The organism is Pseudomonas sp. RtIB026, from assembly GCF_016861355.2.
Lineage (GTDB): Bacteria > Pseudomonadota > Gammaproteobacteria > Pseudomonadales > Pseudomonadaceae > Aquipseudomonas > Aquipseudomonas peradeniyensis.
In genome coordinates this window covers 3,901,049-3,957,202 of record NZ_AP023348.2, presented here as the reverse complement: position 1 = coordinate 3,957,202, position 56,154 = coordinate 3,901,049, and the positions used below count along the sequence as shown (strand labels likewise).

Below are 56,154 nucleotides of genomic sequence, written 5' to 3'. Positions count from 1 at the left end.
CAGGCGGGTCAGCAAGCCCTGGATCTCTTCCAGGGACGGTGCCGGCCCGGGTGGGCTGGAGGGCCATACAGGCAGGTCGTCGAAGAAGGCTTCGCGGTTTTCCTTGTTGCCAAGCTTGGCGACCAGGTAGCCCAGGCCGCATTTCTCCAGCTTTTCGTAGACGTTTGCCACGGCCGCATTGTTGTTGGACAGTACCGCCACCGTCTGCCCGCGCAACAGGATATTGGCGAGGATGTTGAGGATGGTCTGGGTCTTGCCGGTTCCCGGTGGGCCTTCGATCACGCTGATTTGCGCGCTGAATGCCCGCTCGACGGCCTGGTACTGGGTTTCGTTCAGCCCGAACGGATAAATGAGCCCCTGACCTGGGGCGAGCGTGCCGTTGCGTCCGGTGCAATAGGCTTGCAAGGCAGTGCTGGCGATAGCGGGCAGTTTTCCAAGCTGAGTCACGACGTTGCTGGCTATGTCACGATCAGCCTTCGACTGCGCTTGAGCGTGTCGGGCATTCGCAACCGTAGTGAAGTAATCGAAGACCGGCGTGTCCTTGATCGAGGTAGGGGCGGTGAAGACGATGCCGTCCATCTTGTGGACATAGGGCCTGGTGCCGCCCGGATAGTGCACCACGGCATATCGCTCGCCGTAGATCACTGCTTTGTCGATGGGTTTGACGATCGTGCTGCCAGGTTTGGTCAGCAGTACATTGCTCAACTCGCGGGAAGGTGACACGCGGCAGTTACTGAGCGGGCGGGTGTATTTTTTACTTGAGGGGAAATGACAGGTCAGTTCCAGTGCTTCGAACTTTTCGCTCCAGCGAATCGCCCAGTCGCTGATCTTTGCGGTCTTGTCCTCACCATCCACCTGAATCGAAGCCATATTCCCTTATTCCTGTACGCATGACATTCGGTTACGTCGTGTACCGGATGCTGCTTTCCCTAATTGGTGTCATAGTGCCATTATTGGGTGCAGGTTCGATAGCTGGTGTGTGCGTTTTCCTGCGGGCATTGAGGTCGATGACGCCTTGGGGATGGCGGAGCAGACTGAGATCTGAAGCGGTGCGGCGACGGTTGAAGCATGACCGTCGCTATCCAATCCATAGCGGTCCTTCAACATAAGTGCCTATCGGCCAGAAGCGCTCGGTTGTTTTCATAGATGCACGAGTCTATTACGGCGGTTCACCTCTGGCTGTTTGCTGCTCTCAGCGTAGGACCGCCATGGGTCGATAGCAGCCGTTCCCGGATGACCGCTTTCGACCCATAGCGGACATTCAGCGGAAATGGATTGGGTCTCCGCGCAATCCTGAAATAGGATGGGCCATCCCCATCCAACATTGCGCACTACAAGCTTATCCATGGAACGAAAAGCAAACCCGTCCTCCGCTGATTGGGTCATACGCAGCGCCACGCCTGGTAGCGTGGAGCGCATCGAGGCGTGGATTGGCGGCCATGGCTACGACCCCCATCGGCACGATACCTACTCGATAGGCCGTACCCTTGCCGGCGTACAGAGCTTTCACTACAAAGGGGCGCTGTGCCACGGCGTGCCGGGCAACACCCTGGTGCTGCACCCGGACGAACTCCATGACGGCATGGCCGGCACGGATATCGGCTTTCGCTACCGGATGGCCTACATCGATCCTTCGCTGATCCAGAACGTGCTCGGCGGCGAACCGTTGCCGTTCATTGCCGGCGGGCTGTCCAGCGACCCGCGCCTCTATCGCGCCAGCGAGGCCTTCGTGCAGGCACTGGAGCATCCGCTGGAAACACTGGAGGAGCAGGACGCCATCTATGACCTGGCCATGGCGCTGCGTGCAGTCGGCGGCAAGCCCCGCGGCCGCAAACGCCTGGACTACCGCTCGGCCGAGCGCGCCAGGGCGTTCATCATGGAGCACCTTAACCACGGCATCACACTGGAAATGCTCGAGCAGGCCAGCGGGCGTGAGCAATGGAGCTTGTCACGGGACTTCCGGGCCCTTTACGGCACCAGCCCATACCGTTTTGTCACGCTACGACGCCTGGACTGTTTTCGCAGGCTGATCCTGGAAGGCTTCACCCTGGTCGATGCCGCCCTCGCTGCAGGCTTTCACGACCAGAGCCACATGACCCGACATTTCACTCGCACCTACGGCGTGCCGCCCCTGCGCTGGTTGGAACGCTTGCGGCCTGCCCGCTGACTTGCAGGATCGTACAAGAGACGCCTGCTTTCTCTTCGGTAGCCTGGTCACTCTAACTACAGAGGATCTGTCATGACCGACTTACACCCTCAACGCGCATCGCAACCTGTGAACCTGGCTCAGAAGGCTGCACTGATCGAGCAGCAGTGGAGCCCAAGGGTGGTCGCGGAAATGAACGACTACCAATTCAAGGTCGTGCGCATCGAAGGGGAATTCATCTGGCACTCGCACCCGGAGACGGATGAAGCGTTCCTGGTGCTTGAAGGCACCTTGCGTATCGATCTGCCAGAGGGCAGCGTGTATGTGCAGCCGGGTGAGCTGTATGTCGTGCCGCGTGGTGTAGAGCACAGAACAGCGGCCCAGGCGGAAACGAAACTGATGATGATCGAGCCGCGAGGCGTTCTGAATACCGGTCATGAAGGAGGGGAGCGAACTGCGGTGAATGACGTCTGGATCTGAGTTGACGTTGCAGGCGATGAGGCCGGTATCGACTAAAGAGCCTTGAATCGATGTGCGCTTTGAGTCGGAAGCGGGAGCTCACGAGCGGCCGTTTTCGACCCAAAGCGGCCCCAGTGCCTTCCGTCATACTTGACTCTGTGTTCTAGCCTTTCGTGACGTCATAAGCGTTTGGCACATAGTCGCCACTTCTGGGATAGCCACAGCCAGCGTGGACAATACCTGATGCATTTCCTGGGCATCTGGAAATGGATATACATCCAGGCTCATGGCAATCGTAAGCTTGCGCGGATCTTGCTGTTCTCTGAGCCACGTCTCGACCTCACGCGTCATTGCCGCACCGTTATCGTTTGTTTGCCAAGCCAACAAATTGAAAAGTTCGGCCATCAGCTCTTCGGGCACTGTTCGGGGTATTTCTGCGAAGAGGCGATTGGCTAGGTCAAGCTCGCCAAATACGCTTACCACGTCATGCACCGCGTAAAACGCCTGGGTGTATTCAGCTACGTTGCGCTCGATATTAATGATGTCGAGCGCTTGTTTTAGCGATGGGTGCATCTAGTCATTCCATGGTGTTGCAGGAGTGTTTGACTATGCGGCCATGCAGACCCAAGGCATCGTCAGCGCGTTGAACCACGGTGTCGCAACGCCTCACACCTTAGAGGCAAGCGTTGAGGACGAAAAGAATTATCTTTTTACCTTTTTCAAGCGACCGCTTCTGGCCGGTTCCTGCCCTTGGTGAATGGCAGCTATGGGGCGAGAGCAGCCGGTCACCAGGGGCCGTCATCGACCCACAGCTGTCGTCGACAAGGCCATGGCGAGGGCGAAGCAAAAATGCTAATTTAGATTCATTCTCATTTATTGCCCGTTTTCATGGACAAACCGCGATCCACCTCATCCGACCCAATTGGCGAACTGTATGCAGGGCACCATCACTGGTTGGTGACGTGGCTGCGCCGTCGCCTGCAATGTCCTCACCAGGCCTCGGATTTTGCCCAGGACACCTTTTACCGTGTACTCACGGCCGGGCACTACGATCCGCCTCGTGAACCTCGAGCGTTCCTGGCCACCATCGCGCGTCGTATCCTGATCGACAACGGTCGCCGCTTGCGGCTGGAACAGGCCTACAGAGAGGAGCTCGAGCGCAGTATCGAGCACATGGATCAGGCGTTTTCTCCCGAACAGATCCTGCAGGCCATCGAGCTGCTCGAACGTATCGACCGGGCGTTGTCACGCATGAAGGCGAGGGTCCGGGAGACCTTCATCCTGCGTCACCTTGAAGGCTGGTCCCAGGATGACATTGCACGCCATCACGGCATCTCGGTGAGGACCGTGCAGGCCGACCTGGTCGAAGCCATGCTGGCGTGCGATGCCGCCATGGGGATGAGCTGATGGCAGAGACGACGGCCGATCCCGTCCTGCGCGCAGCGGCGCAATGGCTGGTGCTGCTCGACAACCAGGCCGATGAGCACTTGCAGGCAGCATTCCAGGCTTGGCTGGCCGAGTCGCCCGAGCATGGCGCGGCGGTCGCCCGCTTGCAGGGGTGTCTGGGTTCGCTGCAACAGCTTCCCCGCCACGCGGCCGTCACGGCCCTGCGCCACGCACCGCGCAAAGCCCTGAGCCACAAGGTTCAGGCACTGGCCTTGGCGATCGCCCTGGTGCCAATGGCGTGGGCTGCAACGACCTATTGGCAACAGGGCTACCTGCTGGCGGACCTGAGCACCTCGGCAGGGGATTGGCTCGATCACCGACTCGACGATGACAGCCAGATCCACCTGGACGCGGGCTCGGCAGTGGATGTGCACTTCGACGCTGGCGAACGCAGGATCGAACTGCTGCGCGGCGAAGTCCTGGTCGATGTCGCCAAGGATCCTCGCCCGTTCGTGGTGGTCACGGCGCATGGGCGTGTGCAGGCCCTTGGCACGCGTTTCACGGTGGAGCGACAGGACGACTCGACGCAGGTGGTCATGTTCGAGTCGACCACCGCCATCAGCAGTGCCGGGCAATCATTGCACCTGACCGCCAACCAACGCGTGCGCCTGAGCGCCGAAGGCCCTGGCAAGGTAGAGCAGGTGCAGGCAGAACCCCTTGAGCAGGCGTGGCGCAAGCACCAGCTGCTGGCAGACGACCAGCCGTTGAGCGATGTGCTCGCGCGTTTGTCGCGCCATTATCCCGGTGTGCTGTGGGCCGACCATGAAGCCCTCGCAGGCCTGCGGGTCACGGTCATGCTGCCGCTGGACGATCCACGCCAGGCGATGCGGCTGTTGCAACGCACCTTGCCGATCGAGGTCAGCCAGTACACCCCCTGGATAACCAGGGTGACCCTGAAACCCGATGTGGTGAGTAAATAATTTCAATAATCATTTCGTGTTTTCGATTTTCGCCCGTCCTCCCATGGCCAACACCATCAGGAGTATCGAAAACATGAACTCGCCGATTCGAGCGCTGCCGCGTTCCACCTCGCGCAGCCTCTGCCTGGCCGTGCGCCTGGCCCTTTGTGCGGCACCGCTGGTGCTGCCTGCCAGCGCCTTGGCCGAGCAGATCGTGCAGCGATATGACATCGCTGCCGGCCCATTGGGTGAAGTACTCAGTCGTTACGCCCAGGCCAGCGGCGCCCCCATCTCGTTCGAGTCCCGCCAGGTGCAAGGTTTGAGCAGCCCGGGCGTTCGAGGCAGCTTCACCATCGAAGGCGGTTTTGCCCAGGCGTTGCTGGGCTCGGGGCTGGTGGCGAGCCCAACCCAGGATGGTTATCAACTCCTGCAGGCATCGCCGGTTACAGATGCGCTGGAGCTCGGGGCGACCACCATTTCCGGCAAGGTGCTCGGCGCGACGACCGAGGGCAGCGGATCCTACACCACGGGGTCAACCAATACGGCGACCAGGCTCGCCCTGAGCCTGCGCGAAACACCGCAATCGGTGACGGTGATCACCCGCAAGAAGATGGACGACCAGAACATTCAGAACCTGGACGATGTCGCGCGCACGGCGACCGGCATCACCCTCACCAAGATCGGCACTGACCGCTCTACCTATTACTCGCGCGGCTTCGAGATCAGCGATCTGCAATACGACGGTATTCCGACCAATATCTCGGAAAACTACTCGATGGACGTCATGTCCACTTCGAACATGGCGATCTATGACCGCGTCGAAGTCGTACGCGGGGCCAATGGCTTGCTGCAGGGGACAGGTAATCCGTCGGCGGCAATCAACCTGGTGCGCAAGCGACCGACCCAGGACTTTCGCCTGGGCGCGGAGCTGGGCGCGGGCTCCTGGGACAATTATCGTAGCCAGGTGGATGTGTCCGGGCCATTGACCTCAACGGGCAATGTGCGCGGCCGTGCGGTGGCCTATTACAACAACGCCAACAGCTACAAGGACAGCTCCGGGCGCGACAACCAGTTGCTCTACCTGGTCGGGGAAGCGGATCTTGACGACGCCACCGTGCTGACGGTCGGCGCCACGATCCAGAAGGACAACCAGAACGGCTATGACTGGGGCGGCTTGAATACCCGCAGTAACGGCTCTTTCTATCCGCTTTCGCGTTCCACCAACCTCAACGGCAAGTGGGCCCATCTGGATCGCAACAACTACACGCTGTTCAGCGATGTCACGCACACCTTCGACAACGAGTGGAAGGTGACCCTGGCCATGAACGCGATCTGGTCGGACGCCGACTTTCTCTCCGCGTATCCGAACCGGGTATCGGGTGACAACTATCGGATGACCGTCTCCCAGGCCGACTACGAAGACACCCAGTTTGCGCTGGATCTCTACGCGACCGGCCCCTTCGAGCTGTTCGGGCGCAAACATCAGCTGATGCTTGGGGCCAACACGCGCCAGGACCAGTTCGACGCGGTGATCAAGAGTGCCACCAACAACCCGACGATCAACATCACCGACTTCGACTACAGTGCGCTGCCCAGCCCCATCCTCAATGCCATCGGCGCGGACTACAACTACACGCGCAAGGAGCGTGGCCTGTACGGCGCCTCGCGCTTCAGCCTCACTGATGACCTTAGTCTGATCCTCGGCACGCGGGTGAGTTGGTCGGACTACAAGGTGGGCAGCCCCTATACCAATGATCAATACCGCGAGAATGGCCGGCTGGTGCCCTACGCGGGGTTGGTACTGGACCTGGACAAACACCACACCTGGTATGCCAGCTACACCGAGATCTACAAGACACAGAGTTACTATGGTGTCGGCAATACCCTGCTTGATCCGATCGAAGGCGAGAACTACGAAACCGGTATCAAGGGTGAGTACTTCGACGGTCGCCTGAACACCTCCCTGGCGATTTTCCAGACCAACCTGGAAAACATGCCCGAGGCACTGTCGGTGTCGCCCACCTGCGGCGTGACCGGTACGAGCAAGTGCTATGAAGCCGGCGCAAAAGTGCGTAACCGCGGCTTCGAGCTGGAGATTTCAGGCGAGCCATTGGAGAACTGGAACGTCAGCGCGGGCTACACCTACAGTGATCCGGAGTATGTGGCCGGCGGTAGCAAAGGCTCGGATTACTATCGCAAGATCCCGCGGCGCCTGCTCAAGGTGTCGACAGACTACCGATTGCCCGGTGTCCTGGACCAATGGCGTGTGGGCGGTGATGTGTATGCCCAGAGCCGCACCGCCGCCGATGTGACCGGGTACACGATTGAACAGGGTGGCTACGCCTTGCTCAACCTGCATGCCCATTACCAGATCAACCAACAGTTCAGTGTGCAGTACAACCTCAACAACGTGCTGGACAAGACGTACTACCAGTCGTTGCCGACTTCGAACAACTTCGGTGGCCTGTACTACGGTGATCCTCGCAATTTTGCGGTTACCTTGCGCTACCAATATTGATCAAAGGCCTGGGGTGGCGCTTCACCCGTGTTGTACCGATGCCCTTGCAAGTACGCATGCAGTTGACCGCGTCGCTGATTGCCGTAGAATCGCGCGCCCAAAATTCAGCAGGCATGGTGAGAGGGAGCTTCAATGCAACGGGTGATGATCATTGGTCAGCCAGGGTCTGGGAAAAGTACCCTGGCGCGCAAGCTGGGCGAGCGCACAGGGCTGCCGGTCGTGCATATCGACACGATTCACTGGCAGCCTGGGTGGGTCGAACGCAGCCGTGACGAGAAGACGCGTCTTTGCCATGAGGTCGAGGCCCGTGAGTGCTGGATCTTCGAAGGCGGGCATTCGACCACATGGAAAAACCGGCTGGCCCGCGCTGACATGCTGATATGGATCGATCGTTCGGCGCCGCTTCGATTCTGGCGCGTGCTCCTCAGAACGGCGCTGAACCGCGGTCGCTCTCGACCCGACCTGCCGGACGACTGCCCGGAACTGCTGGCCAACCTGCCGGAGTTTTTCAGGTTCATGTGGCGGACGAAAACCTCGTCTCGAGAGGCGATCAAACGATTCGTGGCGACGGCGCCGTCGGAGTGTCGTGTGGTCTGCCTGCGGTCGAATCGGGATACCGAGGTTTTTCTCGCGACTCTGGGCGCGCAGTCTGATCAGGCTGTACAAGGCCACTAGAGACTCTATCTCGGTTGATCGGCGGCAGGCGTCTGCCTTGAAGGCGCATCAGAACGTTTTAACTTTCCCAAGGATGGCCCATGGCGCTGACCAGCAAGATCACGACCTACAACCCTGAATGGCCGCAGCGGTACGAGGCGGACAAAGTGCTGCTCGCTTCGGCATTCGGTGATGAACTTCTCGCCATCCACCATGTGGGCAGCACGGCTGTCCCGCAACTTGCAGCCAAGCCCGAGATCGATGTGCTGATCGAGGTTTCAGAGCATCGCAATGCAGCAGCCCGAGACCAGGTGTTGCTCAGCCTGGGGTATGTACGCGGCAGTGACCTGTCGCCAGGACACCATTTCTACCGTCGCAATGTTGGCGAGGTTCGCACCCACAAGATCCACATTTGTAGGTGTGGTCACGATTCAGTCATCCAGATGCTGACGTTCAGGGATCTGCTCAGGAACGACGCCTCTCTCCGGCAGCGATACCAAGACCTCAAGATCGAGCTGGAGGCTACCAACACCGGCGGTATGGCTGAGTACCTGGAGAAGAAGGGGCCGTTTATCATTGCGGCGTTGCTCGAGGTCGGTCTCAGGCGGTGGTGATGGTCAGCCATAACGCTGTTCGACCACTCGAAACCGGCTGCTTACGATGCTTTTTCAAACTGCGACCACAGGGGATCGCTCGCCATCAACGCAGTCACCCAGTCGGCGAACGCTCTTACTCTCGCCGACAAATGCCGCGTGTAGGGATAGACGATGGACAGGGGCATGCTCGCCATCTGCCAGTGCGGCAGGACCTCGACCAGGGCGCCACTTCTGAAGTGAGGCTCGGCCTCCGCCCTGGGCAGGAATGCGACGCCCAGGCCGGCGACCGTGGCGGCGGCCGTGGCGCTGCCGTTGTTGAAGTACATGCTTGGCGGATGATCCAGGGTGAAGTGCTCGGTTCCGCGGGTAAGGGTCGGGACGTATCGCCTGTCCGTGGCGGGAAACTTGAAGCCTAGGTGCTTGTGTCGTGGCAAGTCCACAGGCGTCTGGATCGGCTCTGCCGCCGCCAGGTAGGAGGGTGAGGCGCAAAAGCAGAAGCGCATCTGGCCTATCGGGCGGCAGACCAGGTCCTGGTCTGCGACCACGCCACCACGAATCGCGCAGTCGACGCCCTCCTGGACAAGGTCCACGACGCGCTCGCTGCAGCCGATGTCGAGATGAATCTCCGGGAACCTGGCGGTGAAATCGGGCAGCGCCGGCACGATGAACAATATCCCGACCGGTGACGGCATCTCGATGCGCACCCGGCCGCGCACGACGTTGCGGCTCTGGGATACCGAGGCCTCCAGTTCGTCTACGTCGTCGATGACCGCGCGCGCCCGGGCGTAGTACGCGGCGCCTTCTGTAGTCGGGGAGACCTTGCGGGTGGTGCGGTGCAGAAGCTTGATCCCCAGCAGCGCTTCCAGCGCCTGCAGCTGCCCTGAGATCGTTGTCTTGGCCAAGCCCAGCGACTCTGCTGCGCCGCTGAAACTGCCTACCTCGACGATACGGCAGAACGCGCGCATGGCCTCCAAACGGTCCAAAGCCATTGTCCGTATTTCCGTAAAAACAAAACGATTCAACCTAGTTTATCCGAGTATTTGCTTTTCCTACAGTACGCCCATGCCACGGCACGTCGTGGCCAAACTGTCGGAGAACACCCATGAGCAACAAACGCATCAACTACTACGAAGCGGCCCCTCAAGCGATGAAAGCCATGATGGGCCTGGAAAAGGCGGTCTCCCAATCGATCCTGCCCGCCGCGTTGCGTGAGCTGGTACGGATTCGCGCCTCGCAGATCAACGGCTGCGCCTACTGCATCGATATGCACGCCAGTGATGCTTTGAAAGCCGGAGAAACCCCACGGCGGTTGATGGCCATCAGTGTCTGGAAGGAAACGCCGTTCTTCGATGCGCGTGAGCGTGCGGCCCTGTTGTGGGCCGAGACACTGACCCTGGTGGCCGAGCGGCATGCCCCCGACGAGATCTACGAAACCGTGGCCACCCAGTTCAACCCGCAGGAACTGTCCGAGTTGACGTTCGTCATCGCGGCTATCAACGCCTGGAACCGTTTTGGCGTTGGTTTCGCCATGCAACCGCAGTAAGCCCACCCGTTGGAGCTCGGCATTTCACTTGCTCGCCGACTGAGTTCCACCCGGTATTTCCATAGATCCCGTTTGCAAACTGATGAAGTTCAGTTGGCGCCGTTCTGCGCGCGCCATTCGAGGAAACGACATGAACCCACTCATCAACTTCACGGCAATCGTTGCGCTGGCGTTGCCGTTGTTCGCCCATGCCGAAGATGGGGCGCAGGCCGCGAAGCGCTTTCACGATCACAACAAGGCGGTGTTTGCGCAACAGGCCAAGGATCGCGCCGCGCGTGAGCAACGTGAGCGTGAGGCCTTAGAACCGTCAATGGAAAGGGCGTCCGGTGATATCCCGGCGAGCCATGCAACGACTGCAGATTGACCTGCAAACGCCCTCGTCATTCACCGATTTAGAAAGGACAGCCCTGTGCGCGCCCCTTCCGTCAGCGTTACCGCAATCATCATCGCTGCCTTGCTTGCCAGCGGTTGCAGCAAAGAACCCGAGTCGATCGTCGCCAGCCCTGCCGCTGTCGATGTCGTGAACGCGAAGGTCAGAAGCGTCAGATATTGGGACAGCTTCAATGGTCGCGTGGCAGCCATGGAGTCGGTGGCGATCCTTCCCCGGGTGGGCGGATACATCACCAAGGTGGCCTATGGCGAAGGGCGCGAGGTCAGCAAGGGCGATCTGCTTTTCGTCATCGACCAGCGTCCCTACCGCGCCGCGTTGGACAGCGCGCGCGCCCAGCTGGAGCGGGCGCGTGTTTCGCTGGCGTTTGCCAGGCAGCAAGACCTGCGCGCGCAAAAGCTCATCAGCGCCAACGCCGTTTCGAAGGAACTCGCCGAGCAGCGGCGCACGGCCTACGAGCAGGGCGTTGCCGAGGTACACGCCGCCGAATCTGCAGTTGCCACCGCGGCATTGAACCTTGAGTTCACCGAGGTTCGATCGCCCATCGACGGCCGTACCAGCCGCGCTCGGCTGACCGTTGGCAACCTCGCGGTAGCGGATCAGTCCGTGCTGACCTCGGTCGTGTCGCAGGATCCGGTCCATGTCTACTTCGACCCCGATGAGCACAGTTACCTGAACTACCGCAAAACACTCACGACCTCGGCGAAGGCCGCGGTGCGTATTGGCCTGGCGACTGACGACGGCTTTGCGTACGAAGGTGAGCTGACGTTCGTGGACAACGAAGTGGACGCCGCGACCGGCACGATCCGCGCGCGCGCCACCGTGCGCAACCCGGACAGGCACTTGACCCCAGGCCTGTTCGCCAAGGTCCGGTTCTCGCCAGGCGAGGCGGTGCAAGTCGTCGTGGTACCTGATCGGGCCATCCTGACTGACCAGGACAAGCAGTATGTGTATGTGCTCAGCGGCGCGAAGACGGCCGAAAAGCGCTACGTCGAGACCGGCAGGCTGCTCGGCAAGCAACGCGTCATCACGGTGGGCCTGGCCTCGGACGAGCAGGTCATCGTTTCCGGGCTGCAGCAGATCTATGCCTCGGGAACCCCGGTCCTGCCCAATGTGCTCGCGCCTGAAAACGATGAGCTGAAAGTTTCCAGCACCCGTCATGACGGACGATGATCCGCAAAGGCTCCCACCATGGATTTCTCTAGATTCTTCATCGACAGGCCGATCTTCGCCATCGTCCTGTCGGTCGTTATTTTCGCTGCGGGCTTGATCGCCATGCCACTGTTGCCGGTCGGTGAGTACCCGCAAGTGGTGCCGCCCACCGTGGTAGTGAAAGCGACCTATCCTGGCGCCAACCCCAAGGAAATTGCCGAGTCGGTCGCCGTTACGCTGGAGGAGGCGATCACCGGGGTCGAGGACATGGTGTACATGAAGTCCGTGGCCAGCTCCGATGGCACCCTGCAGGTGGTCGTCACCTTCAATTCGAAGGTCGACCCCGACACCGCTGCCGTTCGCGTTCAGAACCGTGTCAGCCAGGCTCTGTCGCGTTTGCCGGAGTCGGTGCGCCAATATGGCATCACCACCCAAAAGCAGTCACCGACGCCGCTGATGTATGTGGACATGTATTCCGACAACGACCAGTTCGATGCGCTCTACCTGCGCAACTATCTGCGCTTGTACGTGAAGGATGAGCTGGCGCGCATCCAAGGCATCGGCGACGTCGTGCTCTACGGTTCGGGCGACTACGCCATGCGCATCTGGCTCGACCCGAACAAGTTGGCCGCCCGTGGCCTCACCGCTCAGGATGCGATCGGCGCGATCCGCCAGCAGAACGTGCAGGTTTCCGCGGGCCAGCTGGGGGCCGAGCCTGCTCCGCGGGATACGGAGTTCCTGGTCTCGATCAACGTCCAGGGCCGCCTGAAGACTGAACAGGAGTTCGCCGATGTCATCCTCAAGAGCGGGAGCGACGGACAGGTCACCCGCCTTGCCGATGTCGCCCGCGTGCAACTGGACTCGGGCGACTACACGATGCGCGTGTTTCGCGGCAAGAACCAGGAAGTTGCCATCGGGATCTTCCTGACGCCCGGGGCCAACGCCATCGATGTCGCCAACACGGTGTATGCGAAGCTCGACGCGTTGGCCAAGGATTTCCCCGAAGGTGTGCACTACACCCCGGTCTGGGATCCGACGGTGTTCGTCCGTGAATCGATCAACGCCGTCCAGCATACCTTGCTCGAAGCGATGGTGCTGATCGTGCTGGTGGTCGTGCTGTTCCTGCAGACCTGGCGCGCCTCGATCATCCCGCTGATCGCCGTGCCGGTATCGATCGTCGGCACGTTCGCGTTTCTCTACCTGCTCGGCTATTCGATCAATACCCTTACCTTGTTCGGCATGGTATTGGCCATCGGTATCGTGGTGGACGATGCGATCGTCGTGGTGGAGAACGTCGAGCGCAACATCGCGCTTGGCCTGGCGCCGCTCCAGGCGGCGCACCAGGCCATGCGTGAAGTGTCAGGCCCCATTCTCGCTATCGGCCTGGTGCTGTGTGCCGTGTTCATCCCGATGGCATTCATGAGCGGTGTCACGGGGCAGTTCTACAAGCAATTCGCGGTCACGATCGCCATTTCCACGGTGATTTCGACGATCAACTCGCTGACCCTTTCGCCCGCCCTGGCGGCCAAGCTGCTGCGTCATCACGACAGCCCCAGGGATCGGTTGACCCGTGGGATGGATTACACCCTGGGCTGGCTGTTGCGCCCGTTCAATCGGTTCTTCAATCGCAGCTCGGCACGTTACGAAGGCAGCGTTGCGCGGTTGCTGCCGCGCAAAGGACTGGTGTTCGTGGTCTACGCCGCATTGCTGGGGGCTACCGGGGTGCTGTTCAAGACGATACCGGGTGGTTTCATTCCCAATCAGGACAAGCTCTACCTGTTTGCCGGGGCCACACTGCCACCCGGTGCGTCGCTGTCCCGCTCCGAGGCCGTCGCCCGGCAGATGTCGGCAATCGCCTCGAGCGTGGAGGGCGTCGATTACGCCAACTCCTATGTCGGCCTGAATGCGCTGCAGAGCACCACCACGCCGAACCTGGTGACCGCGTATGTCCTGCTCAAGCCCTTTGCCGAACGCACGCGCAGCGCGGCGGACATCAACGCCGAGCTCAACGCCAGGTTCGCGGCGATCAAGGACGGTGCCGCCTACGCGTTGCTGCCGCCACCGATCCAGGGGTTGGGCAACGGCTCCGGCTATTCGCTGTTTCTCACTGACCGGGGTGGGCTGGGTTATGCCGCGTTGCAGCAGGCGCTCGCCAGGTTCCAGGGCGAGGTTGCCAGTACCCCGGGCATGACCTTCCCGGTCAGTTCCTACCAGTCCAACATTCCGCAACTTGACGTCAAGGTCGACCGTACCAAGGCGCAAGCTCAAGGCGTGGAACTGACGGCCATCTTCGAGACCTTGCAGACCTACCTCGGGTCGGTCTACGTGAACGACTTCAACCTGTTTGGCCGGGTGTATCGAGTGGTCGCCCAGGCCGACTCGAGCTTGCGCCAGACGGCGCAGGACATCGGTAACCTGCATGTGCGAAACCGCCGGGGCGACATGGTCCCCATCGGCGCGGTTGTCGATATCGTGCCGACCTTCGGCCCGGATCCGGTGATGCGCTACAACGGCTATCCCGCTGCAGACCTGATCGGCGATGCCGACCCGACTGTGATGTCGTCGGGCGAGGTCATCGCCAAGCTGCAAGCGATCGCGGCCCGCACGCTGCCACGGGGCATAGAGCTGCAATGGACGGACCTGAGCTATCAGCAGGTCACCCAGGCCAATACCGCGGCGATCGTGTTTCCAATCGCGGTCATGCTCGCCTTCCTGGTCCTGGCGGCGCTGTATGAAAGCTGGACCTTGCCGCTGGCGGTCATCCTGATCGTGCCCATCTGCATGTTCGCGGCGCTGAGCGGCGTCTGGCTGGTCGGTGGGGACAACAACGTGTTCGTCCAGGTTGGCCTGGTGGTGCTCATGGGGCTGGCCTGCAAGAACGCGATCCTGATCGTCGAGTTTGCCCGGGAGCTGGAAATGCAGGGGCGAGGCACGGTGGATGCCGCTTTGGAGGCCTGCCGGTTGCGGCTGCGGCCGATCGTGATGACCTCGGTGGCATTCATCGCTGGCGCCGTACCGCTTCTGCTCGGCAGCGGTGCGGGTAGCGAGGTGCGTCATGCCACGGGCGTCACGGTGTTCTGCGGAATGCTTGGCGTGACGTTGTTCGGCTTGTTCCTGACGCCGGTGTTCTATGTCGTGCTGAGAAAGCTCGGTGCAGGCATTCCTGTACATCCTTCCGGGGTGGCGCAGGACAGTATGCTGAACATACCGCCGCGCAACTAGGTGTCGAGTGCCGGAGCCATCGATTTCCAGGCGTGCAAATTGCCCTTGGTTTTGCAGCCGTTAATACTGGATTGAAACCGATGGCCCTGGCTCAGCCCGTAGCGTGCGAACGTCAGAAGGTGTACTTGATACCCGTCATGATGTTTCGTGGGGCACCGTACATACCGTGGTCGCCGGCATAGCTGAGGTATTCACGGTCGAACACGTTGTTCAGATTGACTGACGCACTCAGATGCTGGTTGAAGTCGTAGCGAGCCAGGAGGTTGGTGACGGCGTAGCTGCCCTGGGTGAAGGTGTGCAGGTCGGCACCGGTCTTGCTCTGCCAGTTCACACCGCCGCCGATGGTGACCTTGTCCAGAATGCCCGGCAGGCGATAGCTGGTGAAGGTCTTCAGACTGTGGCGGGGTAGGGTGGTAACGATACGCTGGTCGTCAGCGTCGGTACTGACCGCGTAGGCATAACCGGCGGAGGCTTGCCAGCCTTCGGCCAGTTCTCCGTCCAGGGTGAATTCAGCGCCCTTGGTAGTGGTGCCCTGTTCCGACTTGTAAGTGTTGCCGCCTGGGGTATCGATCCAGATCGCCAGGTTGTCCTGCTCGATCTTGAACAACGCGACGCTGGAGTTCAGCTTGCCGTCGAAGTGGCTGCCCTTGACACCGACTTCATAGCCGGTGCCCTCCATCGGGTCCAGTGGCTTGTTGTTGATGTCGCGAACCCAGGACGACTGAGGATTGAAGATTTTCGTATAGCTGGCATACAGCGACCACGTGTCGTTGACGTCATACACCACGCCGGCATACGGAATGTAGACGCCGGTTTCCGACTCCTTGGTCTTGGTATGTTCAGCATTGTAGGGTTTATCCTCGATGTCGCGCTGCCAGTCGATCACGCGGCTGCCCAGCAAGATACTGAAATCGTCGGTGGCGTGCAGGCGCGTGGCGAGGTAGGCGGCGTATTGGGTTTCGTCGACAGTGGATTTACCCGTGACGTCGAATTGCGGTTTCACCGAGGCACCGTTCCAGTTCAGCAGGTTGTCGATCGCGCCGGCCGGAGAGCCGGAATAGTCGTACTTCCACCCGCCGTAGCTCGGCACGTTCTCGTAGTAGTTGGACAAGGTCACGCCGGCGATCAGCTCGTGCTCGCGGCCCAACATACTGAACGGGCCAGTCAGGTAGGCATCGATATTGTTCTGGCGGGGGATACCGGAGAAGCGCACGGGCAACTGCGTGGTGCCACTTCCGTCCGGGTTGAGGCCGCCGTTGACGTAGTTGAAGACTTCATCGAACTTGTTTTCGGAGTGGGTGAGTTCGATCTTGCCGCTCCAGCCATTGGCGAACTGCTGCTCGATGGAAGTGAAGAAGCTTGTTTGTTCGTGGTCGTTGTATGACCAGGTCTGAGCTGAATTGAGCGAGCGTTTGAGGTTTGTGCGAGAGCCGTCGGTGAAGCGGGTCGGCAGGCCGGAGCGCATGGGGGAGTCGACGTCCGTGCGTTGATAACTGAAGCCCAGGGTCAGCAGGGTGTCCTCGGTCAGGTCGAACTCGGTAATGCCGTAGATCAGTTGCGAGTCCTGCTTGTAGCGGTCGATCCAGGACTGCTCGGTCTTGAAGTCGGCGACCAGGCGACCGCGTACGTTGCCGGTTTCGGTCAGCGGGCCGGACACATCAAAGCCGGTACCGTAGCGGTCCCAGTTGCCGGCTTCAGCGGTGACGCTGGCCTGAGCCTCGGCGGTCGGGCGCTTGCGGATCAGGTTGATCGTCGCCGAAGGGCTGCCCAGGCCGCTGATCAGGCCGGTAGCACCGCGCACCACCTCCACACGGTCATACATGGCCATGCTCTGGGTGTAATTGTCCATGCGCTTGACGGTGGGCACACCATCGATTTCAAAGTTCTGGATCTCGAAGCCTCGGGAGAAGTAACCGTCGGATTCGGCACCCTGTCCGTCGCGCAGCACGATGATGCCCGGTGTGGCATCGAGGGTATCGCTGAGATTGGTCAGGCGCTGGTCATTCAGGCGCTGGCGGGTCATGACGGTCAGTGACTGCGGGGTTTCCTTGGGGGTCAGGTTCAGACGGGTCGAGCTGCTGGATGAGTAGGTGGTGTAGAGCCCGCTACCCTCTGTAGTCGAGCCGGGAGCCTTGCCCGAAATGGAAATGCTCTGCAGCTCCAGGGCGGCAGGGGCCGGTGCGCGCTGGAGGGTGTATCGCCCATCCGGCTGGCGAACCGCAATCAGTTGGCTGCCCTCGAGTAGCGCCTGTAAAGCACCGTCGACCGTGTAATCGCCACTCAAGCCAGGGCTGTTTCGCCCGGCAATCAACTCATTGGGAAACGACAACAACAAGTGGGCTTGCTGGCCCAGTTGATTGAGCGCAGCGCCCAGCGACGCCGGGGCAATTTCGTAGTGCTGCACGCGGCTATCGGCGGCTGCCCAGGCTGGCGATGAAGTAGCGAGCAGAACCGCCGCGGTAGTGGCGAGCGAGGTTACGTAGTAGGAGGAAATACTGCGATGATGCATGTGAAGTTTCCCGATGATTTTTGATGTATGGCCTATGAGTCTCGCCAGAAATCAAAACGGCTCATCGAGGACGCAAAAAACTTCAAACGTTAGCGGGCAGGGGACGCAAGTTGACCCACAGGCGAGTGAAACGCTGTACATCCAGTTTCAGTGTGTGGGCGACGGCATCGATGATTCGATCGCTGTCTGCCAGCGGGTAGGTACCCCATACGCGCAGATTGGCCAAGGCGGCGTCGCACCCCAGATGCCCATGACGATACCGGCCAAGCTCATCGAGGAACGCCTGAAGCGGTTGGCCGTTGGCGACGATCATGCCTTCGGCCCAGGCGGGAGCGGATGCTTGCATTGCACCCTGATCGAGCATCCCGAGCGGCCCGAAACGCGCCAGCTGTCCGGCTTGCAGGGTGGTCCAGGTGCCGGCTTGAGTCGGGATGACTTCAAGCGAGCCACGATAGACCGCCAGCTGGGTCGAGCCATTGTCAAACTGCCGCATCGTGAAACGCGCCGAGGACGCCTGCGCCCGAACCTGAGCGGTTTCGATAAACAGCGCCGGGTTCAAGGCCGTGTTGATCAAGACCTCGCCGCTGAGTAATCGCAGGTGCCAGCGCTGGTCAGTCGCGCGAGCATTTATCGCACTACGGGTATTGAGTTCAAGCGACAGGTCCGAGGCCAGCGCAACACGTCGCTGCTCGCCCACACCCGTGGTGTAGTCGGCACTCATGCGCGATACCAACTCGCTGTCTCGACTCAACCAGGCACCGCTACCTGCAGCCAACAGCAAGGCCAGGCCCTTTATTGCCCGACGCCTGCTCAGCCCTTCCTGGGAGGGGAGCAACAGGGCCTGTCGAGCGAGGTCTGGATCGCCTTGGGTGCGCAATGAATCGAGCTGCTCCCCCAGCGCCAAGGCTTTTTCCCAGGCCAGCTCATGCAAGGGGTGTTCACGACGCCATGCCATGAAAGCGGCCTGTGCGGGTGAATCGAAATTGGCCTCCTGCATATCGAGCCACCATTCCATCGCCTCCTCACACATTTTCGGCGATAGCGCGGGTTCTCGGCCAAAGGCGTTGGCGGTGATATTCATTGCAGCGATTCCGTCACCAGCATGCATCGCGCACCCGCCTTGATGATATGGCGCTTGACGGTAGCGATTGAAATACCCAGCCGCTCGGCAATTTCTGCGTGGCTGATCCCATCGAGTTGCGACCAGAGAAAAGCCTTCTTGACGGCGATATCCAGTTCGCACAGCGCTTCGTCGAGTCGAACCAGCGTCTCGAAAATGATCAATTGGGTCGCCAGATCCGGCAGCACGCTTTGGTCTTCAGTCTGGAGCGCATCCAGATAGGCTTTTTCCAGGCGTGCGCGGCGATAGTGGTTGGACAGGACACTACGCGCCACCTTGGCCAGAAAAGGCCGAGGCTGGCGGATTTCAAGCGCCTCGTTGCTGGCCAACAGACGCATGAAGGTGTCCTGCATCAAATCAGCGGCGCGGTGTGAGCAGCTCAATTGCCGATACAGCCAGCTACGCAACCAGCGGTGTTGCTGTTGGTAGAGAGCAGTGAGCTGAGCGGTATCGATGGATGCCATGAGCTGCCACGGAATGGGTGCAAATGAGACTTAGTATCATATGAGATTAATTGGGTAGCGACAAGAATGCAGAAGGGCGCAGGGCAGGACTGGCCTGATGGGTGAATAGCAAAGTCGTAGAGGTATACGACAAGATGCAGGCCAAGAACCTGCCTTGTGTGATGATGGTCGGCATTTCCAAACCGCTGACCCGTCAACAAGCAGACACCCTCAATACCCAGCGCACCAGCATTGCTAACTGGTGGGGCTGCTCGTACCGTGGGCAATCTGGCCGGGCCAGTAGCAGGGCTCGCCGCCGGTACTGCTGTAGGAATGGGTGTGCGCTCTTACGTCAATGACGGTTTACCCACTTACCATGCTGGCGACGTTGTCGTGAGCATCCAGGCTCAGGTGAATGGTGGGATTGGCCCGCAGCGTATTGCCGAATCACTGATCAACAGGGCTTGAGAGAAAGTGCACATGTCCGAGATTACCCAGGCAGTCATCTTCGTTGCGCTGGCTTTTCTATTTGAACGGTTCATGAAACCGTACCTGCTGCGTAAGTGGCTAGGTGTTGCGTTGGTCATTGCTGGGCTGATTGGTTGTGTGGCGCTGAGCCAGGCCCGTTTGCAGGGCTTTGACCTGGGATTGATGTCTGCCCTTGCAGTGCCGGTCGGTATAGGGTTGTTCCTGAGCAGACGACGATTTGAGAGGCGAGAGTAGGGCGCTTGTCGAGGCGCCTTTGGCTGGTTCAGTTACACCACTTCCCGGGACACGATCACTGCTTCCTGCTGCGTCAAGAAATGAAGAATTGAGAAAGGGGAGCTCTAGGCAGCAGAACCAAAAAAGCCGTGGCCACGAAAGTGAACCACGGCTATGGACAATCATCAAAAGCACCTTCAAATTCGAAGCGCTACTCAATGCGTCCTAAGGGAGGATTGTTAATCAACCATTGCTGGGGAAGGCAAATTGCGCAGCCTCGTGATTTGCGCGGCGCGGCCAGCGTTGGGTGATAGCCTTTTTACGGGTGTAGAAGCGCACACCATCCGGGCCATAGGCATGCAGGTCGCCAAACAGCGAGCGCTTCCAGCCGCCGAAGCTGTGGTAGGCCACTGGCACCGGCAGCGGCACGTTGACACCAACCATGCCGACTTCGATCTCGTCGCAGAACAGACGCGCTGCTTCACCGTCACGGGTGAAGATGCAGGTGCCGTTGCCATATTCGTGATCATTGATCAACTGCATGGCCTGCTCCAGGCTGTTCACCCGCACTACGCACAGCACCGGTCCGAAGATCTCTTCCTTATAAATGCGCATCTCGGGGGTGACGCGGTCGAACAGGGTGCCGCCGACGAAGTAGCCATCTTCATGACCGGCAACCCGCAGACCACGGCCATCGACCACCAGTTCGGCACCGGCAGCCAGACCGTCGTCGATGTAACCGACAACCTTGTCACGGGCGGCGGCGGTCACCAACGGGCCCATGTCCAGGCCGCAACTGGTGCCGGCACCGATCTTCAGGCCCATAATCTGCGGAACCAGCTTGGCGACAAGCGCATCAGCCACGTGGTCACCGACACAGACGGCCACGGAAATTGCCATGCAGCGCTCTCCGCAGGAGCCATAGGCTGCGCCCATGAGTGCGCTGACGGCATTATCCAGGTCGGCATCGGGCATCAACACTGCGTGGTTCTTCGCACCACCCAGAGCTTGCACGCGCTTACCGCGTTTGGTGCCTTCGCTATAGATGTACTCGGCGATCGGAGTGGAGCCAACGAAGCTCAGCGCTTTCACTTCCGGCGCCTCGATCAGCGCGTCCACGGCTTCCTTGTCGCCATGCACCACATTCAGCACGCCCTGTGGCAGGCCCGCATCCAGAAGCAGTTGGGCGATGAACAGGGTCGAGCTTGGGTCACGCTCGGACGGCTTTAGGATAAAACAGTTGCCACAAGCGATGGCCAGCGGGTACATCCAAAGCGGCACCATGGCAGGGAAGTTGAACGGGGTGATACCGGCAACCACACCCAGTGGCTGCAAATCACTCCAGGCATCGATGTTCGGACCGACGTTGCGGTTGTATTCGCCTTTAAGGATCTCTGGGGCCGCGCACGCAAACTCGACGTTCTCTATTCCACGTTTGATCTCGCCGGCGGCGTCCTCTACCGTTTTGCCGTGCTCCTCGCTGATCATCTGCGCAATCTTCGCTTCATTCTGCTCCAGAAGCTGCTTGAAGCGGAACATCACTTGAGCACGTTTAGCTGGCGGTGTGTTGCGCCAGGCCGGGAAGGCGGCCTTAGCCGAGTCGATCGCCTTCTGTACGGTGGCACGGCTGGCCAACTCGACTTTGCGAATGGCCTCGCCGGTGGACGGATTAAATACCTCGGTGCTGCGGCCTTGGTCAGTGATGTATTCGCCGTTAATAAGATGCGGCACGGTGGTCATCTTGATTCCCTCGAAAATAGGTTTAGTGCATCGCTCTCGGTGCAGAGGTAGTGATTAATTGATGACTTGCAGCGTTTGGCCGACCGCATCGAATAGGCGGTCGAGTTCGTCCACAGTGGCATTGAAGGGCGGGCCAAACTGCAGGGTGTCGCCGCCGAATCGAACGTAGAAACCCGCCTTCCACAGGGCCATTCCCGCCTCAAACGGACGGACGACTGGGTCGCCATCGCGTGCAGCTAACTGCAACGCGCCGGCGAGGCCGCAGTTGCGAATGTCGATGGCATGTTTGGCGCCTTTGAGGCCATGAATGAGCCTCTCGAAGTGAGGTGCCAACTCGGCGGACTGCTGTACCAGGTTCTCTTTTTCCAACAGGTCCAGAGTGGCCAAGCCAGCGGCGCAGGCGACCGGATGCGCGGAGTAGGTGTAGCCGTGAGGGAACTCCACTGCGTATTCCGGGATCGGCTGGCTCATGAAGGTGCTATAGACCTCACTGCTTGCAATCACCGCGCCCATGGGGATGGCGCCGTTGGTAATCTGCTTGGCCACGTTCATGAGATCCGGAGTCACGCCAAAATACTCGGCCCCAGTCCACTTGCCCATACGACCGAAGGCAGTAATCACTTCGTCGAAGATCAGCAGGATGTTGTGCTGGTCGCAGATCTCACGCAGGCGTTGCAAGTATCCAACTGGCGGTGGCAGAACACCTGCGGAACCTGACATCGGCTCGACGATAACGGCAGCGATGTTAGATGCATCGTGCAATTCGATTAGCTTCAGCATTTCATTTGCGAGCTCCACACCGCCCGTCTCTGCTGCGCCCTTAGTGAATGCTAGACCCTGCTGGAGGGTGTGCGGCAGATGGTCGACGTCCATCAATTGGCCGAACATTTTGCGATTGCCACCGATGCCGCCTAAAGAAGTACCCGCGACGTTCACGCCGTGATAGCCACGTGCGCGGCCAATCAGTTTGGTCTTCTGCGGCTGCCCCTTCAGGCGCCAATATGCACGGGCCATCTTGATGGAGGTATCAGCACTTTCGGAGCCTGAGCCGGTGAAGAACACATGATTCAGTTCACCTGGAATGAGATTGGTGATCCGATCAGCAAGCTGGAAGGAAAGTGGGTGACCATACTGGAAGCCAGGAGAGTAATCGAGCGTGCCCAATTGCTTGGACACTGCTTCCTGGATTTCCTTGCGCGAATGACCGGCGCCGCAGGTCCAAAGACCGCAGAGGCTGTCGTAAATTCGACGACCCTGATCGTCGATCAACCAACTACCCTCGGCGGCGACAATTATCCGCGGATCCCGCAAGAAATTTCGGTTGGCGGAAAAGGGTAGCCAGTGCGAATTCAGCTTAAGCGGATGAGTCTGCAGTTCAGACTGTAAGGAAGGATGATTCATGTTCATGATACAGGTCCAAGTATGTGATGGGAGACTCATCTGGCTTAGGTTTTTATTCAGATAAGTCAGGGGATGCGCGTCCTCTTTTCGCGACGGGCGTTTTCTAAAGTTCCACGGGTCAACATAGAATGTTGCGAATGTACTGTGGGATAAATCCCCCGATTCAAAAGCCGACTTTCATCGATTTGAAAGTTAGGCGCCTAGCCTTCGTTGGGTGCGCGAAGACCGCAGCGCGACTAGCTCTGTCGAAATGGATTCGAAGATATCAAATTAATATTTAATTGCTGCAGCAATACAAGCTATTGAGTGCTTCAGCAGCCAAATAAACACTCTAGGAATTTTGTCAGCGCTGGCCTTGACTCTTGCCCTTGACGAGTAGCGCAGTGAAATTCCGAACGGTACGACAATCGTTCCGGGTGTAATTCACGAAGTTTTCCTTCCTTTACCCAAGCAGCCGCGTAATGTGTAGGCAGGTAGCCAATATAGGTACCGGATAGGAGCAATGTCGCGATTGCTTCCATAGAGAAAGCTTTAATCGATTTACTGAATCGCAGATCGTGAGGTCGACGATTTTCCGCCATATAACCACGATCTACGTAATCAACTGCACAGATCTCTTCGATACCGAGTGCTGAGTCATCACGGCTGAAAAACGGGTGTTCGCTGCTGCAATAAAGATTTTGCTCCTCTTCAAACATCGACTGGTAGTGAAGTCCTGAGAGCCGATGGTGAAAAGCGCCTATAGCAAGTTGCAGTCGCCCTTCGAGGACGCCTTGCTCCAACTCGTCAGGCCGCATGATATGCAAGTCGATACGCGTAGTGGGACAATCCTTTCTGTACAGAGCGATTGCCCGAGAAAGCGGCGCCTCTACGCATGTAATTAGACTGTCTACCGTCCCGATTTGCAGAAAATCAGGTAGGCCACCGTGCAGAGTTGTCGTACGCTGGCGGAATCGATTGATATCGGCAAACAGCTCTTGGGCCGCCACGTATGTGGCCTGGCCTTCTTCTGTTAGCTGAAAACCCGCTTTGCCGCGCGAGCATAGGGAGTATCCCAGGCGAATTTCTAGGTCCCTCACTAGCACGCTCAGGCGCGGTAGACTGGTGTTCAATCGGGCTTGAGCGGCGGTGAAACCGCCTGCTTCAACGATGGAGCAGAAAATTCGTAACATCCGCAGATCAACATCAGTCAGCGTACTTAGCATATTTTCTGCTCATCGTAGAGATTGAGTATTATCGGACTAGCGCTATGGTTCGTCAGCCCACCATCGCCCCACCGCCGTTCACCCCAAGGACTTGACCGGTCATGAAACTGGCCTCCTCGGAAGCAATAAACGCTACCACGTTAGCAATTTCCTCGGCAGTTCCCAAACGCTGCAGAGGGTAACGCGCGGCCTCCTCTCGGATGTAGTCCTCACCCAGTCGGGTGACCATCGGTGTCAGAGTGCCTCCAGGTGCCACGGAGTTCACTCGCACATTCCAAGAGGCGAGTTCCCGGGCTAGAGACTTGCTGAACGCGATGATTCCACCCTTTGCGGCAGCGTAATGGCACAAATCGGCGCAGCCAAGCTGACCAAGGTCTGAAGAGATATTAACGATTGCACCGCTCCGCTGACGCTGCATGAGGACAGCAGCCCCTTTCGAAAATAGGAATGCGCCATGGAGATGAACGCAAATCATCCTATCCCACTCCTCAAAGGTGAGCTCAGTGATCGGCTTTTCGAAAAGAATCCCGGCATTGTTGACCAAGATGTCCAATCGTTCCAAACCAGTGAATGCATATTCAGCGGCACCCGGATCGGATACGTCGCCGAGCACTATGTTAGTCTTAATATCTCGACGATGTAATTCATCTACGAGAGATTGAAGAGCCTCGCTATCACCCAAGTCATTCAAAACTGCAGTATCTCCGGCGTTGCCTAAACGCAATGCAATAGCCCTTCCGATTCCGTTTGCTGCGCCGGTTACGAGATAAGTTTTCATACAAGTATCCAGTTCAATAAGTATGAAGAGCTAGCCAGTCTGCATAGCCGGCCAGGCCATCACCTAAAGTGTAATGGGGCTTATAGCCCAACTGCTCAATTGCCGCGTCAATACTGAAGCGTGCGTTCGAATCCAAAACGGAGATGGTCCCAGGGCCGATATCGATGTTGGCATCGGGGAACATACGGGCTACTCGACGAGCCACATCTGAATAGCTTTCTTGTTCACCTGCAGTCACGTTGAAAACGCGTTGCTTCAGATGATCGCTTGGGACTTCAGCAGCCAGGATACAAGCTCTAGCGACGTCAGAGACGTGTACATATTGCAATAGGTAGTCACCGCCCTCCTCATCATGGTGTGGGGTACCATCAATGGCGCTGCGCAGAAGAGACTTGAGATAGCATTGCATGAATTGACCTGGACCATAGATCCAACCGGGGCGGAGCGAAATCACATCAATCCCATACAGGTCGTTGTATACCTTGCCAAGCTTTTCTGTGAAAACTTTGGTGCAACCATAAGGGGTGGTGGGCTGAAGGTCGGCGGACTCGTCTATTACGCCAAGTTCCAGATTATGGCCATAGGCACACTCCGAGCTTAGATTGACAATCCGGCCCACTCCGCTAATTCGAGCAGTTTCGAAGACATGTGTTGTCCCGACTGCATTTGTGAGTACGGTCTGGAGCGGAATCCTTCGAGAGTCCACAGGGTGGGAAATCGCGGCGGTATGGATGATCGCTGATGGCTTGAACGCTTGGCACGCTTGGAGCAGCGTTGCGATATCGGCAAGATCCCCTTGGACATAGCTGTATTTTTTGTCGGAGATCGCGCTGGTAAGGCTTCGATCATAGCCCAGTACTGCATGACCAGCAGCCAACAACTGACGTGCCACTTCCTGGCCCAAAAAGCCATTTGAACCGGTTACCAAATAGTTCATTTGTTGAAACCTCAATAGGGCTGAAGGGGCAACTCAATGTTCCCGGCTTTCCAGTGTGAGTAGACAGAGTCGGGGGTGCAGAACCAGAGGTCCTCTTGAGAGCGCATCAGCTGGATCAGGTTCTCCAACATCATTAGTCGCGACGGTCTGCCGATCACTTCAGGGTGCATGGTGAGCATGAAGTGACTGCCAAACTCACGCATGCCGGCAAGCTCAGCTGCCCACATGCGATAGACCTTGTCTGGCTCTTCAATCACCCCGCCAACAGCAGGCTCGGCGGAGTAGGCAAATTGTTCGAAGTCATCGAGCAGCCAGCTAACGGGTAATTCAAGAAGGCTCTGCTCAGGCCCGCCTACGAGATATGGACGATCATCTCCCATCAAACTGCTGTCGGTATGGAATCCCAAGTCGATCAGTGACTGAACTACATCTGGGGTGATTTCCCAGAGGGGGGCTCGGTAGTGACAGACCTCCCGATCAATGGTTTGCTCGAGAATATTCTTGCTGTCCCTAAGAATTATCAGGTTCTCGGCCGGGTTCATTTCATCGACGCGCTCATGAAAGAATCCATGGCAACCGATGCCATGGCCGGCCTTGGCGATACTACGTACCACCTCGGGATCAATTTCTGCAATCCGCCCAGGGATGTAGAACTGTGCCTGGATGCTGTATCGCTCGAGCAAGTCAAGTAAGCGAGGCACTGCGACGCGACGGCCATAAGCTCCCATTGACAGCAACGACAGACGGCGGCCATTTAGGCTGGATGACTCCCAGGAGGATTCCGCGTCAAGGTCAAAAGAGAGCGTGGCAGCAAAGCGTTTGTTGTTGGGCCAGATGATCATTGGAGAAGTACTCCTCAGCTACACACGCCTTCTAGGTTTTGGGGCTGGTCAGACGTGGTGGAGATAGAATGGTCGGGCGCTCAACGCTTGGCGATCGATTCAGCGAGGATGCACATCAACTCAAACATCATTGTGGCCCCCACCAGCGCAGTCGAACCACCTTGGTCGAAAGGTGGGGAGACCTCCACTACATCCGCACCAACCAGATTCAAACCGCGCAGGCCGCGAATAATCTGTTGTGCCTCCAGTGTGGTCATGCCGCCAATTTCGGGAGTACCGGTACCTGGGGCAAATGCTGGGTCGAGAACGTCGACGTCAAACGTGACGTAGGTAGGTCCGTCACCGACGATCCGGCGTGCTTCGGCAATGGTCGCTTCCACTCCAATTTCGCTGAACTCCTCCATATGGATAACACGAATCCCGCACTCTTCTGCGAAGGCTTCGTCGTCAGCTGAGTAGATCGAGCCACGGATACCGATCTGCACGGTTCGCTTCGGATCTAGCAAACCTTCCTCGATTGCTCGGCGGAATGGCGTGCCATGGGTATAGGGATTGTCACCAAAGTAACGATCGTTGGTATCGGAGTGGGCATCGAAATGCACCATCCCGATGGGTCCGTTCTGCGCCAAGGCCCGGAAAATAGGGAGCGTGACCAGATGATCTCCACCCACAGACAAAGGGACCGTACCGGCCTCGTGTATCTGGCGGAAGAAGGCTTCAATGCGTTTCAACGAATCCAGCAGGTCAATTGGGTTAACGGGAGCGTCGCCCAGGTCACCAATGCGCACGAGATCGTACGGGGCGATTCGGCTTACGTGATGGACCTTACGCATCAGGCTCGACATGTTTCGCACTTCACGTGGCCCATGGCGCGCACCGGCACGATTTGTTGTGCCGCCGTCCCAAGGGACACCCACCAGCGCAAGTTGCACCCTGCTCGGGTCTTCGAAGATAGGAAGGCGCATGAAGCTGGGGATGCCAGCAAAGCGCGGAATAAGAGCGGCGTCCAGCGGCTGGGGGAAGTCATTGTGCATATGTCTACTCCATGTGCGCGCCCTCAGGAGCGCACATTCGCGAATGAAAGATCCGATAAGCGTTACCAGAGCTCTCAGCGGCACAATGCAGAGCAAATGTCATGGCCTCACAGACAGTGAAGGCTCAATCGCTTGTCCCTGTGCATTTTTTGGCCTTTTTGAGAGCACGGCGGGCTGAATCATGATGGTAGGCGAGGTAGAGGGAATAAATCCCGTGATGCGCAACCTGACTTTCACCGACGCGAAAGTACCCACGCATTTTCGTTTTCCGAAAAGCTGACTTTCGGTTCTCAGGATTTGTGCTTGCAGAGTATGGCCGTACCTTCAGGGTAGGGTTATCTAAAAACAACAGCGAGACCTAGCAAGCATGAAACTACACGACCTTATCGGGTATGACCGGAATGGCACGATCAAGGAGATCGAGACTGGCTTGAACAAAGGCAAGCTTGGTACGAGAGACATAGTCTTCTCCGCTCTCGGGTTCAATGCACCAGCCTGGGTTGCCGCATCTTCGATGTCGATCCTGTACTCTATCTCCGGTCACCAGGCGCCCCTAGCAATTTTGATAGCCTTCTTCTTTCCCATGCTGGTACTAGCGATTTGCTTGGTTTCGCTCACTCGGTATGCCCCGTCCGCCGGTGGAGTGTTCACATTCTGTTCCCGGTTCATTCATCCCAGCTGTGGAGTAGTGCTCGGCTGGACCTACGCCCTGGCGTGCATGGCGGTAACACCCATGTGTGCATTGATTGCAACCCAGTACATTCAAGCGCTGTTCCCCGCGCTCCAAGGTGAGCTACAGGCAAAGATAATTGGTACGCTGTTGATTTTGACGTTTCTTATGGTCTCATCCAGAGGTGTGGCTGTGACTGCACGGGTAGCAGCTACTTTCCTTGTATTTGAAATAGTTGTCGTCGCAGGCCTGGGTATGTTGGGGATCATCAATCCGCAAGTCAGCGATCTGTCCGTTGCCACGATGTACTCGGTTACCGCGAATAATTGGTCAGCAGTAGCCCCCGGCGTATTGTTTGGTGTATGGATGTTGGCAAACTTCGATTCGGCTATCAATTACATTGAAGAAGCTAAGGTTCCAGTTCGAACCGTTCAGCGCTCGCTATTGATCGTCTTGACATCTGCGTTTATTATTTACAGTATTGCGGCGATTGGATGGCAATTCGCAGTGCCCGTAGATAAACTTGCCTCTATCGTAGAAAGCGGCAATGGTGGCGCGATTTCGGCGATCGCGGAAACTTACTTGCCCTCATCAATGTCCTGGATCGCCCTGTTTGTTGTAATTACGTCTGCTTGTGCTGGCTTGCAGATTTCTTCGAACTCAGCGGCGAGAACGCTTTACCGGATGAGCGAAGAAGGCCATCTGCCTTCCGCACTGTGCGCTGTAAACAAATTCAAGGCGCCTCGATTAACTCTTGCTTTGGTGACTACTGTAGGCATCGCTATAGTTTGGTGGAAGCCAATTAGCAATATCATCTGGTACTACGATGTGATTACGATCACTCTCGTACTTTCTTATGTATTTGCTCTGATCGCATTTTTGGTTTTAACTTGGGAAAAAAATGCTCCGAAAGTTGCTCTGATGCTCTCGGCGCCTGCTGTTCTCGCGATGCTGGTTCTGGGTTATATTGGATATCTGGCCGGAGCTAGTCCGGTTTCGCCGGATGATATCTACACCGCTTGGTATTTGGGCATATTTGCTCTTGTGAGTGGTGCACTGATCGCGCTGTTGAGTAAGCTATGCAAGCTGCGACCAATTATAAACTAAGTGGATTAGCTTTCTGCAGTCGCATCCACGACGCTAACTGGTAGGTGAAGCTTAAGTATGGGCTGCCTTAACAATCACTAAATAGCTAAGTGCAGCAACCGGTTCGGCCTTTGCGAATCTCGTCGGGTACCACGACCTACTCATTGGCGGGATTCGCGGGGGTCGATTCAAAAAAGAAGATCCCATACGTTTCCCGCGATACTAAGATTTAAAGCTTCCCTAACTGCGAGCTCGTGACTAGAAAATAGCCAAAGTTGACGGCCAGGATACCAAGCAACTGCGGAGGGCATTTGATCATGGTTAAATAGCACTTTGAAATGCAGTGCAAGTAATTTCAAAACACAAACAGCTTTCGCTACTGCCCATTTCTTGCCTTGACAATAATTACGGGAGTGTCTTTATGCCCGTGGAGAGAGCATATGCCCAGTGCCAAGATTGACTCGCAGCAGCCAGTGTTCATTGAAACTCGTTCTATAGATCATATTCCAGAGTCCGAACGACATGGAAGTCTCTATAGTCAATTTACGTTGTGGTTAGGCTGCAACTTACAGATCACAGCGCTACTCACCGGTTCGCTGGCAGTGGTCCTCGGCGGTGATGTTTTTTGGTCGCTGATCGGTTTGCTGGTTGGGCAGGTTTTTGGTGGAGGCGTAATGGCCCTACATGCCGCTCAAGGACCAAAGTTAGGTCTTCCGCAGATGATTTCCAGCCGGGTGCAGTTTGGGGTCTATGGAGCTACAATTCCCATCGTTCTCGTAGCGCTCATGTACCTGGGCTTCAATGCAACCGGCGCCATTCTGTCCGGTCAGGCGGTCGCCCAACTGGTTGGTATCAGCAATAGCAGCGGCATCCTTATTTTCGCCTTCCTCACAATGTTGATGACCATTATGGGGTATCGGTTTATCCATTTAGCTGGACGAGCAGCGAGCGTCGTAGGTGTGCTTGCGTTCTGCTACCTCTTCGCTCGCCTAACTTTGAACCACGATATCGCTCAACTTCTGGCCATCCGGCATTTTGAATGGGGCAGATTTTTACTTGCGGTGTCGCTTTCGGCTTCCTGGCAGATCGCATACGGACCCTATGTGGCAGACTATTCGCGCTACTTGCCGGGTGAAACATCTTCAGTCAAAACTATTCTTGCTGTTGGGCTTGGGTCGGTTATCGGAGCTCAGACTTCCATGGTTCTGGGGGTGTTCGCTGCTGCGCTAGCCGGATCAAACTTTGCGGGTCATGAGGTATCGGTTATCGTAGGGCTAGGGAGCACAGGCCTCGCCGCAGCGTTGATTTACTTTAGCATTGCGTTCGGAAAGCTGACTATCTCCACCTTGAATGCTTATGGTAGCTTCATGTGTGCAGCTACCGTCATAAGCGGCTTTAAAGGCAGTGTCGTAATCAGCCAAGCGCACCGTATAGGTTTCGTGCTGTGTATTGTAGTCGCCTCGACGGCTGTCGCACTTGTCGGCGAAGACTCATTCATCGCAGCGTTCAAATCGTTCATTTTATTCTTGCTCGCGTTTTTCACACCCTGGAGCGCGATCAACCTCGTTGATTTCTATTTCATCAACAAGGGAGAGTATAACCTTAAGGCGCTCTTCGACCCTGATGGGCAATATGGCCGGTGGAATGGAGTCGGCATCGTTACCTATGTGATAGGTGTTTTGGTACAGATGCCTTTCATCGCAACTACTTTGTATGCCGGTCCCTTGGTCGAGCTTCTGGGCGGTGTGGACATATCTTGGATCATTGGACTGATTTTTCCGGGGATTATGTACTACGTGCTAGCCAGACGAGCCAAGACTGAAATCTCATCCAGCGTGCTTTCATAGTAACTGCACGCTCGCTCAGGGGCGAGCATCATGTTTTAGGTGGCTGTGAGTTAGGCAGAGAGGAGCTCTTTTATTCGCCGGCCTAGATTAGTTTGATGTAAGTAATGGTCGACTATCGAAGCATGGAGGGGCTGGGAACGCTCAGGCCCCGTCAAGCTTTTTAGTCTAAGCTCACCGCCACCTTCCGGCATGAAAGCGGCTTACAAGCTGATTTTCTGAATACCAGGTTTTGATAGCGGCCTTCTGCTGTCCCTAATTATTATTCTGCGAGATATGAACAGAGAATGAAACGAAGCTTAGAAGAGAGGCCCAGAGCAGGCGAACCACTGATGCTCGAAGCCCTTGCAGCGATGAAGGCACATCGAGATGCTCAAGATGGCGGGGAATCTCCGGAGGAGGTAGAACGGCTCAGATTGCTGGCAGATTCTCTTTATCGCGCCGTAGTTAGTTTCCAGTTGTTGGAAGCCGGCAGTCTGCCTGATCCGATTCATTGATGGCCTAGCAAGATTCATCGTGATTATTTAGGACTGAATTGACCTCGGTTTCGTAGACACCTCGAACGGCAGCTATGGGTCGAAAGCGGCCATTCTCGAGTGAGCTCCATCGACCCATAGCGAATCGCCGTGGCTGCCTGACAAAGCAGCCAAGGTGTAGTTGGGCTTTGCGTGTGCTTGCCCGGGTCTATAAGCTGCAACCTTAGTCCCAATCAACTTCGCAAGAGGTAAACCTTTGTCCACAGATCCGCTGTGTCTCGTTTTTGTTCCGGCGCTTGTATCCCTGCTTAAGGCGGCGGAGGATCGCAAAGGCTCCCAGCTCAACGAGGATGAGGTGCTTGAGATTCGCGATAATGCAACCGCGACAGCAATACCCTTCAGTGTCGCCGTCGCGTTGGAAAAAGAGCGGGGTTACGAGGACATCGCTCCAGAAGAGTGCTGGAAGGAATGGCAGCGAGTACGCTCATTTCTCTGAGCAAACAGTCCTCACACAACCGTTCGGGGTCAGAAATTGCGCAATTACTATCGGAGCGATGGATCAAATGACGACAGTCTCCAGCCTCATCGGCCCTTGGAAAGGTGCGGCGTCGACAACGTTGCTACAGCGTTGTCGAGATGCCTGGGACACGCCTTTTGAAGAGCTTTCAGATCTCATGGTCGCTACTTTTCTGAGCCAGCGAATCGCAGTTCCTCAACTGTTGGTCGAGGCCATGCGGCGGTTGGATTCAGAGCCCCGCGATGACACGGAGTACTTCGATGGCCAACTGGCTGAGGCAGTTTCGGCGCTGAAAGCTGACTGTGTCTGACCGTTAGCTGCCCGGCTATGGGGCAATAGCGGTATCACAACAGGACACCAGTATGTATGCATTCCTCAGCCTGTCTTAATCGCCATTTCACAACCACCGAAAGTGGTCGTTTGCAACGTCACGTCCGCCCATCACCCGGATAGGCTTTCGTAGCTTTCAGCGCCGTGCGGAAAGTTGTTGCGGCGCCAGGAAGGCGTCGTGGAAGTAATTGTGAAACGCGTGCATCGCCGGGCTGAATTCCCGCTCGCGATGCCAGGCCAGGCCGACGCTCATGGGGGTGACCTTGTCGGTGATGGTCACTGTTTCGATGCGTTTACCCTCCAGCGACCAGGGGCGGTGTACCAGGTCGGAGAGGATTGCCACGCCGCTGCCGTTGGCCACCATGCTGCGCACCGCTTCCACAGAGCTGGTGCGGATTCGCACGTTGGGCTGCTGGTGGGCATGCTCCCAGTAGCGCATGGCGCTTTGTTCGGCTTCGTCGACGGTAAGCAGGATGAAGGGCTCCTGTGTGACGTCGGCAAGGCTCACGGCCGAGCGTTCGCACAGCGGGTGATGGCTGGGCAGCCACAGCCGGCGCTCGGAATTGAACAGGGTTTTCGAGACGATGTCCGGGTGGGTCAGGTTCGAGGTCAGCACCACCGCCATGTCGAATTCGCCTTCCAGCAGGCCTTGCTCGATGGCCTGGCGCTCCCGTTCGTGCACTTCGATGGCCACGTCCGGGTGCCAGTGTTCCAGGCGTTGCAGGTGGTGCGGCAGGAAGTAGCCGATCACCGTGTAACTGGCCGCTACCCGCAACAGGCCGGTGGCGCGAACGTCCGGCAGCGGGCTGTTGAGGGCGTCGTCGACGCTGCGCAAGATCACGTAGGCCCGATTGAGAAAGTGCCGTCCGGCATCGGTCAGGCTCATACCCTGGGCCGATCGCTGGAACAGTAGCGTGCCGAGCATGCCCTCCAGTTCCTTGATCGCAGTGGTCACCGCCGACTGGGAAATATTCAGATGAATCGCAGCTTGGGAGATTTGCCCGATCTCGGCCGTGGCGACGAAGTAGCGAACCTGGCGCAGGGTCAGTGACATGAACACTCCGCTTGATGAGGTATCTGATTTTCAGAAGATATCCCCTCGGATAATAGATCTTCCCAAGGGGGTGGCTGGAACTTAACGTGCTCTGCATGAAGTCACAAGCGTCAGGAGCACGTGTCATGCAGGCAGTAGATTTCAATTCGGACATGGGCGAAGGCTTCGGTCCGTGGACGATCGGCGACGGAGTCGACAACGAACTGATGGGCTTCATCAGCTCGGCCAACATCGCCACCGGTTTCCATGCCGGCGACCCCGGCACCATGCGTCGCACGGTCGAGCAGGCCAAGCGCCTGGGCGTGGCCGTCGGTGCCCATCCGGGCTTTCGCGACCTGGTCGGGTTCGGCCGCCGCCACATCCATGCATCGGCCCAGGAGCTGGTGGACGACATGCTGTATCAGCTGGGCGCCCTGCGTGAGCTCGCCCGGGTTCAAGGCGTGGCCCTGCAACACATCAAACCCCACGGTGCGCTGTACATGCACCTGGCCCGGGACGAGGAAGCGGCGCGTTTGCTGGTGGAAAACCTGCAGCGCCTGGAGCCCGAGCTGCTGCTGTATTGCATGCCCGACTCGGCGATCTGGCGTATCGCCACGGAGCTGGGCCAACCGGTGATCCGCGAGTTCTACGCCGACCGCGAATACGACCTCAGCGGCTCCATCGTCTTCACCCGCAACGTGCGTGCCTACGACCCGACGCAAGTAGCGGCGCGAGTACTGCGTGCCTGCCAGGAGGGCGTGGTGCGCACCGTGGAGGGCGAAGACCTGGCGATCGAATTCGATTCCATCTGCTTGCACAGCGATACACCCGGTGCCCTGGCACTGGTCGAGGCCACCCGCAAAGCGCTGGACAGCGCGAGGATCGAGGTGCGCGCACCGCGATAACGCAATCGAAGACACCTGGCACGCAGACGCCAGGGTTTGCTCGACACACAGATTTTTTGCCTGCCTTTCTACAACTATTCCAAGAGGAACAGACATGGCGCAGCACACAGTCATCACCCCATTGCCGGGGACTTTCTACCGCAAGGCCACCCCGGAATCGCCGAACTACGTCGAGGCCGGTGCCAGCGTCAGCGCCGACACGGTGATTGGCCTGATCGAGGTCATGAAGCAGTTTTCCGAACTGACCGCGGGTACGGCAGGGCGCCTGGACGCGTTTCTGGTCGAAGACGGTGATCCGGTGGAGCCGGGTCAGGTCATCGCGACACTCGAAGACGCGTGAGGGCACGACCATGACCCAAGGCATTGGTAAACTGCTGATCGCCAACCGTGGCGAGATCGCCGTGCGGATTATCCGTGCCGCGAAAGCGCTCGGGATTCCAACCGTGGCGGCGTGCAGCGAAGCAGACATCGATTCCCAGGCCGCGCGCATGGCCGACGAAGTGCACATCCTCGGCCCGGCCCGCGCTGACAAGAGCTACCTCAATGTCGAGGCCTTGCTCGGTGCCCTGAAGGCCACCGGGGCCAACGCGGTGCACCCCGGTTACGGCTTTCTTTCGGAAAACGCCGAATTCGCCGAAGCGGTACTCGCGGCTGGGGCGATTTTCGTCGGCCCATGCCCCGAGACCATCCGCCGTATGGGTGACAAGGCCGAAGCCCGGCGCACCGCGCAAGCGGCGGGCGTGCCGGTGGTGCCCGGTTCTGCCGATGAACTGTTCGATGTGGAATCGGCGCTCGAAGCCGCCAAATCCGTCGGTTTCCCGCTGCTGATCAAGGCCTCGGCCGGAGGCGGCGGACGCGGCATTCGCCTGGCGCAAAACCTACAACAGTTGCGCGAAGAATTCCCCCGTTCCCAGCGCGAAGCCCAGGCCGCCTTTGGCAATGGCGCGGTGTATCTGGAGCGCTTCATCGGCAAGGCCCGGCATATCGAAGTGCAGGTGCTGGGCGACGGCAAGCAGGCGGTGCACCTGTTCGAGCGCGAATGTTCGCTGCAACGCCGTCGCCAGAAGATCTTCGAAGAAGCGCCGTCGCCGGTCCTCGATGCGCAGCAGCGCGAAGCCCTGTGCGCGAGCGCCGTGCGCCTGACCGAGGCGCTGGGATACAAGGGCGCCGGCACCCTTGAGTATCTGTACGACGACGTCACTGGCGAGTTTTTCTTCATCGAGATGAACACACGGATCCAGGTGGAACATCCGGTCAGCGAACTGATCACCGGTATCGATCTGGTCCAAGCCATGTTGCGCATTGCCGGTGGCGAGCCACTGGGACTCAAGCAAAGCGATATCGAGCTCAACGGCGCAGCCCTGCAGATGCGCCTGAACGCCGAAGACCCCGCGCGGGATTTCTTCCCAAGCCCAGGGCTTGTGCAAGCGCTGAACTGGCCACAAGGCGAGGGCGTGCGTGTCGACAGCCATCTGTATGAGGGCTACCGGGTGCCGCCATACTATGACTCGCTGCTGGCCAAGCTGATCGTTCATGGTCGTGATCGCGCCGAAGCCCTGGTCCGCGCGCGACTGGCGGTTGAGCAGACCACGCTCACCGGCATGGCCAGCACCTTGTCGTTGCATGGCGAACTGCTGGAGCAACCCTGGTTGCACACCGCCGATTTCCACACCGGCACTTTGGAAACCTGGCTGGCCGAACGCCGCAGTGGAGGTGCAGCATGAGCAGTCCGATTCGCTACAGCTTTGGCGCCGACGAACATCTGTTTGCCGAAGTCAGCGAGAGCATGTCCCTTGAAGCCTTCTTCAAGGGCATGGCGGTCACCCGCGCGGTGGAGCGTCTGGCCCTCGATGGCGTGCTCGACGTGTGCTTGGCCAACGCCTCGTTCCAGATCCGCTTTGACCCGGATCGCATCGCGCCGGCCGATCTGCTTGAAGCGGTGAAGGGGGCCGAGGCCCAGGCCGTGGCCGAGCGCACCCTGCACACCCGGATAATCGAAATCCCGGTGCTCTACAACGATCCCTGGACCCACGAAACCCTGATGCGCTTTCGCGACCGCCACCAGGACCCGAATGCCACGGACCTGGAGTACGCCGCGCGCATCAACGGCTTGGCCGACGTCGAGGCGTTCATCGCCGCCCACAGTGGCGCGCCGTGGTTCGTGTCGATGGTGGGCTTTGTGGCGGGCCTGCCGTTCATGTTCCAGATGGTCGAGCGCGAACGCCAGTTGCAGGTGCCCAAGTACCTGCGACCGCGTACCGACACGCCGAAGCTGACCCTGGGCCATGGCGGCTGCTTCGGTTGTATTTACTCGGTACGTGGCGCCGGTGGTTACCAGATGTTTGGCGTCACTCCGGCACCGATCTACGACCCGCAGCAGAGCTTGGCGTACCTGAAGGAGCACATGGTGTTCTTCCGTCCCGGTGACATCGTGCAGTTCAAGCCGATGGACCGCGATGCCTATGACCACGCCGTGGCCGAGGTCGAAGCCGGGCGCTTCGATCTGCGCATTCGTCCAATCGAGTTCTCGCTCGATGCGTTCCTCGCCGACCCGATCGGCTATCCCAAGTCGCTGCAGGAGGTGCTGGCATGATCAAGGTGCTCAAACCCGGTCTGGCCACCTCGGTGCAGGACCTCGGCCGCGAAGGCTACTACCATCTGGGTATCCCGCCTTCCGGGGCGCTGGACCAGTACGCCCTGAGCGCGGCCAACCAGTTGGTGGGCAATCCGGCCAATTCGGCGGCGCTGGAGTGCACCTTGCTGGGGCCGGAGCTGGAGTTTCAGCAGGACGCCCTGGTGGCGGTATGTGGTGCGCAGATGACGCCGAAGGTCGATGGCGTGGACATGCACTTGGACACCGCCTTTGAAGTGAAGGCCGGGCAAGTGCTGCGTTTCGATTTTCCCAAGGCTGGCGCGCGGGCTTATCTGGCGGTGGCCGGCGGTATCGATGTGCCGGTGGTGCTCGGCAGTCGTTCCACCTACGCGCTGGGGGCGCTGGGTGGTTTTCAGGGGCGCAGGCTGGTGATTGGTGATGAACTGCCGATCGGCGCCGCCAGCGGCAAGGGGCGTGCCGGGGCGAGCCTGCCCATGGCCTTGCGACAGTCGCTGGGAGGGGAGATCACCCTGCGGGTGGTACCGGGGCTGTACTACGAGCGCTTGACCCTGGCGGCGGCGGACAGCTTTTTTGCCGAAGTCTGGACCGTCGGCTCGGAGGCCGATCGCATCGGCTATCGCTTCAAGGGTGGCAGCCCGCTGAGCTTCCAGCCTCGCGAGCAGCCATTCGGCGCCGGCTCCGACCCTTCGAACATCGTCGACAGCTGCTACCCGATCGGCTCGATCCAGGTGCCGGCAGGGCTCGAGCCCATCATCCTGCACCGCGATGCAGTGTCCGGTGGCGGCTACGCGATGATCGGCACGGTGATCAGCGCCGACCTCGACCTGGTCGGCCAGATGCAACCCAACCAGAAGGCCCGCTTCGTTGCGGTGACACTGGAAGAGGCGCTGCAAGCCCGACGGTCCTACAAGAAAAAACTCAGTTGTCTGAGTAAGCTGTTCCCTTCCTGATGCAGTCGATCTAGTAGGGTTTAGCTGTTACACCTGTACGGAAAGTCGCCGAGCGGCGGCAAGGCTAAAACAGGCGGGGAGCGGTCGGAGTCGCGCATCACTTGACTGGACTTGGGACAAAGCGATCTGGCCGACATGGCCCCAGGGCACTGCAAACCTCGCCATCGATGATCTCCTCGCTGGCGAGTCTCCCCACTATCGCCGCCAACGTAACGCCGGGGTGCACTGCACATACATAGACGCCGCCCACTTTGGGTAGATAACCGATGATGGGAGTCCCATCGGCAGGCATGGGCCTGAACCCGATACCCGCCCATTCCGGCTCTATGGAAGTGACGCCATGGAGCTCGTTTTGAATGGCCTTGGCCGTTCGTAGCGCTATCGCGGCCGGCTGATTTTCCACGGTGTCGTCCAGGTAATCTTCTGCTGCCAGCAGCGTCCCTTGCGCAGTTTGCCTTACTTCCATTGCAGGGCTGGAGATGAGGGTGCGCACCAGGTCGGGTTGCGTCTTGTAGCGGATGAGCAGGGCAGGTGAGGCCTCTATCGGAAGCGACACGTCCAGCTTGTCCGTCAGCTTCGTGATACCTGTCCCGGCTGCCACGACGACGATATCGGCTTCGATGATGCCCATGGCAGTTTTAACGCCGGTCACCTTTGCATGCTGGATTGCAAGGCCGAGCACTGGCGTTCCAGTGAGCATGCTCGCGCCATGGGCCTCGGCACCTGCGATCAACGCATGGGTAGTGGCCACGGGGTCCAGCGCGCCTTCTGCTGGCGCATAGGAAGCAGACTCAGGCGGGTGCTTGAGATTGGGCTCAAGGTCTTGAATCTGTGATCGAGAGAGCTTGTAAACCTCAGGCGGGTTGCTTGCAGTTGACGGCGCTGCACTTGACATCTCGCTGTAGGACAAGGTGCCTGTCCATCGCACCGTCAAGCCGGGCAGCTCCGTCTCGAGTTGGCGGTACGCCTCGATGGCGGCGCCACGCAATTGTGCGATGGGGTCGGATTCGGAGGATGAGGTGTTGATCCAGGCGAATGAGCGGCTGGTCACGCCTGACGCTATGCCTTCAGCATCGACCACGGTGACCTTCGCGCCTTTACGCGCCAGGTGATACGCCAGGGATGCGCCCATGATACCTGCGCCAATGACAACGATCCGTTTGCTCTGCCCCGTCACCCTATCAACCTCCGTTCTGTCGATGGGCCGATGGTACGACAGCGGGGGGCTTTCATCACATCAGGACGTTCTTTGTCGGGGTGATTATCGAGTGCCTGTTTCTGACCTTTGATGCATCTACTGAAAAAACAGCCATACCGGTGATATGGCTGAGCGGCGCCGCGTGAGGCCGTGATGGTCTGGCCTCGGCTACCAGGCTTGCGCATGAGGTTCTGGACCTGCCAGTGAGGGAAACAGCGGCAGCACTTCTTCGGCCAGTTCCTGAATGATTTCCAACGGCGGGCGCCGCGCCATCTGCATGCCTAGTGCCGCATGATTGACCCCGGCGTCACGCCACTCATGCAGCAGATCGATCAGGCCATTTCGACCGGTGCGCAACACGTAGCCACCTTGTTGCGGCGTGCGCGGGAAGGTCGGGTCTTCATCCAGGTCGATCCATTCATTGGTGACATGCGGGCGGAAGCCTCCGCCGGGAATGAGCGCCCGCCAGGCACTGATCTTCTCGGCCAGGCGCCGAGGCCCAAGGATATTGTGGGTGGCGTCGGGGTAGGTGATCCAGCCGTCGGCCTGCTCGCCAAGCCGTTGCAAGGACTGGCGCGATGAACCGGTCACCAGCAGCGGGATCCGTCCAGTGACGGCTTTGGGGAGCAGTTGGGCGCCATCAAGCTGTCCCAGTGGCGAATGGATCGGTGCAGGATGGCCGGCCAGCAGTCGGCGGAAGTAGTCCACGCTCTGCGCGAAGCGTTCCCCTCGGCCGTCATGGGCCAGGCCATAGGCCGGAAACTCCACCGGTCGATCGCCCGAGGCGATACCCAACACCAGGCGTCCACCTGACAGACAGTCCAGACTGGTCGCGGCCTTCGCCAGGTCGATGGGGTGGCGCAGCGTGAAAATCGCGCTGCCGGTTGCCAGGGTGATCCTGCGGGTATGGGCCGTCAGATAGGCCAGGTAGGTGAACGGATCGAATACCTGGCCGGCATCACCGAAGGCAGGATCGTACAAGGGCACATCACGTACCCAGGCGGCGGCAAAGCCCAGGCGGTCGATCTCGCTGAGCAGTTGCGCCTGTCCGTGCAGCACGCCCATATCGCCGTCATAGAAACGAAGCGGCAGGAAGATGCCCAGGGTCAACTGACCGTGGGCGAACATACGACGGTAACCGGGATGCAGGGCGAAGGCATCGGCGCTGGCGCCCTGGGTGCTGATAGGGGTCATGGACATTCCTTGGTCGGGGAGTCAGGGGCCGGTGGCGGGCGCCGGGAGACGAATGCCGCGTTGCACGGCGGGACGCTGCTCGATCTGCCGGTACCAGCGATTCAGATGGCGGTAGGAACTGAAGTCGAAGCCAACGATCTCGGCGATGTGCAGCCAGGCGAAGCTGGCGATATCTGCAATCGAATAGGATTCGCCGGCCAACCATGGGCGGGTTGCAAGCTGCTGGTCGAGAAGTGCGAAGGCATCCTCGGTGAGGGCGCGGTAGCGCTTCTGCGCCGCAGGATTGGGGATGGGCTCGAAACACTCGAAGTGCACGCGCTGACCCAGCAAGGGGCCCATGCTGGCGCTGTGGTGCATCAGCCAGGTGATTGCCGCCCAACGCGGTTGCGCGGCCTGTTCGAGCAGCTGGCCGCTGTGTTGCGCCAGGTACAACAGAATCGCGGCTGATTCGAACAGCACAATGCCGGCCTTGCGGTCTATCAGCACCGGGATGCGGCCTGCCGGGTTGAGTGCCAGGAAGTCTTCGTGGCGATGCTCGCCCAGGTCGATGTTCACGTGGACCAGGCGATAAGGCAGCCCCAGCTCCTCGAGGGCAATGGTGATCTTGAAACCGTTGGGGGAGCTGTCGGTGTAAAGCACAAACGCAGGGTCCGGCATGTTATTCACCTTAATAAAACTGATTCGAATGTGTCTGGCACAACGCTATGCTAGGTATCATCCAGGTGGTTTACGAACGATCATTCCACTTGCTCAGATCAGTTTTTCTAAGGTTGGTATTGCATGGGTGCCGTGTTGCCGTTGCTTGCGTTGCGTGCCTTTTCCGAAACCACTCGCCTGGGCAGCCTGAAGGCCGCCGCCGAGCGCATGGGCGTGACCCCGGGTGCTATCAGTCAACAGATTCGCCTGCTGGAGGATCGCCTCGGGGTTACCTTGCTGACCCGCAGCCGCTATGGCGTGCAGCTCACAGAGGCGGGCGCGAGTCTGTATCCGGGGCTGTCGCGTGGGTTTGGCCAGATCGAAAGCGCGCTGCTCGATCTTCAAGTCCTGACACGGGCCAACACCCTGACGGTCAGCACCCAGCCGTCATTCGCGTCCAGCTGGCTGGTGCCGCGGTTGGCGGACTTCAATGCGCTGCACCCGGAGATCGACGTGCAGGTGCAGTCCACAGCCGAGCTTGTCGACCTGCACCGGGAGCCTGTTGATATTGCCTTGCGTCATGGGCTGGGCGATTACCCGGGGCTGGAGTCGATACCGCTGCTGGCCCCTGTGCTGCTGCCGGTGGCCAGCCCTGGCCTGCTTGCTGGCGGGCCGGCCCTGGACGAGCCGCAGGACTGCCTGCACTACCCACTTCTGCAGGATGCCGAGCGTGCCGACTGGACGCTGTGGTTGCAGGCTCATGGTGTCGAGCCCGATCACCGTAGCCGCCGGGGGCCGAGCTTTGATGAGGATCTGCTGTTGGTGCGTGCGGCTGTCAGTGGGCAGGGTATTGCCCTGGTACAGACGCAGCATGCCGAAGAGGACTTGCGAAGTGGCAGGTTGGTGGTGGCGGTGGATCGGGCATGGCCCTCGCGGTTTGCTTATTACCTGGTTGGTCGCGGGGAGAACATGCGGCGAGTGCAGGTGCGTGCGTTTGTCGAGTGGATTCAAGCGCGGGTTGAGGCTGAGGCGGCATTGGGTGGTCGTGTTGGGGGGGCTGACTCAGGTTTCTCGTCGAAGGGGGCTGATGGCAGACCTGATGTGGGTAGAGGGGAGAGCTGGAGTGATGGAGCTCAGGCGTGGGGCGGTAACTGGTAGCTAACGAGCCATTGCAGACGCTGGGGAAAGGAGCGACCGGTGATCAGGTCGAACGCTGTTCCCTTGTCTAGTATTCCCACCGTTGCTCGATTCGTATAAGCCAAACTGAAGGCCTATCATGAATGGCCTTTCGAGCCCCGTATGGAGAGCGCGATGTTTCCTGACAATGCCTGCCCTGTAGTGCTGTCGTCCTCGCTACCGACCAGGCTTCTCCTGTTCCGACACCCTTTGGCAGGTACCCAACTGGTAAAAGGTACTATCGAGAGTGGAGTAACACCCAGCGAGGCCGCGTTGCGTGAGCTGGCAGAGGAGTCTGGTATCGACGACGCTATAGTTGAGCTAGATCTGGGGTGCTGGAACACTGGATATCGGGATCAGATATGGTCGTTTCACCTTTGTCGAGCAGGGCGAGATCTGCCAGAGAGCTGGGCTCATCAGACACTGCATGACCACAGCCATGTGTTCGAGTTTTTCTGGGCTCCGTTAAAAGAGCTTCCCTACGCCGATTGCCATCCGGTGTTCCAGCGAGCATTGGAATTCTTATGCCAAAGGCTCAAGGAGTCTGGTCGTTGGCTTAGCGAGGGCAGCTATGGGTCGAAAAAAGCAGGGCGCAGATAGTCTGTCTTTCGGCCCATGCGGTCGTCTAAGTACGAAGCGAGGGGCGACTTCACGGCCTCGGCGCTGATCATTTGAATGCTGGTCAACCATCACCCACCATCCTCTTGTACAGTCCAACTCTCAGGGGGCAGTCGCGTACAGTTTCCTCTGAATCTGCCCAAAAGTATGCTTGCACGTTTATGTGGCTCTGCTATACCACAAACACAGGCGACCCTTTTGGGTGAAGTAGCTTCAGTAAAGCTTCGACAAGGCGTTTAATCTCGTGCTGATAACAATACGAGTAAGCTAGAATGGCTATAAAACTCAGGGGATGGCAACGGTTGTGGGTTGTAGCTTGCGTACCGATGCTGGCTTTCGGGATTTGGAAGGCTTTTGAGCCAGATTACGAATCAATAGGGCACAGGCTCCTATTGTTTATAGTGTTTGGGCTGCTGCCATGCGTAGCTCTCTATGCGATTGAATGGGCTTCAGCATGGATCATCCGTGGATTTAAAGAACATAGCGAATGATTGCTGGACGGTGTCCACATCCCTTCGGATTGAGGTCGGTCACGCAAGATTTGCCGCTGGCTCTTGGCCGACAACGGCTATGACGCGTAATCCTTGCGGTAATACTGCGACCGCTATCGGATGTAGCCGTTGATTCCGCTGCGTGGCATGAAGCTCGAACCGAAGCCGGGCTTACCTCGCCGGATTTGACAATCCCAACTATTGGCAGCGGAACGCTTTTGTCGAGACGCGCGACAACTCAGGTTTCGGCTTGTGCTTCATCGCTCGAAAAGGAGTCACCAGTTGCATGTGATGCCGGTCGCAGTGCTGCCGCAGAGAATCTGAGTCGTAGCCTATATCGGCCACGAGCATGCGGCATTGCTTACGCGGCCAGGGAGGTAGACGTCGTCTAGCAAAGGCAGAGCATGGGAAATATCACTCACATGATTTCTCGTAGACAACCCACCCCGGCTTCTACCGAGCGCGTGGTCTGCTGGTCCTTCTGGCCCTCATTTTATGCCTATTCCGGAAGAGGCTCGAGTCACTTTGGCTGCCGTTGAGTCTACGCACAAGGTGATCCAGATCCAGCAGTCCCTCGGCATTGAGTCTGACATGTAGTTGTCTGAGCATCTGGTTGAAGGCGCCCTGATTTCGTCAATCTCGAAATTGCTGATAAACCGTTGACCACGGGCCGAATTGCTCGGGTATATCCCGCCAGGCTGCGCCGGAACAAAGCACCCACAGCACGCCGTTGGAGCATCAAGTGGTCATCAGCTCTTGGAAGTCCCGTACGCCGATGTGCAGTCAAAAGCTCGGCGACTATGTCCCAGTTTTCATCAGAAGATCCTAGGCATTTTACGAAAAGTGCCTGCGCGACGATCATGCTGCGTTGAAAACAGGCTCGGAATGCTCATTTACAACCCGTAAACTCCGCTTCCTCGCCTGTTTCCGCCTTGCCTGATCGCCGCTCGGCTACTTTTCGTACAAACCTTAGGTGAACGCCATGGCCTACAGCGGTGGTGTCGGTTAGGTGTGTTCGCAGTGCCTTTGCAACCATTTAGCTATTTGATCAAGTTAGATTTCGTATAGATCACGCCTGCCTGTGAACTAATGTATCCCTTAGGCATCGAGGTTGCGGCTCTTGGGTGAGTTGTTTTCATAAGGCTCGCCAATTGTCTAAAAATTCGTTTATCTAAAATAGATGATTGCTGTGTGTTTACGGCGTTTTGTACCACTACCTGAGTGGTAGGGGAGGTCAACATGCTCTCTAGGATTTTCGTTGCGATTGGTTGGATTTGGATGGCTTTCGTTACCGTTGCCGTTGCAGAAGACTGTCGGACTGACTGTCATAATCAATGTCGCGTGCGCACAGATTTTCCGCCAGTAGAGTTCATTGAGCCCATGTGCCACGGGAAGTGCGAGGCGGCGAAAAAGGCAGCGTGCGCGTTAAATACTCAAATACCAAACATACCGCTTACTCCGCGAGAGGGAGTGGAGGTGGTTGGTAATCAAGCATGCGCGGCACCCTTTCAGGCAATAACTGGGGCTGTGATTGCTAGGTGTTCGAACTGGGATGCGCGGTTAGACGATCAACACCTAATTGACCAGGCCGCTGCAGTTCTTCAGCAGACCGGCGTTATTACTGCTGGCGAGCTAAACGGTATTCAGGTGCGCTGGTGTCCCTTGCAGGGAGCCGATGGGATGGCCCCGGACCGGGGGCGTATTTACTTGGATGTAGCCTTGAAGAGTAACCGTTTCGAAACGGCCTCTGTGCTTGCCCATGAAGTCGTTCATCTCAGACAGTATCGGATTGCTGGTGCTGATCGATTCAAATGTGAGTACAGCAGGCAGTACCTGGAGTGTGGGGGCTGTCAGAATCGCAATAATAGGTTCGAGCGCGAGGCATATGACCTCGAGGACCAGATCCGCATGAGATTGGCTCAGACGATACCGGCCAGTCAGGTACCACAGCCGAGCCAGGCCCCTACTCAAGGCTTCCCGCAGCAGGTTAGGACTGGGTTCCCTCCTGGTTATGGGATGCAAATCTGTGGGTGTTGGGGATCGTCAGCCAGCCCAACGGCAGTTGAGCCAAGGTGCGCCAGTGGATTAGTGCGACTTAATTTGTGCCCAGGCTTCTGCCCGGGGGGCGGAAATCCATTCGCCTATGTTTGTCAGTGATATATAAAGAGTCATCAGCACCTACATAGAGAATATCGCTTGATCTGCGTGGACTTTATCGTTCCTGATTTCGACCTCAGTTTCTACCGTCAGCAGTGAGTCGAAAGCTGCCGTTTGTTGGGTGTGTGTTATTTAGCTGCGCAGGCTAAGCCCTGGTTACCCGTCGGCCAGACGGTAATGGCGGTTCGCCTTGCGGGGGCTATCGTTGCTTGTCTGGGCGACGACTACCGACCGAGGGCGGTGCCATGAACACGAGTGATCTACTGGAACAGTTGCTTCGGGCCGGGCAGGGCTCGCAAGCGCAACAAGGGCGCGGCGGCATGTCAGCGCAAGATGGACTGGGTGGCTTGCTGGGTGGGCTGCTTGGCGGTGGCAGTGGAGCAGGGGGTGGTGGTGGTCTTGGTGGTTTACTGGGCGGCATTTTGGGTGGCGGTGGTGGCAACGCTGGCGCTTCCGCTCAGGGACGCTCTGCTGGTGGCGTCAATTACGCGGCTCTGGCGTCGTTGGGCATGATGGCGTTCCAGGCTTATCAAAGCTGGCAGCGCAGCCAGGCGGCAGCCCCGCAACAGGCCGTGCGTACCGTGGATCAATTGTCTGGCCCCGAGGCCGAAGATCACAGCCATGCGATCTTGCGTGCGCTGATTGCGGCAGCCAAGGCTGACGGTCGCATCGACCAGCAGGAAGAACAGTTGATCTACGCTGAAATCAAACGTCACACCAGCGACCCGCAACTGCAGCAGTGGCTGGACGAGGAAGTCAGCAAGCCACTCGATGCCGCCGAGGTGGCGCAGTCGGCCCAGGACCCGGGCATGGCTGCGGAAATGTACCTGGCCAGTGTGATGCTGGTGGATGACCAGCAGGACGCGGAGCGGGCCTACCTTGATGAGTTGGCCAGTGCGTTGGGGATCGATCCGACGTTGCAGGTGCATCTGGAGCAGCAGGCGAAGGGGGCCGCCTGATCGGGCTGAAGTGCTCTTGCTGTCTATCAATCTAAAGCCTGCGCAGGCAAGGCCCGAGAGATTGCGCGTACGCTCAGACTCTTCGTCTCGACCAGGAGCGGACATTGCTCCAAGGCAGTGTTTTCAACGCAGCCTGATTGTTGGGCTGCGTGGGAGCGGGCTGGCCCCGCGATCACCGGCAACGCCGGTGCCATACGCCGCATCGCGGGGCCAGCCCGCTCCCACGTTGATATCGCTTGTAACTTTGTTCACGGCACGATTGTGTAGCCCAATGGATCCCGTGATGTCGACAAGAGCCGGACCTGGGCTTAGCCCACCTCCGTGAACCGCCGCCGCGTCATGAACAGCACCGCGCCCAACGGCACGGCTAGGAGCGCCAGCAGCTCCAGGTCAAAGCCCAGCACCGGCTGCTGGTCGAATTTGAAGATACCGACCAGGCCCGCCGTCAACAGCGCCACGCCCAGCCACTTGCGTAAGGGGTATGGTTTCAGAAACTGAACGATGAGTGCGCCCAGTACCAGAAGGATGGCGGCTTGCATGATGTAGGGCATATGCAACTTCTCAGACCTGATGACCAAAAGTGGGGGATTCTCTACAAGCTCTGGGTGAGATGTAAACCGTCTTTTTTGGGGCTGGGTAGACGGGCAGGGGAGAGATCCCGCGTTGCGTCCTACAGGGATTAATCAGATTTTCCCTATTTCGAGTAGTCCATTTCCGAAGCATGCTTTAGCCGCTTTTACGCCCTCCAACAGAGGTCTAGTCTCGCAGGGTCGCTGCAAAAAGTAGCGGCCGGGTCTGCAAGCCTGAGCGGGACAACTAGATCAGCGCCACCCCTTGCCATTGGTCTCAAGCCATTGGCAGTGCGTTATGGTGGCTGCGTACGGGTGGCCTTCGGGTCAGCCGGGCTTACTCTAGTTGCCCCGGTCTTGCAGGCCCGTACGTAGCCGCCACCCTATCGCCTGCAAGCGATGGGCTGCGGTCCGATCAGCGCAACTAGAGAATTTCATCATGCTCAAGATCGTCCCGGATCCACCCCCGTCCGCTGAATCCCCTCATCTCCTTGAAGACACGTTGGTCCAGGCCACCGAGTACGTCATGTGCGCGCTGGCCGTCGCCCATCAGTCGTTCAGCCATCTGCCGAAATCACCGGCCACTCTGGTGATACTGACGATGATGCACGAGCTTGATGCCACTCGCATGCTGCTGGAGTCGGCACTGGTTCAGCTCCAGATGAGTGCGCGACCGCCGTCATACACATTGCACTGATAGAGCTGCCACAGGTCCCAGGTTCCGCGCGCAATCAAAATTGCCGGGGCCGCTGCGCAGCCCTTTCGCGGCGCAAGGCCGCTCCTACAGGGTCGAGCTAAATCAATGAGTTACGGTTAGTTTCACGAGAGAGGATTTCGCAAATGGACAACGAAACCCCTGCAGACCACGGTCAACTCGGTTGGACCGTCGGCACCTGCACCTGCCTGGAAGGCGCCACCAAAGGTACGCGCCTGTTCCGCGTAGAGCCCGGCAACTGCGCGAGCCACGCCATGGAGCAGGCTTCCGTGCTGCTCGACAGTGCACGCCGGGCTTCCTTCATCGGTGTGATGGACAACGAACCGGTGTTGGTCTGGGCATCGCACTACCTGGGCGATATGGCCAAGGCATTGATGGATGATGCGCATATGGGGATGTTGAAGAAGGTGTGAAACAGGCCCCGGTGGTCTGGGTCGGCCAGCCGCACCGATCCAGGTCACACTTGGAGGTGCGCTTCAACCGTGTGCCTTGATCACTGGGCGCTATCGAGGTCTTTTAAGATCTCTGTCAAATAAGGTTTGGTATAGCGCTCTGACGGCTGTATGTGTTCCGAGTCCCCTGGACGGTGGTATTCCCCGTCATCGAATGCCAGGTAGATGTCAAATGCCGGCTGTGGCATCTGCTCGTCCATGCTCAGTTCGACGATGGCGGTGAATAGGCCATTCATGATGTTATCGCCAGCCTCATACGATATTGCCCCCGAAATGAATCGTCGGGCCGTTTCGATTGATAGGGCATTGAGCAGATCGGCAGATCGCAGGTCTGGGCTTCGGCAGTAAACCGATAAATCGTCCAGGGTCAGCGAGCGATCGTGCGCTGTACCTAGCAAGGCATCGGTATCGGAGTGTGGGACCGGTGTGAGCATCAGCGACGAACCTAATGTATTTCAAGACTGGGGGTGCCGGATCTCGGCGCAAGGCCGCTCCTACAGGGTTGAGCTAAATCAATGAGTTATGGCTTTTCCACGAGAGAGGATTTCGCAAATGGACAATGAACCGGTGCTGGTCTGGGCATCGCACTACCTGAGCGATATGGCCAAGGCATTGATGGATGATGCGCATATGGGGATGTTGAAGAAGGTGTGAAACAGACCCCGGTGGTCTGGGTGGTCAGCCGAACCGACCCGGACCACACTCGAATGCCCTCAACACCTTTTATCGTGGCGACAAGCCCGTATAGTGCCTAGCTGTCATCAGTCAAAGGAGTGGCCATGAAACAAGCAGCACATCGCCCGGAGAGGGGAATCTGATGCGTATCGCAACGATCCTCGCGGCAGTCGGGACTACCTTGTCGTTGATGTCGGCGTCGCTGTCGGCGTCACCCGGCCAGCCTTCGTCTCCGTTACACACTGATCAGCAGCGTATCTCGGTCCAGGTCGAAGGCGAGGGCAGGGATGTGATCCTGATTCCGGGGCTGGCATCGTCTCGCGAGGTATGGGCTGACCTTGCCGCTCGGTTACGCCAGAACCACCGTCTTCACCTTGTGCAGCTCGCAGGCTTTGCCGGTTTGCCTGCGGTGTCCGATAGCGAAGGGAAAGTGGTCGCTCCGGTGGCCGAGGCAATTGCTGACTACATCCGCACCCAGCATATAGAGGCACCCGTGATCATCGGTCACTCACTGGGGGGAGAGGTTGCATTGATGCTGGGGGCTCGTCATCCCGATCAGGTTGGGCGCTTGATGATCGTCGATGCGTTGCCGTTCTATACGTTGCTGATTGACCCTTCGGCCACCAGCGAAACCGCTACGGCGCAGGCGGCAGCAATGCGTAGTTCGCTCTTGTCGGCATCGCCGGAGCAGAGCGAAGCGATGCAGAAGGCATCTATCGCCCGACTCGCCAAGACCGAGGCGGTCAGGCCAGGGGTGGTTTCTGCGGGGATCAGCTCTGATCGCAAGACCGTGGCGGATGCAGTGTATGAGTTGATGATCACTGATCTGCGTCCCGAACTCGGTCGCATCAGCGCGCCGGTCGAAGTCGTTTATGCATACGACGATTTTTACGGTGTGCCTGCATCCAGCGTCGATGCAACGTTCCGTCGGGCCTATGCCTCGACACCTGATATCCATTTCACCCGCATCGATGACAGTTTTCATTTCGTCATGCTCGATCAACCGGAACGGTTTGCCAGCGTTGTAGAAACCTTCCTCAAAAAGTAAGCAGTGCGGAGCCCGGCCAATGATTTGTTGGTGCGTCCTACAGGGATGAATCAGATTTTCCCTATTTCGAGTAGTCCATTTCCGAAGCATGCTTCGCCCACTGTTGCGCCCTCGAACTGGCGGCTAGTCTCGCTGGGTCGTTGCCAAATCAACGACCGGGCCTGCAAGTCCGTCTGAACATCGAACTGTACTCACCTTCGAGTCGCTGGCGTTTTCCAGTGGCTGTGCTCAATGGTGGCTACGTGCGGTTGGCCCTCGGGCCGGCCGGGTTATCGCTCGATGTTCCCCGGACTTGCAGACCCGCACGTAGCCGCCACCCATCCTCCTGCAGGTGAATGGGTGTCTGGTTGATCATTCATGAACGTCGAGTATGAAGTCATGTTGAAGATCGTCCCAGATCCACCCCCGTCCGCTGAATCCCCTCATCTCCTTGAAGACACCCTCGTCCAGGCCACCGAGTACGTCATGTGCGCGCTGGCCGTCGCCCATCAGTCGTTCAGCCACCTGCCCAAATCACCGGCCACCCTGGTGATGCTGACGATGATGCACGAGCTTGATGCCACCCGCATGCTGCTGGAGTCGGCACTGGCTCAGCTACAGATGAGTGCGCGGCCGCCGTCATACACATTGCACTGATAGAGCTGCCACAGGCCCCAGGTTCCGCGCCGCAATCAAGATTGTCGGGGCCGCTGCGCAGCCCTTTCGCGGCGCAAGGTGAACTGGCCTAATGATTTTGGACACCTTCATCGGGCGCTATGATGGCGCCCAATTGGAGGCAAAATCAGTGCGTAAATCTTATTCAAGAGAATACAAAGTCCAAGCTGCCGAAATGGTGCTGGACGGTGGGCAGTCAGTTCCTGAGGTCTGTGCCGCCCTTGGGCTGGGCCCTACCGCGCTTCGCCGCTGGGTTGATCAGGTGCGTGAAGAGAGAGCCGGTAAGGTTCCGGCTGGAGCCAAAGCGATCACACCCGAGCAGCAACGAATTGAAGAACTCGAAGCGCTGGTTCGGCAAAAGGATCGGGATATCGAAATCCTAAAAAAGGCCAGTGCTCTCCTGCTTCGGGACTCCAAAGATCGTTCTCGCTGATCAACGAGCTGAGTGAGCAATACCCTGTTGTCGACTGCTGCCGCGTGCTTGGGGTTAAGCGCAGCAGTTTCTATGCGTGGCGCAAACGGCAAGGACGTGAAAACCCGGCAAGAGATGCGCTACGCCTGCTGGTAATCAAGCACTTCAACGCATCGCGAAGTGCTTCTGGCTCGCGAACCCTGGCGCAGGAATTGCGGCACGAAGGCCATGAAATAGGACGATACAAGGTGCGTGCGCTAATGCGTGAAGCTGGCCTGAAGTGCAAACAGCGCAGGCCGCACCGCTATCGGTCATCAGGGGCAGAAGCGTTGATCGCCGAGAATCAGCTGAAGCGCAATTTCAAGGTTTCGGCGATCAATGAGGTTTGGTGTGGCGATGTGACCTATATCCAGGTTGGCAGGCGCTGGCTGTACCTAGCCGCCGTGATTGACCTCTATGCCCGTCGCGTAGTGGGTTGGGCATTCTCGATGATTGCAGATGCCAACTTAGCTTGTAACGCCCTGCGCATGGCCGCTGAATCGCGGGGTAGGCCGGCGGGCGTAATGTTTCATTCAGACCAGGGCTGTCAGTACACCAGCCATAAATTCAGAGCCGCGCTCGATGAGTACAACTTGAACCAGAGCATGAGCCATCGAGGCCAATGCTGGGATAACGCTGCCATGGAGCGATTCTTCGGAGCATTGAAATCAGAATGGGTGCCGGCAGAGGGTTACGAGACCGAAGCGCAGGCACGAGTGGATATCCAGGCTTATCTGATGCGCTACAACCTCAAGCGCCTCCACAGCTACAACGGCTATGAAACGCCAGTAGCCATGGAGGAAAAGCTCAAGGCAGCGGCATGAACCTTAACCGGTGTCCAAAATTACTTGACCAGTTCAAGGCCGCTCCCACAGGGTCTAGCTAAATCAACGAGTTATGGCTTTTCCAAGAGAGAGGATTTCGCAAATGGACAACGAAACCCCTGCAGACCACGGCCAGCTCGGCTGGACCGTCGGCACCTGCACCTGCCTGGAAGGTGCCACCAAAGGTACACGCCTGTTCCGCGTAGAACCCGGCAACTGCGCGAGCCACGCCATGGAGCAGGCCTCCGTGCTGCTCGACAGCGCCCGCCGGGCGTCCTTCATCGGTGTGATGGACAATGAGCCGGTGCTGGTCTGGGCATCGCACTACCTGAGCGATATGGCCAAGGCATTGATGGATGATGCGCATATGGGGATGTTGAAGAAGGTGTGAAACAGAGCCCGGCGGTTCGAAAAGGACCGCCTAGCCTCATGACGGAATGCAGATAGGCAGGTTTATAAAGGAATGTGCACCGTATTCTACAGTACTCATTGGCCTCGCAGTCGTCGCGCCCAACTGACGAGTTTTTCTAACTTGCTATATATCGCGCAGGTCAGGCGTCAGCTCGCATGTCGCTTGATTTCGAGTTTAAATCTGCGTTGCGCTCATAATATGAATTTCTGCGAAATAGTGTTGATTCTTTTGTGGGTAACACTTTTATTTTGTCAAATGAGCTTTCAAAAAAAACTATTATATTTTTATTGTCGCCGGCATAGTCGAAATCCTTACCTTTGGTGAGCTTGTTAAAGTCCTCTGTGTATATCCTGAAAACACGCGCCTTTGACCGGGTACGGGATGCGCTCGCGCCGGCGTAAGCTGTTGCCAGTTTGTAGTCGAATGTTCCGTAGAAACCGATTCCATAAATACCTTCGCCAATATTTTTAGGGTCGATTCCCGCAGCTAACGATTTCTCATAAATCGAAGAGCTACCATGAAATGCAATCATCTGACGATTAGTTGGCTTAAATAGGCGCCATATGGTTCGGGTGGTGTCTGTAATAAACTGCCCAACTGTAATGTGTCCATCTGGATCTTTGTTGTTTACTGGGTCCCCCAAGCAATAAATATATGGATTTAGGTCGCCTGCACCAAAAGGACTAATGCTGTCAGGGCTGTTGAATCGCTTTAATGAGGGGCTGAACGCCCGATAACCGTGACCTAAGTGATAGCGCTGCGTCAAAGGATCAAAGGGCTCGCCGTTAAAGCCAAGCAGCGCCAATACACCTTTATGCCAACCATAGGGGGAATAGACAATGCATCGTCGTGGATGTGCGGACTTGAACAGGCTCGAGGGTGAATGATTTTGTTCAGTGGCTATCAGAGTGGTGATGTACGAGCTGCATCTGAATTTTTTTCTGACGGATACGTCTGGTAGTGCACGGCTTAGAGTATTGCCTGACAAGACTTCGCCCGAGGTGCGCTTCGAATCAATAGACATTTGGATCCGTCCGGCAGTTACGGTCTGGAACATAAGCATTCCACTGCTACCTGAAAATAAATACTAGTAAAATTGATAGCTATCTGTTGAGGCACCGAAGCGAGCGGTTAAAAATTTCTGGTGGCGGCAGGAAAGTCGAACGTCACGCAGGCCGCGCTCGGTTTCTTAGGCGGCACCTACAGTAGGTTTTATTTCACCCGAATGGATGGCGGTTGATCAGCCGGAGCGGTTCGTCAGCGCTGTTGAGGCTTTCCTCAAGCCGTGAGCAGAGCGCGGGTGATGAAACGTTGGCGTGCTTACGGGCAGCCCTCTCAGGTCTTTGGGGGCAAGGGCTGTTGACCGAGTGAGGGCCCCCAGGTGTCCACCGCAACCTTTGCAGCGCCTATGAGATCGAGCGCCGCCCGCGCGGCGCATCGCGGCACAAGGCCGCACATCTGTTTCGGGCCAGTCAGTCCTGTGCCATTACCTGGTCCGCCTTGTTGGTCCGACACGGTTTCAGCGTGGCCACCACTGCCGCTTCACCTGTCTCAAGACATGTACCAAGGCGGGCAACCATGAGATGTGTGAGCGGCCTTGTGCCGCGATGCGCCGCGCGGGCGGCGCTCGATCTCACAGGCGCAGAAGCCTTCGCGGCGAACACCCTGAAAGCCCCGGCGCTTACGGCGCCGATCCTGCCCCCATCAGAAACTCCCCTTGAGCGTCAGCATGAAGTTACGCGGCTCACCGTAGTGGTTACCCCAGCCAGCGGCCCCGATGGTCGCGTAATAGCGCTTGTCCAACAGGTTGTTGCCATTCAACGCCAGGCTCCAGTGCTCGTCGAGACGGTACTGCACGCGGCCGCTCCACAGCGTGTAGCCCGCTTGCTCGATGCTCAGGTTGCCCTGGCGGCGGAAGTTGTCGCTCTGGCTGGAAACCCCGGCACCGACCGTCCAGCGCTCGAGCGCGCCGTCGAGCTGGTAGTCGCCCCAGACCTTGAGCATGTGCCGCGGGATGAAGCTGGAGGTAAAGTTGAGCTCGGTCGGGTCGGTCTGGTTGATGGTGCTCAGGTATTTGGTCTGGGTATAGGTGTAGCCCGCCAGCAGCTCCAGGCGCTCGATGGGCGAGCCGCTGACCTCGGCCTCGAAGCCCTGGGCGCGGACCTTGCCGCTATCGGTGTAGCAGTACTGGTCGCCCGAGCCCATGCAGGTGGCGGCGTAGTCGGTTTCGGCGCGGTGCTCTTCGACCGTGCGGAACAGGTTGAAGGCGGTGTTGAGCGCGCCGCCGAACAGTTCGCCCTTGATGCCCAGCTCGTAGTTGGCGCCGGTCTTGGGTTGCAGGGCCTGGCCCTGGGCATTCACCAGGTTGCTCTGCGGCTGGAAGATATCGGCGTAGCTGGCGTAGGCGGTCCACTCATCGTTGAGGTCGTAGAGCACGGCGGCGAAGGGCGTGACCTGGCCGTTTTCCTGGCTGCGGTTGTGCACCCAGTAATCCCAGGCCTGGGTGTAGGAGTCGCTCTGGTTGCGGTACCAGCTCACCCGCGTGCCGAGCACCAGGGTCAGCGGCTCGGCCAGCTTCAGGCGCAGGGTGGCGTAGGTGCCGTACTGGCTGGTGGTGGAGTCGCTGGGCGCGCTGCCTCCACGGCTGGGGTTGGCCAGGAATTGGTCCTTGGACGGGTGGGGGAAGGCCCCTGACGGGTCGAAGGGGTTCTGGGTGCCGCCGAGCGGCATCAGCGCGAAGTAGTCGTGGGTCTTCTGCCGACTGGCGTTGGCGCCCACGATCAGCTCGTGCTCGAGGCCGAACGCCTCGAACTTGCCGTCGACGTAGCTATCGAAGCCGTAGTCGTCCTGGTCGTAATCGAACCGGCCGACAATACGGCGCATTCCGGCGCTGCTGGCGCCGACCGGCACCGCGCCCTCGGAATAGCCGTATTCGATGTTCTGGTTGTTGTGGGTGTAGACCGAGGCGAAGTTCAGCGTCCAGTCGTCGTTGAAGCGATGCTTGAGGTCGGCGAAGCCGGTGATGCGCTGACTCTGCTGGTCATTCCAGGTGGCGCCCAGGCAGGTGGAGCGCGACAGCTTCAGATCGCTGCCGTCGGCATAACGGGGCAGGCCGGTATAGCACGGCGAGGCGTCGACGTCTTCATAGGCAAGGCCCACGCCCAGGGTTGTGTCGGGCGTCACGTCCCAGTCGAGGGCGCCGTACAGCACCTGGTCCTGGCGCTTGGCGTTGTCGTAGAAATACTGACGATCCTGCAGGGTCGCCACGGCGCGGCCGCGCACGGTGCCCGACTCGTTGAGCGGGCCGCCGACGTCCACCTGGCCTCGGTAGTTGTCCCAGGTGCCGGCGGACAGGGTCAGCGCGGTGTGGGCCTTGTCCTGGCCGCGCTTGCGCACGAAGTTGACGCCGCCAGCGGAGGAGCCTGAGCCCTTCATCATGCCAGCGGCGCCCTTGAGGATCTCGACGCGGTCGTAGAAGGCCATGTCGCTGGAGAAACTGTTGGCCTGCACGTAGTTGCCACCCACATCCAGCGGCACGCCGTCGTACTGGTACTGGCCGTCGAGGTTGAAGCCACGGGAATAGAAGTACTTGCCGCCCATGGGCGAGTCGTAGACGGTGATGCCGGGGGTCTTGTCCAGCACCTGCTCCAGGGTATTGAGGTTCTGGTCGTCGAGCATCTTGCGGGTCATCACGGTGACCGACTGCGGCGTTTCCTTGAGGCTGTGCACGCCTTTGCCGATGGTCACCGCGCGCGCGGCGTAGGAC

At 58.4% G+C, this 56,154-nt stretch carries 53 protein-coding genes and 3 pseudogenes (2 of these 56 only partly in view); 34 read left to right on the top strand and 22 right to left on the bottom strand.

Annotated features, from left to right (window positions below; all coding sequences use genetic code 11):
* Positions 1-870, bottom strand: the 5' portion of a protein-coding gene (locus PRtIB026_RS17675) for an AAA domain-containing protein (RefSeq protein ID WP_203652492.1). 1,842 nt of this gene lie to the left of the window's left edge; the window shows 870 of its 2,712 coding nt (coding positions 1-870); it begins with the start codon at positions 868-870; its stop codon lies beyond the left edge, outside the window.
* A 475-nt stretch (positions 871-1,345) separates the two neighbouring features.
* Here PRtIB026_RS17675 and PRtIB026_RS17670 point away from each other — a divergent pair, with 475 nt between their 5' ends.
* Both PRtIB026_RS17670 and PRtIB026_RS17665 read left to right on the top strand, forming a co-directional pair.
* Positions 1,346-2,167 carry an AraC family transcriptional regulator gene (locus tag PRtIB026_RS17670; RefSeq protein WP_203652493.1) on the top strand — a complete coding sequence of 274 codons (822 nt, stop codon included), beginning with the start codon at positions 1,346-1,348 and terminating at the stop codon, positions 2,165-2,167.
* A gap of 72 nt (positions 2,168-2,239) precedes the next feature.
* Positions 2,240-2,626 (top strand): cupin domain-containing protein, encoded by a 387-nt coding sequence (locus PRtIB026_RS17665; RefSeq protein ID WP_203652494.1) that lies wholly within the window; start codon positions 2,240-2,242, stop codon positions 2,624-2,626.
* A 123-nt stretch (positions 2,627-2,749) separates the two neighbouring features.
* On the opposite strand, the gene PRtIB026_RS17660 is transcribed toward PRtIB026_RS17665, so the two are convergent.
* Positions 2,750-3,178, bottom strand: a complete 429-nt coding sequence (locus PRtIB026_RS17660; protein WP_203652495.1) for a hypothetical protein — start codon at positions 3,176-3,178, stop codon at positions 2,750-2,752.
* A gap of 315 nt (positions 3,179-3,493) precedes the next feature.
* On the opposite strand from PRtIB026_RS17660, the gene PRtIB026_RS17655 reads away from it, so the two are divergent.
* The 5 genes from PRtIB026_RS17655 (at position 3,494) to PRtIB026_RS17635 (ending at position 8,736) form a co-directional block, all read left to right on the top strand.
* Positions 3,494-4,012, top strand: a complete 519-nt coding sequence (locus PRtIB026_RS17655; RefSeq protein ID WP_110737654.1) for a sigma-70 family RNA polymerase sigma factor — start codon at positions 3,494-3,496, stop codon at positions 4,010-4,012.
* A complete protein-coding gene (locus PRtIB026_RS17650; protein ID WP_203652496.1) occupies positions 4,012-4,971 on the top strand; it encodes a FecR family protein in 960 nt (319 codons plus the stop codon). The genes PRtIB026_RS17655 and PRtIB026_RS17650 overlap by 1 nt, the downstream gene beginning before the upstream one ends.
* 73 nt (positions 4,972-5,044) lie before the next feature.
* On the top strand, positions 5,045-7,468 hold the full coding sequence (locus tag PRtIB026_RS17645) for a TonB-dependent siderophore receptor (protein ID WP_203652497.1): 2,424 nt from the start codon (positions 5,045-5,047) through the stop codon (positions 7,466-7,468).
* A gap of 132 nt (positions 7,469-7,600) precedes the next feature.
* Positions 7,601-8,143, top strand: coding sequence for an AAA family ATPase (locus tag PRtIB026_RS17640; protein WP_203652498.1), 543 nt, complete (start codon positions 7,601-7,603; stop codon positions 8,141-8,143).
* Between the two features lie 80 nt (positions 8,144-8,223).
* The gene (locus tag PRtIB026_RS17635; RefSeq protein WP_203652499.1) at positions 8,224-8,736 is read left to right on the top strand and encodes a GrpB family protein; all 513 of its coding nucleotides are present in this window, start codon (positions 8,224-8,226) and stop codon (positions 8,734-8,736) included.
* A 41-nt stretch (positions 8,737-8,777) separates the two neighbouring features.
* Here PRtIB026_RS17635 and PRtIB026_RS17630 read toward each other — a convergent pair whose 3' ends face one another.
* Complete coding sequence (locus PRtIB026_RS17630) at positions 8,778-9,707, bottom strand: LysR family transcriptional regulator (RefSeq protein WP_203652500.1); 930 nt, start codon at positions 9,705-9,707, stop codon at positions 8,778-8,780.
* 113 nt (positions 9,708-9,820) lie between these two features.
* Between PRtIB026_RS17630 and PRtIB026_RS17625 the strand changes: the two genes are divergently transcribed.
* The 4 genes from PRtIB026_RS17625 (at position 9,821) to PRtIB026_RS17610 (ending at position 15,023) form a co-directional block, all read left to right on the top strand.
* Complete coding sequence (locus PRtIB026_RS17625; protein ID WP_110737666.1) at positions 9,821-10,261, top strand: carboxymuconolactone decarboxylase family protein; 441 nt, start codon at positions 9,821-9,823, stop codon at positions 10,259-10,261.
* A 130-nt stretch (positions 10,262-10,391) separates the two neighbouring features.
* Positions 10,392-10,625, top strand: coding sequence for a hypothetical protein (locus PRtIB026_RS17620; RefSeq protein ID WP_203652501.1), 234 nt, complete (start codon positions 10,392-10,394; stop codon positions 10,623-10,625).
* A gap of 45 nt (positions 10,626-10,670) precedes the next feature.
* Positions 10,671-11,822: an efflux RND transporter periplasmic adaptor subunit gene (locus PRtIB026_RS17615; protein ID WP_203652502.1), complete on the top strand. Its 1,152-nt coding sequence runs from the start codon at positions 10,671-10,673 to the stop codon at positions 11,820-11,822.
* Positions 11,823-11,840: 18 nt separating this feature from the next.
* Complete coding sequence (locus PRtIB026_RS17610) at positions 11,841-15,023, top strand: efflux RND transporter permease subunit (RefSeq protein ID WP_203652503.1); 3,183 nt, start codon at positions 11,841-11,843, stop codon at positions 15,021-15,023.
* 112 nt (positions 15,024-15,135) lie between these two features.
* On the opposite strand, the gene PRtIB026_RS17605 is transcribed toward PRtIB026_RS17610, so the two are convergent.
* From PRtIB026_RS17605 to PRtIB026_RS17595, 3 genes are all read right to left on the bottom strand, one after another.
* Entirely contained in the window at positions 15,136-17,532 is a 2,397-nt protein-coding gene (locus PRtIB026_RS17605; RefSeq protein WP_203652504.1) for a TonB-dependent siderophore receptor, read from the bottom strand.
* Between the two features lie 82 nt (positions 17,533-17,614).
* On the bottom strand, positions 17,615-18,613 hold the full coding sequence (locus PRtIB026_RS17600; RefSeq protein WP_203652505.1) for a FecR domain-containing protein: 999 nt from the start codon (positions 18,611-18,613) through the stop codon (positions 17,615-17,617).
* Positions 18,610-19,116 carry a sigma-70 family RNA polymerase sigma factor gene (locus PRtIB026_RS17595; protein WP_203652506.1) on the bottom strand — a complete coding sequence of 169 codons (507 nt, stop codon included), beginning with the start codon at positions 19,114-19,116 and terminating at the stop codon, positions 18,610-18,612. The genes PRtIB026_RS17600 and PRtIB026_RS17595 overlap by 4 nt, the downstream gene beginning before the upstream one ends.
* 459 nt (positions 19,117-19,575) lie before the next feature.
* Here PRtIB026_RS17595 and PRtIB026_RS17590 point away from each other — a divergent pair, with 459 nt between their 5' ends.
* Positions 19,576-19,818 (top strand): hypothetical protein, encoded by a 243-nt coding sequence (locus tag PRtIB026_RS17590; protein WP_203652507.1) that lies wholly within the window; start codon positions 19,576-19,578, stop codon positions 19,816-19,818.
* A 222-nt stretch (positions 19,819-20,040) separates the two neighbouring features.
* On the opposite strand, the gene PRtIB026_RS17585 is transcribed toward PRtIB026_RS17590, so the two are convergent.
* The 7 genes from PRtIB026_RS17585 to speB all read right to left on the bottom strand — a co-directional run bounded on the left by PRtIB026_RS17585 (position 20,041) and on the right by speB (position 27,734).
* On the bottom strand, positions 20,041-21,537 hold the full coding sequence (locus tag PRtIB026_RS17585; protein WP_203652508.1) for a CoA-acylating methylmalonate-semialdehyde dehydrogenase: 1,497 nt from the start codon (positions 21,535-21,537) through the stop codon (positions 20,041-20,043).
* Between the two features lie 54 nt (positions 21,538-21,591).
* Positions 21,592-22,938 carry an aspartate aminotransferase family protein gene (locus PRtIB026_RS17580; RefSeq protein WP_203652635.1) on the bottom strand — a complete coding sequence of 449 codons (1,347 nt, stop codon included), beginning with the start codon at positions 22,936-22,938 and terminating at the stop codon, positions 21,592-21,594.
* A 311-nt stretch (positions 22,939-23,249) separates the two neighbouring features.
* Positions 23,250-24,143 carry a LysR family transcriptional regulator gene (locus PRtIB026_RS17575; protein ID WP_203652509.1) on the bottom strand — a complete coding sequence of 298 codons (894 nt, stop codon included), beginning with the start codon at positions 24,141-24,143 and terminating at the stop codon, positions 23,250-23,252.
* 52 nt (positions 24,144-24,195) lie between these two features.
* Positions 24,196-24,921: an SDR family NAD(P)-dependent oxidoreductase gene (locus PRtIB026_RS17570; protein ID WP_203652510.1), complete on the bottom strand. Its 726-nt coding sequence runs from the start codon at positions 24,919-24,921 to the stop codon at positions 24,196-24,198.
* Positions 24,922-24,934: 13 nt separating this feature from the next.
* On the bottom strand, positions 24,935-25,858 hold the full coding sequence (locus PRtIB026_RS17565; RefSeq protein WP_203652511.1) for an NAD-dependent epimerase/dehydratase family protein: 924 nt from the start codon (positions 25,856-25,858) through the stop codon (positions 24,935-24,937).
* Between the two features lie 11 nt (positions 25,859-25,869).
* Positions 25,870-26,700, bottom strand: a complete 831-nt coding sequence (locus PRtIB026_RS17560) for a polysaccharide deacetylase family protein (RefSeq protein WP_203652512.1) — start codon at positions 26,698-26,700, stop codon at positions 25,870-25,872.
* Positions 26,701-26,780: 80 nt separating this feature from the next.
* On the bottom strand, positions 26,781-27,734 hold the full coding sequence (gene speB / locus PRtIB026_RS17555) for an agmatinase (RefSeq protein WP_203652513.1): 954 nt from the start codon (positions 27,732-27,734) through the stop codon (positions 26,781-26,783).
* A gap of 367 nt (positions 27,735-28,101) precedes the next feature.
* Between speB and PRtIB026_RS17550 the strand changes: the two genes are divergently transcribed.
* From PRtIB026_RS17550 to PRtIB026_RS17530, 5 genes are all read left to right on the top strand, one after another.
* Positions 28,102-29,511 (top strand): APC family permease, encoded by a 1,410-nt coding sequence (locus PRtIB026_RS17550; RefSeq protein WP_203652514.1) that lies wholly within the window; start codon positions 28,102-28,104, stop codon positions 29,509-29,511.
* A 419-nt stretch (positions 29,512-29,930) separates the two neighbouring features.
* Positions 29,931-31,337, top strand: a complete 1,407-nt coding sequence (locus PRtIB026_RS17545; RefSeq protein WP_203652515.1) for a purine-cytosine permease family protein — start codon at positions 29,931-29,933, stop codon at positions 31,335-31,337.
* A gap of 329 nt (positions 31,338-31,666) precedes the next feature.
* Positions 31,667-31,831: a hypothetical protein gene (locus tag PRtIB026_RS17540; RefSeq protein ID WP_324256549.1), complete on the top strand. Its 165-nt coding sequence runs from the start codon at positions 31,667-31,669 to the stop codon at positions 31,829-31,831.
* 235 nt (positions 31,832-32,066) lie between these two features.
* Positions 32,067-32,306 carry a hypothetical protein gene (locus PRtIB026_RS17535; RefSeq protein WP_203652517.1) on the top strand — a complete coding sequence of 80 codons (240 nt, stop codon included), beginning with the start codon at positions 32,067-32,069 and terminating at the stop codon, positions 32,304-32,306.
* 67 nt (positions 32,307-32,373) lie between these two features.
* Positions 32,374-32,637: a contact-dependent growth inhibition system immunity protein gene (locus PRtIB026_RS17530; protein ID WP_203652518.1), complete on the top strand. Its 264-nt coding sequence runs from the start codon at positions 32,374-32,376 to the stop codon at positions 32,635-32,637.
* 156 nt (positions 32,638-32,793) lie between these two features.
* Here the strand turns inward: PRtIB026_RS17530 and PRtIB026_RS17525 are convergent, their stop codons facing one another.
* Positions 32,794-33,711, bottom strand: coding sequence for a LysR family transcriptional regulator (locus tag PRtIB026_RS17525; RefSeq protein WP_203652519.1), 918 nt, complete (start codon positions 33,709-33,711; stop codon positions 32,794-32,796).
* Between the two features lie 125 nt (positions 33,712-33,836).
* On the opposite strand from PRtIB026_RS17525, the gene PRtIB026_RS17520 reads away from it, so the two are divergent.
* From PRtIB026_RS17520 to PRtIB026_RS17500, 5 genes are all read left to right on the top strand, one after another.
* Positions 33,837-34,595 carry a 5-oxoprolinase subunit PxpA gene (locus PRtIB026_RS17520; RefSeq protein WP_203652520.1) on the top strand — a complete coding sequence of 253 codons (759 nt, stop codon included), beginning with the start codon at positions 33,837-33,839 and terminating at the stop codon, positions 34,593-34,595.
* A gap of 94 nt (positions 34,596-34,689) precedes the next feature.
* Positions 34,690-34,935 carry an acetyl-CoA carboxylase gene (locus tag PRtIB026_RS17515; protein WP_186712444.1) on the top strand — a complete coding sequence of 82 codons (246 nt, stop codon included), beginning with the start codon at positions 34,690-34,692 and terminating at the stop codon, positions 34,933-34,935.
* A gap of 10 nt (positions 34,936-34,945) precedes the next feature.
* On the top strand, positions 34,946-36,319 hold the full coding sequence (locus PRtIB026_RS17510; protein WP_203652521.1) for an acetyl-CoA carboxylase biotin carboxylase subunit: 1,374 nt from the start codon (positions 34,946-34,948) through the stop codon (positions 36,317-36,319).
* Positions 36,316-37,188, top strand: coding sequence for a 5-oxoprolinase subunit B family protein (locus tag PRtIB026_RS17505; RefSeq protein WP_267812598.1), 873 nt, complete (start codon positions 36,316-36,318; stop codon positions 37,186-37,188). The genes PRtIB026_RS17510 and PRtIB026_RS17505 overlap by 4 nt, the downstream gene beginning before the upstream one ends.
* Complete coding sequence (locus tag PRtIB026_RS17500) at positions 37,185-38,159, top strand: biotin-dependent carboxyltransferase family protein (protein ID WP_267812595.1); 975 nt, start codon at positions 37,185-37,187, stop codon at positions 38,157-38,159. The genes PRtIB026_RS17505 and PRtIB026_RS17500 overlap by 4 nt, the downstream gene beginning before the upstream one ends.
* Positions 38,160-38,256: 97 nt before the next feature.
* Here PRtIB026_RS17500 and PRtIB026_RS17495 read toward each other — a convergent pair whose 3' ends face one another.
* The 3 genes from PRtIB026_RS17495 to PRtIB026_RS17485 form a co-directional block, all read right to left on the bottom strand.
* Complete coding sequence (locus PRtIB026_RS17495; RefSeq protein WP_203652522.1) at positions 38,257-39,291, bottom strand: NAD(P)/FAD-dependent oxidoreductase; 1,035 nt, start codon at positions 39,289-39,291, stop codon at positions 38,257-38,259.
* A 234-nt stretch (positions 39,292-39,525) separates the two neighbouring features.
* Positions 39,526-40,551, bottom strand: a complete 1,026-nt coding sequence (locus PRtIB026_RS17490; RefSeq protein WP_203652523.1) for an LLM class oxidoreductase — start codon at positions 40,549-40,551, stop codon at positions 39,526-39,528.
* A gap of 21 nt (positions 40,552-40,572) precedes the next feature.
* Entirely contained in the window at positions 40,573-41,208 is a 636-nt protein-coding gene (locus tag PRtIB026_RS17485) for a glutathione S-transferase family protein (RefSeq protein WP_232856086.1), read from the bottom strand.
* Positions 41,209-41,331: 123 nt separating this feature from the next.
* Between PRtIB026_RS17485 and PRtIB026_RS17480 the strand changes: the two genes are divergently transcribed.
* The 3 genes and pseudogenes from PRtIB026_RS17480 to PRtIB026_RS26485 form a co-directional block, all read left to right on the top strand.
* Entirely contained in the window at positions 41,332-42,345 is a 1,014-nt protein-coding gene (locus PRtIB026_RS17480) for a LysR substrate-binding domain-containing protein (protein ID WP_267812592.1), read from the top strand.
* A 153-nt stretch (positions 42,346-42,498) separates the two neighbouring features.
* Positions 42,499-42,963, top strand: a complete 465-nt coding sequence (locus PRtIB026_RS17475) for an NUDIX hydrolase (protein ID WP_203652525.1) — start codon at positions 42,499-42,501, stop codon at positions 42,961-42,963.
* A 509-nt stretch (positions 42,964-43,472) separates the two neighbouring features.
* Positions 43,473-43,689, top strand: a pseudogene (locus PRtIB026_RS26485) (IS5/IS1182 family transposase); the annotation flags it as partial.
* Here PRtIB026_RS26485 and PRtIB026_RS17470 read toward each other — a convergent pair.
* A pseudogene (locus PRtIB026_RS17470) lies at positions 43,689-44,334 on the bottom strand (transposase); the annotation flags it as partial. The pseudogenes PRtIB026_RS26485 and PRtIB026_RS17470 sit on opposite strands and share 1 nt — an antisense overlap.
* Positions 44,335-45,874: 1,540 nt before the next feature.
* Here PRtIB026_RS17470 and PRtIB026_RS17465 point away from each other — a divergent pair.
* Positions 45,875-46,588, top strand: a complete 714-nt coding sequence (locus tag PRtIB026_RS17465) for a tellurite resistance TerB family protein (protein ID WP_203652527.1) — start codon at positions 45,875-45,877, stop codon at positions 46,586-46,588.
* A 308-nt stretch (positions 46,589-46,896) separates the two neighbouring features.
* Here the strand turns inward: PRtIB026_RS17465 and PRtIB026_RS17460 are convergent, their stop codons facing one another.
* Positions 46,897-47,139, bottom strand: coding sequence for a hypothetical protein (locus PRtIB026_RS17460; protein ID WP_203652528.1), 243 nt, complete (start codon positions 47,137-47,139; stop codon positions 46,897-46,899).
* Positions 47,140-47,596: 457 nt separating this feature from the next.
* Here PRtIB026_RS17460 and PRtIB026_RS17455 point away from each other — a divergent pair, with 457 nt between their 5' ends.
* Positions 47,597-47,854, top strand: coding sequence for a hypothetical protein (locus PRtIB026_RS17455; RefSeq protein WP_203652529.1), 258 nt, complete (start codon positions 47,597-47,599; stop codon positions 47,852-47,854).
* A 143-nt stretch (positions 47,855-47,997) separates the two neighbouring features.
* On the top strand, positions 47,998-48,285 hold the full coding sequence (locus tag PRtIB026_RS17450) for a DUF3077 domain-containing protein (protein ID WP_203652530.1): 288 nt from the start codon (positions 47,998-48,000) through the stop codon (positions 48,283-48,285).
* An 80-nt stretch (positions 48,286-48,365) separates the two neighbouring features.
* Here the strand turns inward: PRtIB026_RS17450 and PRtIB026_RS17445 are convergent, their stop codons facing one another.
* Positions 48,366-48,758, bottom strand: a complete 393-nt coding sequence (locus PRtIB026_RS17445) for a hypothetical protein (protein WP_203652531.1) — start codon at positions 48,756-48,758, stop codon at positions 48,366-48,368.
* A 136-nt stretch (positions 48,759-48,894) separates the two neighbouring features.
* Between PRtIB026_RS17445 and PRtIB026_RS17440 the strand changes: the two are divergent.
* The 6 genes and pseudogenes from PRtIB026_RS17440 to PRtIB026_RS17415 form a co-directional block, all read left to right on the top strand.
* A pseudogene (locus PRtIB026_RS17440) lies at positions 48,895-48,978 on the top strand (DUF3077 domain-containing protein); the annotation flags it as partial.
* 163 nt (positions 48,979-49,141) lie between these two features.
* Positions 49,142-50,047 carry an alpha/beta fold hydrolase gene (locus PRtIB026_RS17435; protein ID WP_232856073.1) on the top strand — a complete coding sequence of 302 codons (906 nt, stop codon included), beginning with the start codon at positions 49,142-49,144 and terminating at the stop codon, positions 50,045-50,047.
* Positions 50,048-50,425: 378 nt separating this feature from the next.
* Entirely contained in the window at positions 50,426-50,683 is a 258-nt protein-coding gene (locus PRtIB026_RS17430; RefSeq protein WP_186712545.1) for a hypothetical protein, read from the top strand.
* Positions 50,684-50,774: 91 nt separating this feature from the next.
* Positions 50,775-51,134: a transposase gene (locus PRtIB026_RS17425; RefSeq protein WP_075043813.1), complete on the top strand. Its 360-nt coding sequence runs from the start codon at positions 50,775-50,777 to the stop codon at positions 51,132-51,134.
* Positions 51,131-51,976: an IS3 family transposase gene (locus tag PRtIB026_RS17420; protein WP_324256565.1), complete on the top strand. Its 846-nt coding sequence runs from the start codon at positions 51,131-51,133 to the stop codon at positions 51,974-51,976. The genes PRtIB026_RS17425 and PRtIB026_RS17420 overlap by 4 nt, the downstream gene beginning before the upstream one ends.
* Positions 51,977-52,079: 103 nt before the next feature.
* Complete coding sequence (locus PRtIB026_RS17415) at positions 52,080-52,367, top strand: DUF3077 domain-containing protein (protein ID WP_203652532.1); 288 nt, start codon at positions 52,080-52,082, stop codon at positions 52,365-52,367.
* A gap of 160 nt (positions 52,368-52,527) precedes the next feature.
* Here PRtIB026_RS17415 and PRtIB026_RS17410 read toward each other — a convergent pair whose 3' ends face one another.
* Together PRtIB026_RS17410 and PRtIB026_RS17405 are read right to left on the bottom strand one after the other, a co-directional pair.
* Positions 52,528-53,445 (bottom strand): RHS repeat-associated core domain-containing protein, encoded by a 918-nt coding sequence (locus PRtIB026_RS17410; protein ID WP_244670992.1) that lies wholly within the window; start codon positions 53,443-53,445, stop codon positions 52,528-52,530.
* Positions 53,446-54,092: 647 nt separating this feature from the next.
* Positions 54,093-56,154, bottom strand: partial view of a TonB-dependent siderophore receptor gene (locus PRtIB026_RS17405; protein ID WP_203652534.1) — the 3' portion only. Its footprint extends 422 nt past the window's final position; 2,062 of the gene's 2,484 nt are visible here — the last part of the coding sequence; its start codon lies off the right edge, out of view — the gene reads right to left on this strand; the stop codon is at positions 54,093-54,095.

Coding starts and splice junctions, on each gene's coding strand:
- PRtIB026_RS17670 (WP_203652493.1), top strand. CDS start 1,346: ATGGAACGAAAAGCAAACCCGTCCTCCGCTGATTGGGTCATACGCAGC.
- PRtIB026_RS17665 (WP_203652494.1), top strand. CDS start 2,240: ATGACCGACTTACACCCTCAACGCGCATCGCAACCTGTGAACCTGGCT.
- PRtIB026_RS17660 (WP_203652495.1), bottom strand. CDS start 3,178: ATGCACCCATCGCTAAAACAAGCGCTCGACATCATTAATATCGAGCGC.
- PRtIB026_RS17655 (WP_110737654.1), top strand. CDS start 3,494: ATGGACAAACCGCGATCCACCTCATCCGACCCAATTGGCGAACTGTAT.
- PRtIB026_RS17650 (WP_203652496.1), top strand. CDS start 4,012: ATGGCAGAGACGACGGCCGATCCCGTCCTGCGCGCAGCGGCGCAATGG.
- PRtIB026_RS17645 (WP_203652497.1), top strand. CDS start 5,045: ATGAACTCGCCGATTCGAGCGCTGCCGCGTTCCACCTCGCGCAGCCTC.
- PRtIB026_RS17640 (WP_203652498.1), top strand. CDS start 7,601: ATGCAACGGGTGATGATCATTGGTCAGCCAGGGTCTGGGAAAAGTACC.
- PRtIB026_RS17635 (WP_203652499.1), top strand. CDS start 8,224: ATGGCGCTGACCAGCAAGATCACGACCTACAACCCTGAATGGCCGCAG.
- PRtIB026_RS17630 (WP_203652500.1), bottom strand. CDS start 9,707: ATGGCTTTGGACCGTTTGGAGGCCATGCGCGCGTTCTGCCGTATCGTC.
- PRtIB026_RS17625 (WP_110737666.1), top strand. CDS start 9,821: ATGAGCAACAAACGCATCAACTACTACGAAGCGGCCCCTCAAGCGATG.
- PRtIB026_RS17620 (WP_203652501.1), top strand. CDS start 10,392: ATGAACCCACTCATCAACTTCACGGCAATCGTTGCGCTGGCGTTGCCG.
- PRtIB026_RS17610 (WP_203652503.1), top strand. CDS start 11,841: ATGGATTTCTCTAGATTCTTCATCGACAGGCCGATCTTCGCCATCGTC.
- PRtIB026_RS17605 (WP_203652504.1), bottom strand. CDS start 17,532: ATGCATCATCGCAGTATTTCCTCCTACTACGTAACCTCGCTCGCCACT.
- PRtIB026_RS17600 (WP_203652505.1), bottom strand. CDS start 18,613: ATGAATATCACCGCCAACGCCTTTGGCCGAGAACCCGCGCTATCGCCG.
- PRtIB026_RS17595 (WP_203652506.1), bottom strand. CDS start 19,116: ATGGCATCCATCGATACCGCTCAGCTCACTGCTCTCTACCAACAGCAA.
- PRtIB026_RS17590 (WP_203652507.1), top strand. CDS start 19,576: ATGTCCGAGATTACCCAGGCAGTCATCTTCGTTGCGCTGGCTTTTCTA.
- PRtIB026_RS17585 (WP_203652508.1), bottom strand. CDS start 21,537: ATGACCACCGTGCCGCATCTTATTAACGGCGAATACATCACTGACCAA.
- PRtIB026_RS17580 (WP_203652635.1), bottom strand. CDS start 22,938: ATGAATCATCCTTCCTTACAGTCTGAACTGCAGACTCATCCGCTTAAG.
- PRtIB026_RS17575 (WP_203652509.1), bottom strand. CDS start 24,143: ATGCTAAGTACGCTGACTGATGTTGATCTGCGGATGTTACGAATTTTC.
- PRtIB026_RS17570 (WP_203652510.1), bottom strand. CDS start 24,921: ATGAAAACTTATCTCGTAACCGGCGCAGCAAACGGAATCGGAAGGGCT.
- PRtIB026_RS17565 (WP_203652511.1), bottom strand. CDS start 25,858: ATGAACTATTTGGTAACCGGTTCAAATGGCTTTTTGGGCCAGGAAGTG.
- PRtIB026_RS17560 (WP_203652512.1), bottom strand. CDS start 26,700: ATGATCATCTGGCCCAACAACAAACGCTTTGCTGCCACGCTCTCTTTT.
- speB (WP_203652513.1), bottom strand. CDS start 27,734: ATGCACAATGACTTCCCCCAGCCGCTGGACGCCGCTCTTATTCCGCGC.
- PRtIB026_RS17550 (WP_203652514.1), top strand. CDS start 28,102: ATGAAACTACACGACCTTATCGGGTATGACCGGAATGGCACGATCAAG.
- PRtIB026_RS17545 (WP_203652515.1), top strand. CDS start 29,931: ATGCCCAGTGCCAAGATTGACTCGCAGCAGCCAGTGTTCATTGAAACT.
- PRtIB026_RS17540 (WP_324256549.1), top strand. CDS start 31,667: ATGCTCGAAGCCCTTGCAGCGATGAAGGCACATCGAGATGCTCAAGAT.
- PRtIB026_RS17530 (WP_203652518.1), top strand. CDS start 32,374: ATGACGACAGTCTCCAGCCTCATCGGCCCTTGGAAAGGTGCGGCGTCG.
- PRtIB026_RS17525 (WP_203652519.1), bottom strand. CDS start 33,711: ATGTCACTGACCCTGCGCCAGGTTCGCTACTTCGTCGCCACGGCCGAG.
- PRtIB026_RS17520 (WP_203652520.1), top strand. CDS start 33,837: ATGCAGGCAGTAGATTTCAATTCGGACATGGGCGAAGGCTTCGGTCCG.
- PRtIB026_RS17515 (WP_186712444.1), top strand. CDS start 34,690: ATGGCGCAGCACACAGTCATCACCCCATTGCCGGGGACTTTCTACCGC.
- PRtIB026_RS17510 (WP_203652521.1), top strand. CDS start 34,946: ATGACCCAAGGCATTGGTAAACTGCTGATCGCCAACCGTGGCGAGATC.
- PRtIB026_RS17505 (WP_267812598.1), top strand. CDS start 36,316: ATGAGCAGTCCGATTCGCTACAGCTTTGGCGCCGACGAACATCTGTTT.
- PRtIB026_RS17500 (WP_267812595.1), top strand. CDS start 37,185: ATGATCAAGGTGCTCAAACCCGGTCTGGCCACCTCGGTGCAGGACCTC.
- PRtIB026_RS17495 (WP_203652522.1), bottom strand. CDS start 39,291: ATGGGCGCATCCCTGGCGTATCACCTGGCGCGTAAAGGCGCGAAGGTC.
- PRtIB026_RS17490 (WP_203652523.1), bottom strand. CDS start 40,551: ATGACCCCTATCAGCACCCAGGGCGCCAGCGCCGATGCCTTCGCCCTG.
- PRtIB026_RS17485 (WP_232856086.1), bottom strand. CDS start 41,208: ATGCCGGACCCTGCGTTTGTGCTTTACACCGACAGCTCCCCCAACGGT.
- PRtIB026_RS17480 (WP_267812592.1), top strand. CDS start 41,332: ATGGGTGCCGTGTTGCCGTTGCTTGCGTTGCGTGCCTTTTCCGAAACC.
- PRtIB026_RS17475 (WP_203652525.1), top strand. CDS start 42,499: ATGTTTCCTGACAATGCCTGCCCTGTAGTGCTGTCGTCCTCGCTACCG.
- PRtIB026_RS17465 (WP_203652527.1), top strand. CDS start 45,875: ATGAACACGAGTGATCTACTGGAACAGTTGCTTCGGGCCGGGCAGGGC.
- PRtIB026_RS17460 (WP_203652528.1), bottom strand. CDS start 47,139: ATGCCCTACATCATGCAAGCCGCCATCCTTCTGGTACTGGGCGCACTC.
- PRtIB026_RS17455 (WP_203652529.1), top strand. CDS start 47,597: ATGCTCAAGATCGTCCCGGATCCACCCCCGTCCGCTGAATCCCCTCAT.
- PRtIB026_RS17450 (WP_203652530.1), top strand. CDS start 47,998: ATGGACAACGAAACCCCTGCAGACCACGGTCAACTCGGTTGGACCGTC.
- PRtIB026_RS17445 (WP_203652531.1), bottom strand. CDS start 48,758: ATGCTCACACCGGTCCCACACTCCGATACCGATGCCTTGCTAGGTACA.
- PRtIB026_RS17435 (WP_232856073.1), top strand. CDS start 49,142: ATGCGTATCGCAACGATCCTCGCGGCAGTCGGGACTACCTTGTCGTTG.
- PRtIB026_RS17430 (WP_186712545.1), top strand. CDS start 50,426: ATGTTGAAGATCGTCCCAGATCCACCCCCGTCCGCTGAATCCCCTCAT.
- PRtIB026_RS17425 (WP_075043813.1), top strand. CDS start 50,775: ATGATTTTGGACACCTTCATCGGGCGCTATGATGGCGCCCAATTGGAG.
- PRtIB026_RS17415 (WP_203652532.1), top strand. CDS start 52,080: ATGGACAACGAAACCCCTGCAGACCACGGCCAGCTCGGCTGGACCGTC.
- PRtIB026_RS17410 (WP_244670992.1), bottom strand. CDS start 53,445: ATGTTCCAGACCGTAACTGCCGGACGGATCCAAATGTCTATTGATTCG.